59 protein-coding genes and 1 tRNA gene (2 of these 60 running past the window's edge) are annotated in these 54,756 nt (G+C 64.7%); 34 read left to right on the top strand and 26 right to left on the bottom strand.

Features of this window, described 5'->3' with window-relative positions; all coding sequences use genetic code 11:
• Positions 1-72: the 5' end (the start) of a hypothetical protein gene (locus QZ408_RS05835; protein ID WP_292490281.1), read on the bottom strand. 423 nt of this gene lie to the left of the window's left edge; only the first 72 of its 495 coding nucleotides appear in the window; it begins with the start codon at positions 70-72; its stop codon lies off the left edge, out of view.
• A gap of 346 nt (positions 73-418) precedes the next feature.
• Positions 419-712 (bottom strand): hypothetical protein, encoded by a 294-nt coding sequence (locus tag QZ408_RS05830; RefSeq protein ID WP_292490280.1) that lies wholly within the window; start codon positions 710-712, stop codon positions 419-421.
• 256 nt (positions 713-968) lie between these two features.
• On the opposite strand from QZ408_RS05830, the gene QZ408_RS05825 reads away from it, so the two are divergent.
• From QZ408_RS05825 to QZ408_RS05815, 3 genes are all read left to right on the top strand, one after another.
• A complete protein-coding gene (locus QZ408_RS05825; RefSeq protein ID WP_292490279.1) occupies positions 969-1,445 on the top strand; it encodes a PRC-barrel domain-containing protein in 477 nt (158 codons plus the stop codon).
• Between the two features lie 106 nt (positions 1,446-1,551).
• Positions 1,552-2,835 carry a chloride channel protein gene (locus QZ408_RS05820; protein WP_292490489.1) on the top strand — a complete coding sequence of 428 codons (1,284 nt, stop codon included), beginning with the start codon at positions 1,552-1,554 and terminating at the stop codon, positions 2,833-2,835.
• Between the two features lie 81 nt (positions 2,836-2,916).
• On the top strand, positions 2,917-3,177 hold the full coding sequence (locus QZ408_RS05815) for a DUF3303 family protein (RefSeq protein WP_292490278.1): 261 nt from the start codon (positions 2,917-2,919) through the stop codon (positions 3,175-3,177).
• 7 nt (positions 3,178-3,184) lie between these two features.
• Here QZ408_RS05815 and QZ408_RS05810 read toward each other — a convergent pair whose 3' ends face one another.
• The 4 genes from QZ408_RS05810 to QZ408_RS05795 are packed head-to-tail and all read right to left on the bottom strand — an operon-like array spanning position 3,185 to position 6,748.
• A complete protein-coding gene (locus tag QZ408_RS05810) occupies positions 3,185-3,973 on the bottom strand; it encodes an ABC transporter ATP-binding protein (RefSeq protein WP_292490277.1) in 789 nt (262 codons plus the stop codon).
• Entirely contained in the window at positions 3,973-5,025 is a 1,053-nt protein-coding gene (locus tag QZ408_RS05805) for an iron ABC transporter permease (RefSeq protein ID WP_292490276.1), read from the bottom strand. Before QZ408_RS05805 ends, QZ408_RS05810 begins: the two co-directional genes overlap by 1 nt.
• A gap of 14 nt (positions 5,026-5,039) precedes the next feature.
• A complete protein-coding gene (locus QZ408_RS05800) occupies positions 5,040-6,233 on the bottom strand; it encodes an ABC transporter substrate-binding protein (protein ID WP_292490275.1) in 1,194 nt (397 codons plus the stop codon).
• Entirely contained in the window at positions 6,230-6,748 is a 519-nt protein-coding gene (locus QZ408_RS05795; RefSeq protein ID WP_292490274.1) for a hypothetical protein, read from the bottom strand. The genes QZ408_RS05800 and QZ408_RS05795 overlap by 4 nt, the downstream gene beginning before the upstream one ends.
• Before the next feature lie 418 nt (positions 6,749-7,166).
• Between QZ408_RS05795 and QZ408_RS05790 the strand changes: the two genes are divergently transcribed.
• A complete protein-coding gene (locus QZ408_RS05790) occupies positions 7,167-7,835 on the top strand; it encodes a hypothetical protein (RefSeq protein WP_292490273.1) in 669 nt (222 codons plus the stop codon).
• A gap of 38 nt (positions 7,836-7,873) precedes the next feature.
• Here the strand turns inward: QZ408_RS05790 and QZ408_RS05785 are convergent, their stop codons facing one another.
• Both QZ408_RS05785 and QZ408_RS05780 read right to left on the bottom strand, forming a co-directional pair.
• Entirely contained in the window at positions 7,874-8,281 is a 408-nt protein-coding gene (locus QZ408_RS05785) for a hypothetical protein (protein ID WP_292490272.1), read from the bottom strand.
• 247 nt (positions 8,282-8,528) lie between these two features.
• Positions 8,529-8,675: a hypothetical protein gene (locus QZ408_RS05780; protein ID WP_292490271.1), complete on the bottom strand. Its 147-nt coding sequence runs from the start codon at positions 8,673-8,675 to the stop codon at positions 8,529-8,531.
• A gap of 467 nt (positions 8,676-9,142) precedes the next feature.
• Between QZ408_RS05780 and QZ408_RS05775 the strand changes: the two genes are divergently transcribed.
• A complete protein-coding gene (locus QZ408_RS05775) occupies positions 9,143-10,402 on the top strand; it encodes a transposase (RefSeq protein ID WP_292490270.1) in 1,260 nt (419 codons plus the stop codon).
• A gap of 217 nt (positions 10,403-10,619) precedes the next feature.
• Positions 10,620-10,853: a hypothetical protein gene (locus tag QZ408_RS05770; RefSeq protein ID WP_292490269.1), complete on the top strand. Its 234-nt coding sequence runs from the start codon at positions 10,620-10,622 to the stop codon at positions 10,851-10,853.
• A gap of 1,441 nt (positions 10,854-12,294) precedes the next feature.
• On the opposite strand, the gene QZ408_RS05765 is transcribed toward QZ408_RS05770, so the two are convergent.
• The 3 genes from QZ408_RS05765 to QZ408_RS05755 all read right to left on the bottom strand — a co-directional run bounded on the left by QZ408_RS05765 (position 12,295) and on the right by QZ408_RS05755 (position 12,974).
• Positions 12,295-12,367 (bottom strand) — tRNA-Asn (locus QZ408_RS05765).
• A 39-nt stretch (positions 12,368-12,406) separates the two neighbouring features.
• Positions 12,407-12,706 (bottom strand): hypothetical protein, encoded by a 300-nt coding sequence (locus QZ408_RS05760; protein WP_292490267.1) that lies wholly within the window; start codon positions 12,704-12,706, stop codon positions 12,407-12,409.
• Positions 12,707-12,740: 34 nt separating this feature from the next.
• Positions 12,741-12,974, bottom strand: coding sequence for a hypothetical protein (locus QZ408_RS05755; protein ID WP_292490266.1), 234 nt, complete (start codon positions 12,972-12,974; stop codon positions 12,741-12,743).
• A 59-nt stretch (positions 12,975-13,033) separates the two neighbouring features.
• On the opposite strand from QZ408_RS05755, the gene QZ408_RS05750 reads away from it, so the two are divergent.
• From QZ408_RS05750 to QZ408_RS05735, 4 genes are read left to right on the top strand one after another with little or no spacing between them, the layout of a single operon-like run.
• Entirely contained in the window at positions 13,034-14,164 is a 1,131-nt protein-coding gene (locus tag QZ408_RS05750) for a Xaa-Pro peptidase family protein (protein WP_292490265.1), read from the top strand.
• Positions 14,161-15,042, top strand: a complete 882-nt coding sequence (gene map, locus QZ408_RS05745; RefSeq protein WP_292490264.1) for a type II methionyl aminopeptidase — start codon at positions 14,161-14,163, stop codon at positions 15,040-15,042. The genes QZ408_RS05750 and map overlap by 4 nt, the downstream gene beginning before the upstream one ends.
• A 44-nt stretch (positions 15,043-15,086) precedes the next feature.
• Positions 15,087-16,376: an ATP-binding protein gene (locus QZ408_RS05740; protein WP_292490263.1), complete on the top strand. Its 1,290-nt coding sequence runs from the start codon at positions 15,087-15,089 to the stop codon at positions 16,374-16,376.
• Position 16,377: 1 nt separating this feature from the next.
• A complete protein-coding gene (locus tag QZ408_RS05735) occupies positions 16,378-17,103 on the top strand; it encodes an MBL fold metallo-hydrolase (RefSeq protein WP_292490262.1) in 726 nt (241 codons plus the stop codon).
• On the opposite strand, the gene QZ408_RS05730 is transcribed toward QZ408_RS05735, so the two are convergent.
• Complete coding sequence (locus QZ408_RS05730) at positions 17,104-17,250, bottom strand: hypothetical protein (protein ID WP_292490261.1); 147 nt, start codon at positions 17,248-17,250, stop codon at positions 17,104-17,106. It abuts the gene before it with no gap.
• A gap of 499 nt (positions 17,251-17,749) precedes the next feature.
• Between QZ408_RS05730 and QZ408_RS05725 the strand changes: the two genes are divergently transcribed.
• Entirely contained in the window at positions 17,750-18,220 is a 471-nt protein-coding gene (locus QZ408_RS05725) for a hypothetical protein (RefSeq protein WP_292490260.1), read from the top strand.
• Positions 18,221-18,368: 148 nt separating this feature from the next.
• Entirely contained in the window at positions 18,369-18,512 is a 144-nt protein-coding gene (locus tag QZ408_RS05720; RefSeq protein WP_292490259.1) for a hypothetical protein, read from the top strand.
• A gap of 18 nt (positions 18,513-18,530) precedes the next feature.
• Here QZ408_RS05720 and QZ408_RS05715 read toward each other — a convergent pair whose 3' ends face one another.
• Positions 18,531-19,460, bottom strand: coding sequence for a ribose 1,5-bisphosphate isomerase (locus tag QZ408_RS05715; RefSeq protein WP_292490258.1), 930 nt, complete (start codon positions 19,458-19,460; stop codon positions 18,531-18,533).
• Positions 19,461-19,509: 49 nt separating this feature from the next.
• Here QZ408_RS05715 and QZ408_RS05710 point away from each other — a divergent pair, with 49 nt between their 5' ends.
• The 10 genes from QZ408_RS05710 to asnB are packed head-to-tail and all read left to right on the top strand — an operon-like array spanning position 19,510 to position 29,516.
• Complete coding sequence (locus tag QZ408_RS05710; protein ID WP_292490257.1) at positions 19,510-20,352, top strand: HAD family hydrolase; 843 nt, start codon at positions 19,510-19,512, stop codon at positions 20,350-20,352.
• A 47-nt stretch (positions 20,353-20,399) separates the two neighbouring features.
• Positions 20,400-22,013 carry a methyl coenzyme M reductase system, component A2 gene (gene atwA / locus QZ408_RS05705; RefSeq protein ID WP_292490256.1) on the top strand — a complete coding sequence of 538 codons (1,614 nt, stop codon included), beginning with the start codon at positions 20,400-20,402 and terminating at the stop codon, positions 22,011-22,013.
• Positions 22,014-22,020: 7 nt separating this feature from the next.
• Complete coding sequence (locus QZ408_RS05700) at positions 22,021-23,550, top strand: methanogenesis marker 3 protein (RefSeq protein WP_365995630.1); 1,530 nt, start codon at positions 22,021-22,023, stop codon at positions 23,548-23,550.
• Positions 23,551-24,015, top strand: coding sequence for a methanogenesis marker 6 protein (locus QZ408_RS05695; RefSeq protein ID WP_292490255.1), 465 nt, complete (start codon positions 23,551-23,553; stop codon positions 24,013-24,015). It begins immediately after the preceding gene.
• A 5-nt stretch (positions 24,016-24,020) separates the two neighbouring features.
• Positions 24,021-24,473: a methanogenesis marker 5 protein gene (locus QZ408_RS05690; protein WP_292490254.1), complete on the top strand. Its 453-nt coding sequence runs from the start codon at positions 24,021-24,023 to the stop codon at positions 24,471-24,473.
• Entirely contained in the window at positions 24,470-25,708 is a 1,239-nt protein-coding gene (locus QZ408_RS05685) for a methanogenesis marker 15 protein (protein ID WP_292490253.1), read from the top strand. Before QZ408_RS05690 ends, QZ408_RS05685 begins: the two co-directional genes overlap by 4 nt.
• Complete coding sequence (locus QZ408_RS05680; RefSeq protein WP_292490252.1) at positions 25,709-26,293, top strand: methanogenesis marker 17 protein; 585 nt, start codon at positions 25,709-25,711, stop codon at positions 26,291-26,293.
• Positions 26,290-27,237, top strand: coding sequence for a methanogenesis marker 7 protein (locus QZ408_RS05675; protein ID WP_292490251.1), 948 nt, complete (start codon positions 26,290-26,292; stop codon positions 27,235-27,237). Before QZ408_RS05680 ends, QZ408_RS05675 begins: the two co-directional genes overlap by 4 nt.
• 2 nt (positions 27,238-27,239) lie before the next feature.
• Complete coding sequence (locus QZ408_RS05670; RefSeq protein WP_292490250.1) at positions 27,240-27,692, top strand: carboxymuconolactone decarboxylase family protein; 453 nt, start codon at positions 27,240-27,242, stop codon at positions 27,690-27,692.
• A 12-nt stretch (positions 27,693-27,704) separates the two neighbouring features.
• Complete coding sequence (gene asnB / locus QZ408_RS05665) at positions 27,705-29,516, top strand: asparagine synthase (glutamine-hydrolyzing) (RefSeq protein ID WP_292490249.1); 1,812 nt, start codon at positions 27,705-27,707, stop codon at positions 29,514-29,516.
• A gap of 124 nt (positions 29,517-29,640) precedes the next feature.
• On the opposite strand, the gene QZ408_RS05660 is transcribed toward asnB, so the two are convergent.
• The gene (locus QZ408_RS05660; RefSeq protein ID WP_292490248.1) at positions 29,641-30,348 is read right to left on the bottom strand and encodes a DUF1614 domain-containing protein; all 708 of its coding nucleotides are present in this window, start codon (positions 30,346-30,348) and stop codon (positions 29,641-29,643) included.
• Between the two features lie 425 nt (positions 30,349-30,773).
• Here QZ408_RS05660 and QZ408_RS05655 point away from each other — a divergent pair, with 425 nt between their 5' ends.
• Both QZ408_RS05655 and QZ408_RS05650 read left to right on the top strand, forming a co-directional pair.
• On the top strand, positions 30,774-31,493 hold the full coding sequence (locus QZ408_RS05655; protein ID WP_292490247.1) for an ATP-binding cassette domain-containing protein: 720 nt from the start codon (positions 30,774-30,776) through the stop codon (positions 31,491-31,493).
• A 75-nt stretch (positions 31,494-31,568) separates the two neighbouring features.
• Positions 31,569-32,003, top strand: coding sequence for a rhodanese-like domain-containing protein (locus QZ408_RS05650; RefSeq protein ID WP_292490246.1), 435 nt, complete (start codon positions 31,569-31,571; stop codon positions 32,001-32,003).
• Between the two features lie 20 nt (positions 32,004-32,023).
• Here QZ408_RS05650 and QZ408_RS05645 read toward each other — a convergent pair whose 3' ends face one another.
• From QZ408_RS05645 to QZ408_RS05635, 3 genes are all read right to left on the bottom strand, one after another.
• Positions 32,024-32,431: a hypothetical protein gene (locus QZ408_RS05645; protein ID WP_292490245.1), complete on the bottom strand. Its 408-nt coding sequence runs from the start codon at positions 32,429-32,431 to the stop codon at positions 32,024-32,026.
• A gap of 47 nt (positions 32,432-32,478) precedes the next feature.
• The gene (locus QZ408_RS05640) at positions 32,479-33,162 is read right to left on the bottom strand and encodes a DUF4013 domain-containing protein (protein WP_292490244.1); all 684 of its coding nucleotides are present in this window, start codon (positions 33,160-33,162) and stop codon (positions 32,479-32,481) included.
• 170 nt (positions 33,163-33,332) lie between these two features.
• Positions 33,333-34,448: an acyltransferase gene (locus QZ408_RS05635; protein ID WP_292490243.1), complete on the bottom strand. Its 1,116-nt coding sequence runs from the start codon at positions 34,446-34,448 to the stop codon at positions 33,333-33,335.
• A gap of 771 nt (positions 34,449-35,219) precedes the next feature.
• On the opposite strand from QZ408_RS05635, the gene QZ408_RS05630 reads away from it, so the two are divergent.
• Together QZ408_RS05630 and QZ408_RS05625 are read left to right on the top strand one after the other, a co-directional pair.
• On the top strand, positions 35,220-35,669 hold the full coding sequence (locus QZ408_RS05630) for a DUF296 domain-containing protein (RefSeq protein WP_292490242.1): 450 nt from the start codon (positions 35,220-35,222) through the stop codon (positions 35,667-35,669).
• A complete protein-coding gene (locus QZ408_RS05625; RefSeq protein WP_292490241.1) occupies positions 35,666-37,471 on the top strand; it encodes a YgiQ family radical SAM protein in 1,806 nt (601 codons plus the stop codon). Before QZ408_RS05630 ends, QZ408_RS05625 begins: the two co-directional genes overlap by 4 nt.
• Before the next feature lie 3 nt (positions 37,472-37,474).
• Here QZ408_RS05625 and QZ408_RS05620 read toward each other — a convergent pair whose 3' ends face one another.
• Positions 37,475-37,756 (bottom strand): hypothetical protein, encoded by a 282-nt coding sequence (locus QZ408_RS05620; RefSeq protein ID WP_292490240.1) that lies wholly within the window; start codon positions 37,754-37,756, stop codon positions 37,475-37,477.
• A 23-nt stretch (positions 37,757-37,779) separates the two neighbouring features.
• Positions 37,780-38,052 (bottom strand): HNH endonuclease, encoded by a 273-nt coding sequence (locus QZ408_RS05615; RefSeq protein ID WP_292490239.1) that lies wholly within the window; start codon positions 38,050-38,052, stop codon positions 37,780-37,782.
• A gap of 216 nt (positions 38,053-38,268) precedes the next feature.
• Here QZ408_RS05615 and QZ408_RS05610 point away from each other — a divergent pair, with 216 nt between their 5' ends.
• The 3 genes from QZ408_RS05610 to QZ408_RS05600 are packed head-to-tail and all read left to right on the top strand — an operon-like array spanning position 38,269 to position 41,159.
• Positions 38,269-38,961, top strand: a complete 693-nt coding sequence (locus QZ408_RS05610; RefSeq protein ID WP_292490238.1) for a TIGR00266 family protein — start codon at positions 38,269-38,271, stop codon at positions 38,959-38,961.
• Positions 38,962-38,993: 32 nt separating this feature from the next.
• Positions 38,994-40,013, top strand: a complete 1,020-nt coding sequence (locus tag QZ408_RS05605; protein ID WP_292490237.1) for a DUF2117 domain-containing protein — start codon at positions 38,994-38,996, stop codon at positions 40,011-40,013.
• A gap of 3 nt (positions 40,014-40,016) precedes the next feature.
• Positions 40,017-41,159 carry a hypothetical protein gene (locus QZ408_RS05600; RefSeq protein ID WP_292490236.1) on the top strand — a complete coding sequence of 381 codons (1,143 nt, stop codon included), beginning with the start codon at positions 40,017-40,019 and terminating at the stop codon, positions 41,157-41,159.
• Here QZ408_RS05600 and QZ408_RS05595 read toward each other — a convergent pair.
• Positions 41,156-42,802, bottom strand: coding sequence for an ATP-dependent DNA ligase (locus QZ408_RS05595; RefSeq protein ID WP_292490235.1), 1,647 nt, complete (start codon positions 42,800-42,802; stop codon positions 41,156-41,158). The two genes, QZ408_RS05600 and QZ408_RS05595, sit on opposite strands and share 4 nt — an antisense overlap.
• An 87-nt stretch (positions 42,803-42,889) precedes the next feature.
• On the opposite strand from QZ408_RS05595, the gene QZ408_RS05590 reads away from it, so the two are divergent.
• Positions 42,890-43,123 carry a hypothetical protein gene (locus tag QZ408_RS05590; protein WP_292490234.1) on the top strand — a complete coding sequence of 78 codons (234 nt, stop codon included), beginning with the start codon at positions 42,890-42,892 and terminating at the stop codon, positions 43,121-43,123.
• A 24-nt stretch (positions 43,124-43,147) separates the two neighbouring features.
• Here the strand turns inward: QZ408_RS05590 and QZ408_RS05585 are convergent, their stop codons facing one another.
• The 3 genes from QZ408_RS05585 to QZ408_RS05575 form a co-directional block, all read right to left on the bottom strand.
• A complete protein-coding gene (locus QZ408_RS05585) occupies positions 43,148-43,624 on the bottom strand; it encodes an SdrD B-like domain-containing protein (protein ID WP_292490233.1) in 477 nt (158 codons plus the stop codon).
• 227 nt (positions 43,625-43,851) lie between these two features.
• On the bottom strand, positions 43,852-44,853 hold the full coding sequence (locus QZ408_RS05580; protein ID WP_292490232.1) for an SdrD B-like domain-containing protein: 1,002 nt from the start codon (positions 44,851-44,853) through the stop codon (positions 43,852-43,854).
• Positions 44,828-46,261, bottom strand: a complete 1,434-nt coding sequence (locus QZ408_RS05575) for a hypothetical protein (RefSeq protein ID WP_292490231.1) — start codon at positions 46,259-46,261, stop codon at positions 44,828-44,830. The genes QZ408_RS05580 and QZ408_RS05575 overlap by 26 nt, the downstream gene beginning before the upstream one ends.
• 341 nt (positions 46,262-46,602) lie before the next feature.
• Between QZ408_RS05575 and QZ408_RS05570 the strand changes: the two genes are divergently transcribed.
• Positions 46,603-47,118, top strand: a complete 516-nt coding sequence (locus tag QZ408_RS05570; RefSeq protein WP_292490230.1) for a DJ-1/PfpI family protein — start codon at positions 46,603-46,605, stop codon at positions 47,116-47,118.
• Entirely contained in the window at positions 47,112-47,825 is a 714-nt protein-coding gene (locus QZ408_RS05565) for a dolichyl-phosphate beta-glucosyltransferase (protein ID WP_292490229.1), read from the top strand. Before QZ408_RS05570 ends, QZ408_RS05565 begins: the two co-directional genes overlap by 7 nt.
• A gap of 181 nt (positions 47,826-48,006) precedes the next feature.
• On the opposite strand, the gene QZ408_RS05560 is transcribed toward QZ408_RS05565, so the two are convergent.
• Positions 48,007-50,265: a DEAD/DEAH box helicase gene (locus QZ408_RS05560; protein ID WP_292490228.1), complete on the bottom strand. Its 2,259-nt coding sequence runs from the start codon at positions 50,263-50,265 to the stop codon at positions 48,007-48,009.
• Positions 50,266-50,573: 308 nt separating this feature from the next.
• On the opposite strand from QZ408_RS05560, the gene QZ408_RS05555 reads away from it, so the two are divergent.
• A complete protein-coding gene (locus tag QZ408_RS05555) occupies positions 50,574-51,527 on the top strand; it encodes an HD domain-containing protein (protein WP_292490227.1) in 954 nt (317 codons plus the stop codon).
• A 155-nt stretch (positions 51,528-51,682) separates the two neighbouring features.
• Here QZ408_RS05555 and QZ408_RS05550 read toward each other — a convergent pair whose 3' ends face one another.
• Positions 51,683-51,832 carry a YHS domain-containing protein gene (locus QZ408_RS05550; protein ID WP_292490226.1) on the bottom strand — a complete coding sequence of 50 codons (150 nt, stop codon included), beginning with the start codon at positions 51,830-51,832 and terminating at the stop codon, positions 51,683-51,685.
• Complete coding sequence (locus QZ408_RS05545; protein ID WP_292490225.1) at positions 51,822-54,287, bottom strand: heavy metal translocating P-type ATPase; 2,466 nt, start codon at positions 54,285-54,287, stop codon at positions 51,822-51,824. Before QZ408_RS05545 ends, QZ408_RS05550 begins: the two co-directional genes overlap by 11 nt.
• 161 nt (positions 54,288-54,448) lie before the next feature.
• On the opposite strand from QZ408_RS05545, the gene QZ408_RS05540 reads away from it, so the two are divergent.
• On the top strand, positions 54,449-54,756 hold the 5' end (the start) of the coding sequence (locus tag QZ408_RS05540; RefSeq protein WP_292490224.1) for a HEAT repeat domain-containing protein. 475 nt of this gene lie beyond the right edge of the window; only the first 308 of its 783 coding nucleotides appear in the window; the start codon lies at positions 54,449-54,451; its stop codon lies beyond the right edge, outside the window.

The following is a 54,756-nucleotide window of genomic DNA, read 5'->3' as shown; positions in this document are numbered from 1 at the left end:
GATGAGCCCAAGATGCGGCTCAAGCCTCCGCCGCAACGCTTCGGTCTTGAAGAAGAGGTCGAAGTGAGGCATCGGGGCCGCATGGGTAGTAGGCGGTGATAAGTTTTCAGATCGCGGGGTCAAGGGCCGGCACCCATCGCGACCGTCCCGCATCCGGGGGGAAGGGGGATAGCCCCGGCAGGCCCCCGCTCTCAGGCGCGGGAGGTTGCCGGCCGGGAAGGTTCCTTTCCGGCTCCGATCCACCGGGTCTCGTCCATCTCCACCATGTAGCCGGTCTTCTGCGCGGGCCGGAGATCGTCGGCGGAGTCTCATACCTGACGGTCTGTCGCCGGCCGCATATCGTTGCTGAAGGCAGGCAGCGCGCCGCCCGGGTTGACCCCGGAGGTACGCCGTGCGCCCCCTTACTCACCCGAGACGTTTACCCCCGATCCCCGTTTCCCGGAGGCGTTTCCAGGAATGCCGCCTCCTGCTCGCCTATCCAGGCCCGGGTCCAGGTGCGGATGTCGCGGATGGTGGCGGTTCCCTGCCGGTCACGCATCGTCCGGAGATGATCCTCAAGCTCGTCGGCCATCGCAAAGATCAACGCCTCGGACGCTTCCTGCGATAATGGCCCCGCCACCCGCAAGCGGGCGGTGCCCAGGTCGAGAAAGTGCTGCAACTCGCCCGTCGCCGCCAGGATCCTGGTGAGATCGAGTCTGATCGTGGACTCCATAAAGAGGGGATTGACGCATGCAGTACATAACTACATCTATTTAAACCTGAGCCGGATAACGGCTTCTCTGGCCGAAAAGACGCATAAGGTGGCCTGGTTTTCCCCGACAGCGCGTCTCCGCGGCTCCCGGGGTGCCGGTCCGGCAGGGTGTCCCGGACCTCCCGGTGCAAAACCATTTTAAGGGTGCCCGGCACTCAGTGCACCCCCGCTTCAGGAGGCGTATCCCCCTGAATCGGGGGCGATGGAGGTGAAGAAGATGCAGGAACGTTCAGAGGTGGTTCTCGAGCGCAGGACGCGGACGACCGGGGAAGAGTGGTTCATGTCGGCAGACGACGTCCTGGATAAGAAGGTGATCAACCCCCAGGGCGACGACCTTGGGGAGATCTCGGATATGCAGATCTCCTTCCCCGAGGGCCGGGTGAAGTACCTGGTGCTCAAGTACGGGGGCATGCTCGGCGTGGGGGCAAAGCGGTTTGCCATCCCCACCGAGGCCGTGATCTACCGGCCCGGGGACGACGCCTTTGTGGTGAACATCGACAAGCAGCGGCTGGACGAAAGATCGGGCTTTGATAAGGACAACTGGCCCCGGGAAGCGGACTTTGACCTGATCCAGCCGGCCCGGGCCATGACACCCCCGAGCAGGGAGGAGGCGGAGGCCGTGAAGCGGCAGGAGGCTCCGCCGCCGGAGGTCATCACGACCGAGCGGGTCGAGACGCGGCCCCGGCAGAAGTAATCCGGGAACAATACTTTTTTCAGGCGGAGAGAGCACCGGCCGCGGGAGGTGGTTGACCGCAAGGAAGATAACCCGGGAGCGATGAACAGGCCCTGCCGTGCGAGACATGACTGCACCCGCAGGCGGTCCGGCTCCGCCGGGGGCCCGGGCCGACGCCGCGCCCCCGAACCGGGAAGAATCCCCGAAGTTACGGCAGGTCGCCCTCATCGCCATAATCGCCATCGTCTTCACGGTCGCCTACCTGGAGATCTACGGGCTGCTCAACAACCTCATCTGGTTTGAGGAGGGCGTTCTAAAACCACCCCGCTGGGCGATCCCGGTCGGTGTCCTCGCGTTCTCGCTCCTCGTCGGCCTCTGCCGGAGATACCTCCGCGCACCGACCGTGATCCACGGCGGGTTCACGGAGTCGCTCAAGGGAGGCGGGGAGAAACCCGACTACCGGACCTTCCCCGGCGCCTTCCTCTCGTCGCTCTTCTCGCTCCTCTCCGGGGCAAGCGTCGGCCCCGAAGGGGTCATCACCGTCCTCATCGGCTACATATCGTCCTACACCCGGGATAGGCTGAAGATCGGCTCCCCGGCCGCCGCACTCGGGTTTGACGTCGCGGCGCTTGCCTCGGCCTTCAACGGTATCATCGGCAACGTCCTCTTCACGGGGATATTCGCCACTGAGTTCCAGGTCGGCGGGAGCAGGAACGCCCTGAAATTCCTCACCTGGAACCTGCTCGCCGGCACCATCGGCTACCTCTTCTACCTGTTCCTCGGGCTCCCCTCGTTCGCCCGGAGCATCCCGTTTGAGCCGATCGGTGAACTGAACCTCGCCTACATCCTCTACGCGGTCGCCCTCGGCATCCTCGGGGCGCTGCTCGCGGTCTTTATGGGGCTTTCCATGCAGGCCGCAGGATCGGTCATGGAGAGGATGTTTGGGGATGCGGTCATCCTCAGGGTCCTCGCCGCGGGGGTGGTCATCGCGTGCATCGGTTACTTCATCCCGGAGTTGCTCTTCTCCGGGGAGGGGCAGATCCGCGGGATCCTCGCCGACCCAGCCCGGTTCGGGGTTGGGATGCTTCTTTTCATGGCAATCCTGAAGATCCTCCTGCTTGCGCTCTCGTTTAAGAGCGGGTATCTCGGCGGCCCGATCTTTCCCGTCATCTTCTCGTCCACGCTTGTAGGGCTCGCCCTGAACCTGCTCTTTCCGGGCATACCGGTCTCTATCTTCGTGCTCTGCATCGAGGTCGCCGCCATCGCCCTGGCGCTCGGGGCACCCCTGACCGCCATCCTTCTCGTCGTGGTCGTGGGCACGGCCGACCAGAACATGATCGTGCTCCTCGTGATCTCCGCCGTCACCGCCATGCTGCTTGGTGCCGCCGCAAAAGAGAGGAGGGGCACCTGATTTATATGCCCGGGAGTTGATGACGCCGACAGTCCGCCCCGGCATGGCCGGTGTGCGGCGTGAGAACGAGAGGTTGGAAAGATGCTGTTTATGAATATCTTTACCTGGGAGCCCGGAAAGACGGGCGAGGTCATGGAAGCGCGGGCCGCCGAGAAGATCCCGGACGGCGCGAAGTTGATCAACGAGTGGGTCGATCTCGCCGGCAACGCGGTCTTCCGCTTGATCGAGATAGACGACCCGGCGGCCCTCCTGATGCTCAGCCACCCCTGGGACGACCTCGGCTACAAAGAGATGCACCCGGTGATGGAAGCTAAAGAGGCGCTGAGACTCCTCAAGAGATAGGGGGTCGTTACACCCCCTCCTGCAGTTGTCCCGGCCTGACCGGGACCACGTAGGGTGCCGGGAGGTCCCGCTTCACCACCGCCTCGATCCCGTAAACGCTTCCAAGCATCTCCGGGGTGAGGACCTCCTCCGGCGTCCCGTGGCCGTAGATCGATCCTTTTGCGAGAACCAGGAGGCGGCGGCAGTAGGTGGCCGCGAGGTTGAGGTCGTGGAGCGCGATGACGACCGCAAGCCCCCTCTGCTCGGCAAGCCCGCAGAGGACCTCCATGACCGCCATCTGGTGGCGGACGTCCAGGTTGCTCGTCGGTTCGTCGAGGAGGACCACCCCGGTCTCCTGGACGAGCGCCCGGGCGATCATCACCCGCTGGCGCTCCCCGCCGGAGAGCTCGCCGACCTTCCGGAACGCGAGCCCCCCGAGATCCAGGAGGTCGAGGGCCTCGACCACCTTCTCCTCATCGGCGGGGCTCACCGTCCAGTTCAGGTAGGGCCGCCGCCCCATCAGGACCGTCTCAAAGACCGTCGACGCGGTCCGGTTCCCGGTCGACTGCGGGACGTAGGCCATCGCCCGGGCAACCTCGCGGCGGTGCATCCCCCGGAGATCCTGCCCGTGAAGCAGCACCCTGCCGCATTTTGGGGCGAGCATGCCGTCGACGCACCGGATCAGCGTCGTCTTCCCGCACCCGTTCGGCCCGACGAGCCCGAGAACCTCCCCCGCATCCACCGGGAACGAGATGCGGGAGAGGATCTCCCGGTCCCGGTAGGCGAACGAGAGGTCCTCGACCGAGAGCAGCGCCATCAGGCATTCCTCCGGTGCATGAAGAGGTAGATGAAGAACGGCACCCCGAGGAACGCGGTCACGATCCCGACCGGCAGGACCTGCGGCGCAAGGATGCTCCTCCCGACGCTGTCGGCGGCAAGGAGGAGGACGGCCCCCACGAGCCCCGACGCCGGGATGAGGGTCCGGTAGTCGCTGCCGATGGCCATCCGGGTGATGTGCGGGGCCACGAGCCCGACAAAGCCGATGGTGCCGGTGAAACAGATGATCACCGCGGTGAGCAGGGAGGCGACCATCATAAAGACCATCATCGACCGCTCCACGGGCACCCCGAGGCCGGCCGCCACCTCGTCACCCTCGGCGAGGGCGTTGAGGTCCCAGGCCCGGTAGACGAGGTAGGGGATGGTGCAGGCGAGGACGAGGGTCACGATCCCGAGTTTCGGCCAGGTGGATTTGCCCACCGACCCGAACATCCAGAAGACCACCGCCTGGAGTTCTTCGGCGGTCCCGACGTACTGGAGGAGCGATGTCACTGCAGAGAAGAGGTACATGAGGGCAATACCGGCAAGGATCATCGTCTCAGAACTGACGCCCCGGTAGCGGGCCATGCCGTAGATGGCAACCGATGCAAGCAGGGCGAAGAGGAAGGCGTTTGCGATGATGAGGTACTCCCCACCGACGAACCCGGCGCCGAGGACGATGGCGACCGATGCCCCGGTGGCGGCGGCCGAGGAGATCCCGAGGGTGAAGGGGCTTGCGAGCGGGTTTCGGAGGATCCCCTGCATCACCGCTCCCGCCACCGCAAGCCCGAACCCTGCCGCGACCGCGAAGAGGACCCGGTGGAGCCGGTAGTCCCAGACGATGACGTCAGCCATCTCGGGGGCGGTGAAGGTCCCGGGGAAGAGGCCGGCGAGGATGGCGAGGTAGGACTCGCCCACGGTGAACCCCGCCGACCCGAGGGTGACCGCGACCCCTATGAGAATGACGAGCAGGACAAGGAGCCCGCCGATGAAGGCCGCCCGGGTCTTCCTGATCCGGGAGTAGCCTTCACGCAGGGCGACGATCTCTTCCATGGGTACCTTCCCGGTCAGGGGTAGACGAACGCGCCCTCAGACGCGAGGTTGAAGTCAAGCCCCTGGAACTCGGTGAGGTAGCGCTGGTGGATGGCGTTCGGGTCGAGGCCGGCGAACCGCTCCGGGTAGAACCACTTCGCGAGGTAGGCCGTCCCGATGAAGTGCTGGGCGCCGCCAAGGATATCCGAGTGGACGACGTGGACCCGGTCGTCCGCTACCGCGGCGAGCCGTGTCCACCCGGGCCGCTTGAGGATGGCCGACCTGGTCGCCTCGAGCGCCGCGATGTCGTGTCCCGCATACCCGCCGGCCGCCAGCTTCTGGCCGGTGAGTTTGACCACGACCTCAGGGTTGCTGACGATGACCGCCTCGGGGTCGACCTCGGGATATTCGGCGGATTCACCGGCGAAGGGGTTGTATCCCCCGGCGATCTCCAGCTTCTCGTTGTAGCCTGAACCGGATGCAAAGGTCTTGTAATCGGTCCAGTACTCGAAGTAGACCCGGGTCTTCCCGTCTTCAGGGACGTCGGCCGTGCCGGCTCTGATCCCGTCCATGACCGATTCGTAGAAGCCGACGAACTCATCGCCGCGGTCTTCGCACCCGGTCGCCGCCGCGATCGCGCGGATCTCCCCGGGATACGTGGCGGGTTTGAAGCAGTCGAACCGGAAGACCCGGGTGCCGGGGCTGCTCGCCTCCAGTTTCTGCTGGATCTCGTCGCAGGCCGCGGTGCTGATCGTCGCGTAGAGGAAGACCGCGTCCGGCCTGAGGGTGAGGACCCGTTCCATGTCCGGGGACCAGATCGAACCGACGTTCGCCTTCTCCTGGAACCCGGGGAAGAAGGCGCTCTTTGCGTGGCTGTACTTGTCGACGGCGACGACCTTCTCCATATCGAACCCGAGCGACCGGAGCGTCTCCAGGGACTCGCCGGTGAAGGTCACCACCCGGCGCAGGGGGCGGTAGAGCGTCAGGGTCTGCCCTGAGGAGTCGGTGACCTCGAGGGGGCGTCCGTCCCAGCGGGCGAGGACCCATGTGGCATCCTGGATATCGGTCCGGGTAAGGCCTCCTTCGCCGACGAGGTAGGTGAGGACCGCGGCCGTGTACTCAGGCTGGTCGAGGACCCCGTTACCGTCAGCGTCGCCGGGGATGCCGGCGGCAGAGGCCGTTGCCGCGATGAGGAGGAGCGCGACGGCGAGGAGGAGGTGGCGGTTCATCGCCGACCACCCCGGCCTGCCGCAAGGAGGATGCCGGCAACCGCCGCGAGGACCGCAAACGGCGACCCGGCCTCCCGGACGGCCGGGTCCGCTCCGCCGCTCGCCGCCGCCGTCTCGATGCCGTCAACAGCGACGTGCGACGCGGGGACGGCACCGTCCGTCCCGCCGATGAAGTCTTCCCACCGGCCGGTGATCTCCCCGCTCCCGGAGGCGGGGGCCCGGACCGAGTAGGTGATCCGGGTATCGTTCATCACCGCAAACGCGATCTTCTGTTCCCGGACGAGGACCCGGTCGTCCGGGAGGTCGGTCCCCGCGAAGGCGTAGCCGGCCGGCAGGGTCTCGACCACCCCGCCGAGGGCCATGCCCTCGATCGAGAGCGAGACGGTGAAGGTTTCGCCCGCCCCGGGTTCGGCGGTGGAGAGCGCCCGGGTGACCGGGGTCCCGGATGCGGCGGCCGGGACGACCATGAGTAGCAGGGCGATGCAGAGGAGGCGGTTTGCCGGGAGGGGTATCATCCGTTTTCTGTTATCGATTTTGTGATATGAATGTTTCTGATTGTGCTAACAAGTCTGCAGGTTTGGCGCTCCGGGGTATATCGGGATGATAGCGGGCTCCGGGCGGGGAGATCCATCCCGGTCTCACCGGTGTGAGACGGAGCGGCACCGGAGCCCGGGGAGATATAGCCCCGTGCGCAGGAGGATGCCGGCTACCGCCGGTTCAAACCGGTGGCCCATCCCGGGCCTCGCTTCATGTGTCATGGGAGGACCGTGCACCGGTCCACTCGAATGCGTGCGAAGGGTGCCTGTTGATCCCGGAGGTTCCCCAAACGCAAGCCTTCCTCGCACCGGTCGACGGGCGCGACCGCTCCGGATTATCCGGGGAGGTGGGGTAAAATCAGAACCCTTATCCCTCTCGTTAGAGATGTTAAACTGTATGGGAAGGCCGTTTCTGATTATAACACTTCTCGTGGCCGCGATACTCGTTACTGGGTGCACAGCAGCACCCCGCTCATCGTACGACTACGAAGTACACCCCACGACCGCGGCGGCGGCGCCTGCACTGATCACCGACTACCGTGACCCCCTGCCCCCCGAAGAAGACGATGGTTCACTGCCCCTCGGGGAGATCGTGATGTTCCGGGACGCAAACGAGGAGAACGAGATATCTCTGAAGGTTGTCTCATCCATCGACCGCGGCGGGTACGAGCCTGCGGGGGAGCCTATCAGAATCACTGCGCCCCAGGGATGGCGCTACCTCTTCGTTCACGTTGTGGTCACTCACCGCGGACACCGGGGAGATGGCTATCAGACCACCATCTATGCGCCGCCGGCACAACAGTTCAGCCTGGTAGGCAACGGCAGAACCTACTATCCGGTATCCGCCGAGGCGGACCACCTGACGAATATCGGGGAGGTTTATCGCGGGAACGTGTGGGTGGACCGGAACGGAAAGTATGAGGGATATATTGTATATCAGGTGCCGGAGTCCGTAGTTGATTCGTGTGCGGTCGTCGTCGCTGATATCGTCGGCCTGAAGAACCGGTATGGGCGCGACTACTACAATTTCAGGAAATATGACAGAAATCCGGCCTGGAGGTTATAGATGATGGGAGGTATGGGTATCCCGGATGGGGAGGCGGGCTACACCATGCCCTGCAGTCCCATCGCGACGAGCAGCATCGCCGACGCTAACGAGAGCACAACAATCGTCGCCGCCCAGACGGCCAGGAATGCGACGATCGTGAGCGTGCTCGTCTCCCGGTAGGGGACGAGGCCCTCGTTCATCCGCCGGGCCGTGGCCCAGGCATCGTAGACACCCCAGAGCCAGACCGCCACGCCCGGCACAATCAGGAGAAAGAGGCCGAAGAGGCTTCCGAGCAGCACCGCGACACCTTTTGTGAACTGCCCGTTGTAGGCCTGTCCGAGGCCGTTGAAGACGAGCGAGAGCCCTGCGGCTATTGCCGGGTTCTTCCTCTTCTCCCGGCGCGAGACCTCGGCAGCCGCAAGGGCCGCCCTGATCGAGACCGGTTCCGCCGTTCCATCACGCATGATCGTCAGGTACGCTGGACGGGGCTATCAGCGTTTCGCGGGCTCACGGGTTCCCGGCACCCGATCGCCACCTGCTATATACGGGGAGGGACTGTATACCCGGTGATGCCGGATTCTGGGTCCGGCCTCCTGGTGACCGTCTGGACCGTCATCGCGATGCTCGCGGTGGGGTGGATCTTTTACAGGCTGGGGTGGCTGAGGTGAGGGGTGGACCCTTCATCCTTCAGCGGACCCGCCGGGAGCAGCGTTACGGGTCAAAAACCTTCTCGATCCGGATACGCCGCCCGATCTTCGCCTCGTACCACTCCTGCTGCTTTACGGCCTGCTTGATGCTCCGGATCCGGTGCCGGACCCGCGTCCCGGTCCCCGCATCGATCAGTACCAGCTTCGGCATCTCAACCACCTATCCGTGCATGGTATTGGACTGTCGTGGTCAGGAAGGTTTGCTTTCGTGCCGGTGTCCTGCCGGGGCTGCACGGGCCCTTTATCGGGGTGCTCGCGGGACGCCGTGTGAGTTCAGGCCGACTCTGGATCCCCACGATAAGGGCACATCTCTCCCGCCCGATCTTTCCTCTCGGGTTCATCGAAGGGAACGCCTAAGATGAGATCCGTGAAGGCAGTTTTTTGGAACCGGTGGAAAAATTTATCGTCTGGCGCGCCTTCTCCCCCTCCGGGTGAACTATCATGCCGGAATCTGTTTATCTCTGCGGGGTTGAAGGGGCAGAGCGGGAAGACCCCCTGCGCAAGCTGGGGGATGGGAGCGGAGCCCCTTCGCCCTGCGATCCTCGTGTCCTCTGATCCCATATCTCTATGACAAATGACAGCGCATACTCATGCGAGAGTCCGCAGGAGAGTATTCAGATGCACCTTGCCACCAAGATCAAGATTCAGGTGACACCCGATCAGGCCGATGTGCTCTGGCACCTCTCCGAAAAGTGCCGGTTACTCTACAACTTCGCTCTTGCCGAACGGAACCAGAACTATCAGGAGAACAAGGATCGGGCCGACAAGCAGTACATCGGGTATGTGCAGCAGGCGAACGCTCTTCCGGAACTGAAGAAGAAGTATCCCGAGTACCAGTGGGTCTACTCCAAAGTTCTGCAGACCACCCTCAAATCGCTGGACGACAACTTCAAGTCGTTCTTCGCGCTCCGACAGAACGGCGATGAAGACGCCAACCCCCCGGGGTTCAAGGGGAGAGATCATTTCTGCACGCTTCGCTACAACCAGAGCGGGTTCAAGATCCACGATGGCCGGATCCGGTTCTCGCACTTTTACAACGACATTCCGCTGGCGTTCGATCTGCCCGAAGATCGGACGTTCGTCAACGTCAAGCAGGTGGATCTCTTCTACGACGACCTGAAGGGGGAGTATTACATCTCCATCATCCACGAGGTTCAGCCGGGCCAGAAGTACGTTGACAACGGGATCTACCAGGCCTGGGACCTCGGGGTCACGAAGCATGTCGCGGTCAACAGCCACGGGAAGTTCCTTGAAGTCACCAACGCCCGACCGGATAAGTACTGGAACCCGAAGATCGATGCCGTGCAGTCCCGACGAGACCACTGCAAGAAGAAGAGCCGGCAGTGGCAGAGACTCAACCGTGCCAAGCGGACGATGGAGCGGAAGCGGAGCAACCAGCTCAGAGACTTCCAGCATAAGGTGAGCAGGAAACTCGTGGAAAACACCCGGGCCGCCACAATCCTGGTCGGTGACCTCTCCGTCAAGCAGATGCCGAAGTCAAAGCAGGCCACGCCCGGGCTCAACCGCGCCACCCAGAACGCGGGACACCTCTCACGGTTCATCGGATTGTTGACCTACAAGGCAGCCCTTGCAGGTAAGAGAGTAATAACAATCGATGAACAGTACACGACGAAGACCTGCTGTGTCTGCGGAGCGGTTCACGAGATGCCGCTCGGGAAACGCGTTATGGACTGTGCCTGCGGGAACTGCATCGATCGCGACCACAACAGTGCGGTCAACATCATGGTACGGTTCCTATCACAGAATGCCCTGTGGACGGGCTACCGACAGTTCGCCGGTAATCTGCGACAAACAGGTCCGAGGATCCCTGTGATCCCCGGACACTCGCAGGAAGCCCCCTGCGCAAGCGGGGGGTAGTTCACTGTAAATACTGCGGGCGAGAGTTTTCGCCGGAGCGGGGAGCCACAGGCGGAAACGCACTGTTCTGCAGCGCCGAGTGCCTGATGGCAGCAGGGAAGCAGGACGCCGGCGAGAGGGGGCACCAACCGGAGAAACTCCTGGTCTCCGGTCGGTCACCCTGGAGCAGGTAGCCCTGCCGGACGTTCGGCACCTCTCCGTGGGGTTGTGCGTAGCGGTGCAAAGACATTCACCGCCGAGGAGTGGAGACTCCGGCACACCCACCGGGAGTGCCCGGGAAGGTCTCCTCTCCCTGATTGAACTCCACATCAACACTGTCTCCTGCGAGGTGAACCGGGCGATGCGGGTGATCGCCGTCCTCTCGGCCCTGGTGCTGATCCCGATGCTGGTCGGGCATATGCCCGGGATGACGACCCCCGGCATCCCGTTCACCCCTACCTCCGGTGGGTGACCGTCTGGACCGTCATCGCGATGCTCGCGGTGGGGTGGGTCTATTACGGGCCGTTTGCCCCGGGGGGCAGCCCAAAAAAAGTTTGACGGGGTTGTTCGTGCAGGCTGCCCGGTGCTTCGAGGTCACGCGTAGGGTCTGCCCCCTTGGGGGGCCGGTGTAGATCCCCGCGGGGCGGAAGGAGATCCCTGCGGGGTGGGAGAAGATCCCTGTGTGACGCTGGTAAACGACTGCGTTGCAGGGTCATACCGCAGCAGCATGCCGGTGCTTATGATGTAACCGTAGATTGTACCGTCGGCGGTCCGGATTAAGAGCATGTCCGGATAATCCGGGTGGTAGAAGAACATCAGCCCCTGTGTCTGATCCAGGGCGAATAACATCCCTGAGCCCGATGGGTCCTGCTGCCACTGGAGGCCGTTCAACAGTTCCGGTGTGATCACAGGGATTCCACCTGAGTACGGCGATTGTGGTTGGGTGGGATAGGCCCCGGGTGACTGCGGCTGGGTAGGGTAAGCCCCGGGTGACTGCGGCTGGGTAGGGTAAGCCCCGGGTGACTGCGGCTGGGTAGGGTAAGCCCCGGGTGACTGCGGCTGGGTCGGAGTAGATCCCTGTGTGACGGCGGTAAACGATTGGGTCGCAGGGTCATACCGCAGCAGCATGCCGGTGCTTATGATATAACCGTAGATTGTACCGTCAGCGGTCCGGATTAAGAGTATGTCCGGATAATCCGGATGGTAGAAGAACATCAGTCCCTGCGTTTGATCCAGGGCGAATAACATCCCTGAGCCCGATGGGTCCTGCTGCCACTGGAGGCCGTTCAACAGTTCCGGTGTGATCACAGGAATTCCGCCCGAGTACGGCGATTGCGGCTGTGTGGGGTAAGCCCCGGGCGACTGCGGTTGTGTTGGGAAGAGTCCAAGCGACAGGGCTTGCGTCAGGTCCGATATCTGGCTGCTTTCGTTGGTACCGGGCCCTGCAGCTGATGCGGTAGCGATGGAAGCGACGAATAGAAGGCTGACAAGGATTACAAATTCGTATCTCAACATCCTCACGTCTGTTCACCTCTCGTTCTTCTCCTGAACCGGAGGAGGTGTCTGCATGAGGGAAAGCAGAATGTCCCCTTGTTCACCCACGGGGGAACCGATGTTGTGTGATGGTTTTTCGTGTACTACTGGAGCATGATGCCTTATTTTGGTGTTCTGCAGAAGCAGTGGATAGTGATGGATACCTCATGTGGCATCGAGCGCCCTCATACAGCCCCGGGGGGGGCCACATGGTACTTATACCTTCCTCTCCGGGGGCAGGGTGTCAGGTATACGCTCGGGGCAAGCAGGAAAACCAGTTATGTCCGCTCTACCCTGCAGGAGATCAGTTCCGGGGGACAGGACGCCGCCAGCGGATCTCAACCATAGATGGTGCGACAGGATACGAACAAAAAGAATGACGCCGCCAACAGGACTCGAACCTGTGACATGCTGGTTAACAGCCAGCCACTCTACCAACTGAGTTATGGCGGCACCGGAATAAGTGCTCTATAATGTCTCGTCTGAACCTTATTAAAGATTACGGGAATTCTCCTCCTGGATGGTCACGAGCAGACCGATCAGTTCGTCGATCTCGCCCTCAAGGCCGGAAAGAAGGTCGGCCGCGAGCGCCGTCGCCACCGCGCCCGCCGGCGAGGCGCGGATATACCCTTCCTGCTCGAGGATCCGCAGCGAGTAGCGGACCCGGTGGTAGGGGAGGTCGAGGACCTCGGAGAGTTTCATGATGCCGATGGGCTGGTGCTCCACGACCGCCCGGATCACCTCAAGGTGCCTTGAGACGAGTTCGATCTCGGATTTCAACTTCTTCAGCATATCCGCCTGTCGAGATACCATAGGTTCATGCCCGTTACGGCTGTTCGTGCAGCCAGGCCTTCGTCTGATAATACCGCTTCCGGAACGATATGGAGAAGACCGCCCCGACGGCGAGGAGGATGACCCCGATCACAAGACCGAGGGTCCCCTCAGGTGCAAACCGGAGGAGGACAAAGACAGCCATGGCGAAACAGAGGATGATGATGTTCAGCATGACCGCCAGTACGACGAACCTGCCCTTGAAGACCTGTTTGGTTGCCTCATCCATTATTCATACTTGAACGCGGTGGTAAAAGTACTTGTGGTTTCAACAAAAGAGTTGGTAGAATGAATGGACTGGATTCTGCTATCCGGGATGCCGGGGCAGCAGCATACGCGGCGTACGGCTCGTCGGCGGATGCCAACGTGCGCTACCTGACCCGGTTCCGCACCACCGACCCCGTGCTCTACGTGGCAAAGCCCGGCGAGCGGGGGATGGTCGTCGTCTCGCAGATGGAGCACGAGCGGGCGGTCCGGGAATCGGTTGCGGCGGTCGTCACCCGCGCCGACGCCGGCTACCTCGAGCACATCAAAGCCGGAGAGACGCGCTGGCGGGCGACCGCCCACGTGATCGCGAACCTCGCCGGCGGCCCCGTCCTCGTCCCGGCGACCTTCCCGCTCGCCCTCGCCCGGGAACTCGAGACGTTCCAGCCGGTCGTCCTCGACGCCGCCGGCGCGGTCGAGGGGATGCGGGCGGTCAAGACGCCGGAGGAGATCGAGCGTATCCGCTCCATCCAGCGGGTCACCGAGGCCGCGATGGACCGGGGGATCGCGCTCATCCGCTCCTCTGCGCCCAGGGCCGGCGTCCTCTACCGGGACGGCGCCCCCCTCACCGCCGAAGCCGTCCGCACGGCGATGCACACCCTCCTCCTCGCCCACAGCTGCCGGGGCGTCGACACCATCGTCTCCTGCGGCCCCGACACCGCCCTCCCGCACCATGCCGGGGAAGGTCCGCTCCTTGCGGACGAACCGATCGTCATCGACATCTACCCCCAGGACGAACTCTCCGGCTACCACGCCGACATGACCCGGACGGTCGTGAAGGGCGAGCCCTCGCCCGCGATCCGCGAGATGTACGACGCCGTCAGGGACGCGAAATCCCTCGGCGCGTCATTGGTCCGGGCCGGGGCCGTCGGCGCCGACCTCTACCACGCGGTGGTCGAGTTCTTCCGCGACCGCGGCTACGAGAGCAACATGCGCGGGTTCACCCACAGCCTCGGCCACGGCGTCGGTCTCGAGGTGCACGAGGAACCGTCGCTCGGACCCCTGGGCGGGGCACTCACCGCCGGGAACGTCGTCACCATCGAGCCGGGCCTCTACTACCCCGGGACCGGCGGCGTCCGCCTGGAGGATATGGGCGCGGTGACAGAGACCGGGTTTGACCGGTTCACCCAATACGAAGAGGAACTAACCATATGATCATGGATGATGTTGTCTACGACGCCTACCGCGAAGCCGGAGCGCTGGCACGACGGGTGCTCCGCCGGGGCGCGGGGCTCGTGAAGGAGGGGGCTGGCCTCCTTGAGATGGTTGAAGCGACGGAAGCCATGGTGACGGAGGAGGGGGCGCTCCTTGCCTTCCCCCTCAACGTCTCGTTCAACGAGGCCGCGGCCCACGACACCGCGATGCCCGGCGACGAGCGGACGTTTGCCCGGGGCGACCTCGTCAAGGTCGACCTCGGTGTCCAGATCGACGGCTACATCGCCGACACCGCGATGACCGTCGACCTTGGCGACCACGCGCCCCTCGTCGAGGCGTCCCGCGCCGCCCTCGAGGCGGCGATCGCCGCCGTCCGCCCGGGGGTCACCGCCGGGGAACTCGGGGCGGCCATCCAGGCAGCGATCGAGGAGCGCGGCTACAAACCGGTGGCAAACCTCACCGGGCACGGCCTCGACCGCTACAACCTCCACGGGAAACCCACCATCCCGAACGTCGCGATGAGCGGCGGGGCCGTCATCGAGGAGGGCATGGTCTTTGCCATCGAGCCCTTTGCCACCACGGGGTCGGGGAAGGTCGTTGAAGCGGCGCGCGTGGAGATCTACCGGCAGGTCGCGGCCCGGCCCGCCCGCCTCCCCTCGGCAAAAAGGGTCCTCGAGACGGCGCGGCCGCGGCGCGGGCTCCCCTTCGCCCGCCGCTGGGTCCCGGGCGACAAAGTCGAGATCGGGCTCGCGACGCTCGTGCGGACCGGGATCCTCCACCCCTTCCCGGTGCTGCACGATGTCCCCGGCTCCTTCGTCTCGCAGGCAGAGCATACCCTGATCGTCACGGCCGACGGCTGCGAGGTCACCACCCGGTGAGTTACGCTTATTGATGTCGCGCGCCTATATGTCTGCTCATAGACATGACCATCGAAACGGGTACGCGTGATGTCCTCGCCGTCGTGGAACTCCTCCTCACCGCGGAGATATTCAACCGGAACGAGGCTCTCGACATCAACGACCTCCACCCGCGTTGCCGGGAGTTCTTCGGGGCCGGGAGCGGCGGGAGCACCGAGGTGAAGCGTCCCCTGGTCGTGAGCGAGGGGGCGATCAAAAAGACGCTCGGCATCCCGGATGCCGTCTGCCAGGCCGTCCGCCAAAACCCGTTCGTCGGTTACGACGAGTTCGGGCAGCGCCTGAGCCTCCCCTCGCTCGACGCAGCGGCAGGATGGTTCCTCAAGAAGGGCGGGGCCCCGAGGGTCGGGGAGAACCCCGTCCTTGCCTACTTTTTTGAAGGGAAGGACGGTATCACCGTCCGTTACCGGGACATCCGGGCAAAGAACCCCCGGTTTGAGGACACAAAGGAGTACATGGAGGCGAAGGTCTCCCGGCTCATCGCCGGGAGCGAGGAGATGCGGGAGGCGCGCGACCTGCTCATCATCAGCGCCCCGGACGAGGTCGAGTCCACGCTCGAAAAACTGGTCTGCACCCCGCGGCAGGAGGAGATCATCAGAAAGATCGCTGTCGCCCTCGAGCACCGGGACTTCTTAAAGGAGCACGGCATCTACGAGTTCGGCCGGCTCCTCTTCGTCGGCCCGCCCGGCACCGGGAAGACGTCGCTTGCCCTTGCCATGTCGCGGGAGCTCCACATGCCGGTGCTCGAGGTCCGTCTCGCGATGGTCACCTCCCAGTACCTGGGCGAGACCTCAAAGAACATCGACCGCATCTTTGACCTCGCAAAGAAACTCTCTCCCTGTATCCTCTTCATCGACGAGTTCGACTTCGTCGCAAAGACCCGGGTCAGCGACGACCACGGCGCGATGAAGCGTGCGGTGAACATGCTCCTGAAAAACATTGACCAGATCAGTTTCGTCAAAAACGGCGTCCTCCTCATCGGGGCGACGAACCATCCCCGTATCCTCGACGAGGCGGCGTGGCGGCGGTTTGACGAGGTGGTGGAGTTCCCGCTCCCCGACCAGGCGATGCGGCAGGCGATCATCGAGAAGGTTGCGGCTACACTCGACTGCGACTGCGACTTCGCGGACCTCGCCGCCCGGACGGAGGGGTTCTCGGGCTCGGACATACGGATGATGATGAAGGAGGCGGTGCTCTCGGCGCTGATGGAAGACCGGCGCCACCTCGGTCCGGCGGATATCGAGCAGGGTCTCCTCAGGGTCGAGGAGCGCAATGTCATCCGCGGCACCGGATACTGATATGCGGATAACGCTGCTTGGGACCGGCGACGCCATCGGAACACCGAAGGTGGGGTGCGACTGCGAGAACTGCCGGGCGATGGCGGCGGCGGGTCGATCAAGGCTCCGGACCTCCCTCCTCGTCGAGACGGGGGGAAAGCACATTCTTATAGAGTCATCGCCGGACCTGCGCCAGCAGCTCCTCCGGGCCTGCTCGCCCCGCATCGATGCGGTCGTATGGTCGCACGGCCACTACGACCACTTCATCGGGTTTGGGGAGTTCTACCGGGTGCAGAGAGTCCCGCCGGCCTACGCGGCGCCCCCGGTGATGGAGTACTGTTCCCGCTACCTCCACTTTCTGCCGTTCGAGAAGCACCCGGTCCCGGTCTACGAGCCGTTCGACCTCTTCGGCGTGACCTTCACGTTCTTTCCCGTGAACCATCCTCCGGTCTACACCTGTGGCCTCCTGATCGAGCACGACGGTGTCACGGTCGCCTATACCTCGGATACGCGGGAGGATATCCCAGAAGAGAGCCGGGACCTCCTCCACGGCACCGATGTCGACCTCCTCTTCGTGGACGCCATCGCTCCCGAGGGCTACAATATCAGCAAGCACATGAACTACGCCGAAGCGGTCAGGTTCGCCCGCGACGTCGGGGCCCGGGACTACCGGTGCGTCCACATGAGCCATATGGTGCCGCCGGGGATGCCGCACGCCGGCTACGATATGGAGACGTTCTGCTGGTGATCATCCGGCTCTTCCCCTGCAGCCCGGGATATGCGACGGGTAGGTCTCGTAGGCGGCAGAAACCCCGCACGAATCGTTAACCTGGACCACGATCATCGGAGCGGTCATGCAGTCGTGGGGGTCCGGGTCCTCCAGGCGGAAGACCATCTGGGTGTAGTTGATACCCCTGTCCTGATAGCATGGTCTCTATCCGGCCCCCGGCGCACCGCTGCGCGCATTCCCTCCGTGTGGAGGGGAGCACCGCAAGCAGGCCTACGATGCCGCCGGGTTTCGGTATCCGCGGAACGTATGCAGGTTTCAGGTCGGGGTGTGTTCCCAAACCCCCGGTATGGCGGTCAGGGTCGGTTTCGACTGGAGTCCGGCCGTCTCACCCATGAATCAAGCCGATCGCTGTAGATCGGGGGGTCTGGCGGGCAGGGGCCGCAATGACAGTTCAGCGCGACGCACAGAAACATTATGGGGAGGAACGTTGACGTCTCCATCGGATATATCACATTTGATAGCCCACAGGAGCCGGAGACTTCGATCGGTTTCGTTTCCCGGCCCCAGATCATACCCGGGGGCTGCCGGAGCGAGATTTTGCCATCAGCGATAGCCCCTGCAGCTCCACGGCCTCCCGGGATACGTGAACGAAGGTGAGAAGAACATGAAACAGAAAAATAGGTCTGGATTATGTGCTGCCGCCCTTGTCGGCCTGCTCCTTGTCTGCGCGGCGGTTGCCCCGGTCGGCGCGGAGGGGCAGTTGATGCTGGAAAACGCGAACATTGTCGGGGGCCGACTCCTGATCGACGAGACCACGGGCACCGACTGCTGCTCCGCGTCGGCCGGTAGATACATAGGCCCCTATATCCCGGGGACAACCTACCGGATCGTCGTGTACTGCGAATACAAGGACGGCAACGACGTAATCGGACAAACGGCCCAATTCAGGCTGCAGGGGCCGGACGGCACCGTGGATACCAGATCCATATGGGACTTCCCGATCTTCAACAACAACTGGGAGGGAACGTTGTCGGTGGATTTCACGCCTGAGGGTCCCGGTACATACCACTGGGAGCTCACGTGCAATGAAGGCGCTCACAGCGCATCGGCGCGCGGAGACCTCGATATTCGGTAGGGATTATCCGGGATGGCGGCAGCTCCTTCCCTCCACCCGTTTTTTCGGACCCCTGCCGCAGGAGCACCGTTCCACCCCTCTCTCCGGTCCTCATCGCCACGGCGATACTCCTGCCGGTGAAGCAGATCCACCGACCGGGACCATCGGGATGCCCTACCCGGAGGTGCTGCCCTTCCTTCCGGCCCTGCCCTTCGCGGCGATCGCGATGCTGTTTGCCGGGCTGAAGACCGGCACCGGCATAGCGTTCGTCCTCCCGGTCACCCCGGTCCTCCCTGCCAGGGCGTGCTCTTGAGAAAGTCTGGAGCACGACCTACCGCAGTTCCTCGATCTTCCATCCCAGGTAGTCCCTGATGACCAGATACGCAAGCTCCGGCGGGATCGCCCCCCGCTCGGTGACGATCAGGTCGATGTACTCTGCGGGCGTCACGTCGAAGGCCGGGTTCCTGACCCGCACGAACGGAAGTCTCTCCGCCTCCCCCCGGGGCAGCACCTCGCCGGGGTCGCGCTCCTCGATCTCGATCTTCTCGCCGAGGATGGTCCGGGGCGCGAACTTGTAGGTCTCTGCCGCGACGATGACGTTCGTCCTCGCCTCGTCTGCGGCGTGCGCAATCTGGGCGGTCCCGATCTTGTTGACCACCGCACCGTTCACCGCGATCGCGTCGGCGCCGACGATGACCAGGTCGACATCGTTGATGAAGTAGCGGACCGCCGAGTCGATGATGTAGTTTGTCCGGATCCCGGCATCGTTCAACGTCCGGATGGTGATCAGCCCCTGGCCCCGCGGCCGCACCTCCGTCGCGTAGACCTCGATCTCCTTGCCCTGCCGGTGCGCCTCGAGGATGCACCCGAGCGCCGCCTCGGAGTTGCAGTGGGTCAGGAGGACGTCGCCGTCGGAGATATGACGTGCCCCGATCTCCGCTATCCGCTCGATCGCGTGCTCCGAGTGATCGACGAACTCCGCTGCCCGTGCAAGGACCGCGTCCCGTGCGGCCTCCACGGACTCAAACGAGTCGAGAGCCCGCATCACGTACCGCACCGCGTTCGGGAGCGAGACGGCGGTCGGGCGGGTCCCGGTGAGGATGTCGGCCGCCCCCTGCATCTCCCGCTTGAACGTCTCGGGGTCGGAAACGTCCAGATTGCGGGCGTAATCAGCCAGCGCCTCCACTGCCGCCCGGGCGATCCTGCCGGCTCCCCGGATCTCCATATTCTTTATGTCTGCTGCCGTCTCATTCAGTAACATAATCATTCATTCAGACGATCGCCACATAGACTTATTGACGTGAGAACAGATGTCGGTAGCCGTTGTTTTTGATAGTGCGGGCACCCTCCTCCGGACTTACCGTGTAGCGCGCGATCTCCTCCACGATGAGATGCTCACCGAGGTCGAGACCACGACCATCACCTTCGGGTCCGAAGCGAGGGTGCTCGTCGTCCTCCACCTCCACTCCCGCGACGTCATCGAGGCGCCACCCGACCAGCTCCTCTCGGCGTTCTTCCTCGAGCGGTCGGTCGGTTTCGGGGTGGCCTGTTCCCGGCGGGTCATCCCCGCCGAAGAGGTCGCAAACCTCCTCTACGCCGACAGACGTGCCCGCGTAGGCGACATGCAGGCCTGTATCCGGCAGGTCTGGAGCTGCTGCAAGAGAGAGTCGATCGTCACCATGAACAGCGGCGTGATCCTGAACATGGATATCCCCGGGATCGAGTTCACGGTGACGACCGGCGGGAGGCCGTTTGACGGTGCGAAAGAGACCATCAGCGAACTGCACCGGATGGGCGTCCCCGCGTACATAGCATCCGGGGACCGCGTGGCGAAGCTCGAACGGATGGGCGACTACCTCGGCATACCCCGGGAACGGGTCTACGGCGTCGCCACCCCCTCGATGAAGGCCCGGATCGTGGAAGATCTCAAAGAGCAGTACGACAAAGTCATCATGGTCGGGGATGCCATCAACGACCTCCACGCATTCAGGAAGGCGGATCTCGCGGTGCTCACCGAACAGCAGTCCGACCGGAAACCCGACATCCTCTATGCCACTGCCGACCGGGTGATCCGCAACGTCAGTGAGGTGCCTGGTATCGTGGCAGAACTCCTTGCGGACACCACGGAGACCGGGGAAAATGCAACAATATAAACCCTAATAAGATACCACGAGAAGATTACTTTAATGAGGAACTCAAGATGACCCCACTCATCACGGTGAAAGACCTCCGCATGGAGTTCAACGGGACCGTTGTACTCAAGGATATACATTTCGAGGTTGCGGAAGGCGAAACGGTCGGCATTATCGGAAGAAGCGGGGCCGGCAAAACCGTTCTTATGCATCTCATGCGGGGTGTGGACCAGCCCCCGACAAGGGGTGCGATCATCTACCATATCGCTGCCTGCAGGAAGTGCGACCACATCGGCGTCCCGAGCGAGGCAGGAAAACCGTGCCCTGCCTGCGGGGGCGAACTCGAGCCCCTGGACGTCGATCTCTGGGCCGAAGAGAATGCGCTGATGAAACGGCGGATCATGCGAAGAACCGCCATCATGTTCCAGCGGACGTTCGCCCTCTACGGTGATGACCGGGTGATCGAGAACGTCCTGCGGGCACTCGACGACATCGGTTACCCCGGGGAGAAGGCGGTCGGCAGGGCCGCCGACCTCATCGACCAGGTCAGGCTCTCCCACCGGATGATGCACATCGCCCGGGACCTCTCCGGCGGCGAGAAGCAGCGGGTGGTGCTCGCCCGGCAGCTCGCGAAGAACCCATTCATGCTCTTTGCGGACGAACCGACCGGGACGCTCGACCCGGAGACCGCCACGCTCGTTCACCGGATGCTCATCGAGAGCGCAGAGAAGAACGATATGGCGATGGTGGTCACGTCGCACTTCTCAAGCGTCATCGAGGACGTCGCGGACAGGGCGATCCTGCTTGAGGACGGGGAGATTAAAGAGATAGGAAACCCGAAAGAGGTCATCCGCCGGTTCATGGAAGACTACAGCGACATCGAGCGCTACCAGCCCGCGGAGGTCGGCGAGAAGATCCTGGTCGCCCGCGACGTGGTCAAGCGCTACCTCTCGGTCGACCGGGGTGTGGTCAGGGCGGTCAACGGCGTCTCTTTCGACGTCGGCGAGCAGGAGATCTTCGGGATCATCGGCAAGAGCGGTGCGGGCAAGACGACCCTCTCGCGGATCATATCCGGGATCCTCGAGCCCACGAGCGGCGAGATGAACGTCCGGATCGGGGACGACTGGGTCGACATGACCAAACCCGGCATCGAGCGCCGGGGACGGGCGAAAGGCTACATCGGCCTCCTCCACCAGGAGTATGACCTCTACCCGCACAGGACGGTGCTTGACAACCTCACCGACGCGATCGGTCTTGAGTTCCCCAAGGAACTTGCGATGAGGAAAGCAATCATCACCCTCGGGATGGCCGGGTTCCCCCCCGAGAAGAGCAAGGAGATCCTCGACCGTTACCCGGGCCAGCTCTCGGAGGGCGAGAAGCACCGGGTGGCACTCGCCCAGGTCCTCATCCGTGAGCCCCTGCTTGTCGTCCTCGATGAACCGACCGGCACGATGGACCCCATCACGAAGATCGATGTGAAACACTCGATCCTCCACGCCCGCGAGGAGATGGACGAGACGTTTATCGTGGTCTCGCACGACATGGAGTTTGTGAGGGACATCTGCGACCGGGTGGCGCTCATGCGGGGCGGCAAGATCATCAAGCTGGGGCCGACGGAGGAGGTGCTCGCTCACCTCACCGAGGATGAACGACGGGTGATGGGGGCTGGCGGCGCTCCTTGAGGTACGGATGATGGAGATCTACCTGGACGGAGAACGTATCGAGGTCCCGGCGGGCACCCGGCTCGGGGAGATCCTCCCCGGACGGGACATGCGGTGCAGCGTCGCCGTCATCCGCCCGGCACTCGGGGAGGCTACGGCCGAGTCGCAGGAGGTCCGGTTCGTCACGTCGGCGGGCGATATGGTCGTCGAGATGGCGGATCCGGCGACGGTCCCGCGGCTTTTTGCGCCCGGGCTTGCCGAACGGCTCCGCCTGCACTGGCAGGACCGCTACGCCGCCGCCTTCGGGCCGTTTGAGTCCGCCGTCCGGCCCGCACGAACGCCGGGGCGGTATGAGCGGGGCGACGTCATCCTCGGGTGCGGCGGCTACGACCCCGCCCGGTCCTACCTGATCTTCGCACGCATGCGGCATACCGCCGACTACGGCGCCCCGGCCGACGGTGGCGTCATCGGCAGGGTCGTCGCCGGCCGGGGGCTGCTCGACCGCATCGCTGAAGGCGACCGGGTCATCGAGGTCGAGCGGATACTCAGGCGTGCCGACCGGTCGCACGCGGTCGTCACCCGTGATGCGGCGCTGGCGCTCGAAGACGGGATGCAGGTCGTCTCCTACGTGGAGGCGGAGGTGCAGGGGTTCGAGGCCGGCGAGGTCGATACCCGGGCCGCCCGGAGCGTCGAGCACTTCCTGCTCTCCGTGCAGGGCGGCCGGTTCAGGGTGGACCGCTCAAGCAGCACCCATATCGCCGATGCACACCTGGTCCCGGCGAAGGTCCCGGCGGAGTTCTCCGGGCCCCGCCTTGAGGGGACCATCACGGTTCGGACCGCCGGAAAATCCTCGGGGGCGGTCTACATCTACACGCAGGGCGTATCGGCAAGCCCGGCCCACACCGTCGTCGGGCGGGTGGTCCACGGCATCGAGCTCGTGCGGTTTGCCGGTGACGGCGATCTCCTTGCCATCCGGGTCGAGCCGGAACAGTTCGACCTGGTCGGTTTCACCCTTGCGGAGGCGGAGGCGGTCGCCGGGCGGCGGGGGGTCACGCTCACCGCCGATGCGGCCGGAGGGGACCGCGTGGTGGTCGGCCAGACACCGGCGACGACGCTTGAGGTGCTCGCGGCCGGGGCGGTCCGGGTCGCAACGGAGCCGGCCGACCACGTCATCAGCATCACCCTCGACGAGGCGGCCGCGCCCCGGTCGGTCACGATCTTCCGCGAGGCGACCGGGCTCAAGCACCACGCCGTCGGGAAGATGCCGCTCGTCTTCCGGTTTGAGGATGTCACTCTCTTCAAACCGAAGATCGGGAAAGGGATCGGGATCATACCGGAGAACACCCCGACGGAGGAGGTCCCGGCGTTCACCCTCGCGATGACGAACGATTCCCGACGGGGGGCCGGCATGGTCGGCATCAGGGCGACCCCAAACGCCGAGTTCGGCCCGACCTCAGAACCCCTCACGGGCACGAACGTCATCGGGAAGGTGCTCGATGCGGGGAACCTTGCCGGGATGCGTGAAGGGGCAACAGTCTACGTGAGAGAGGTGAAGTGAATGGCTGCTTATACCCCGGGCTACGCCGGCACGGTTACGAAGTATGTCTTCGTCGAGTCGCCGGCGATGACCCCGGGCGAGCTCGCGCTCAGGGCGTACGAGGTGTCCGAGGGCGTCCTGATCAAGGAGACCTGTTTCGGGCTGCAGGTGACGGGCCAACCGGAGGCCGTCGACCGGCTCATCGCCGAGATACGCACGTTCGACCCCACCCACATCTTCGTCAAGGACCGCGGGTTCCCGCCCGGCGACCCAAGGCGCTGCCGGGCGAACCTCGGCGGGGCGAGGCCGGGCTACCTCGGCCACGAGCGGGAGTTCCGCATCCTCCGCTACATCACCCGCGGCCTTGAAGAGGTCGAGCGGCGGGGGGAGGAGGCGGAAGTGCCGGAACCGGCGAGCGTCCGCGAGAAGAGACCGGTACTCGATATCAAACGGTTACAAGAACTGATAGAGACAGAGGAGTCCTGAATACAATGGCAAAGGTGTTTATCTACCCTGCAACGAGCCTCATCCTCTCCGACCTTGTGGCCCGGTTCGGCCACAAACCGCTCGGTGCAGCCCTAGGTATCCGTGAGCGGATACAGACCGCCGGGGTTGACTCCCCGCCCCTGCAGATCACGCCCGAAGAGCCGAAACGCGGCTTGAGATACGCGGCCGTCGAGGTGCCGGCCGGCGTCCGGGGACGGATGGCGATCTACGGCCCGCTCATCGAGGAGGCCGAGGCTGCGGTCATCGTCACCGACGCGGACCTCGCGTTCGGGTGCATGGGGTGCGCCCGCACCGACGAACTGATCCTCTTCTCCCTGCGCCAGAGCGGTATCCCGATCCTGGAACTGAAGTACCCCACAAACGATGAAGAGGGCGTCGAGTTCGTTGCCGCCATCAAAAAGTTCCTCGCCGGTCTCGACGATGGAGGTGAAGCGTGAGCCGGAAGGTGCGGATCGCCCAGCTCTCCTGCGGGCCGGAGTACAGCGGCGTCCAGAAGGAGATCTACGATGCCGCCGAGGCGGTGGGCGCGGAGGTCTTCTTCCCCGACATCGCGCTCGCCGACGTCGAGCGGGCGGTCGAGAAGTTCGGCCTCGATGTCCGGAGCGCCGACCTGAAACTGATGATCGCCCGGGGTATGGCGCTCGTGGACGGGAAGGTGGACGCCGACGGCGTCTTCATCGGCACCTGTTTCCGGTGCGCCGAGGCGGCGATCGTCCGAAACGAACTCCGCCGGTACATCCCCGAACACTCAAGGCTGCCGGTGGTGAGTTACTCGTTCACCGAACGGACGACTTCGGGGACCCTCCTCACCAGGATGGAGGCCCTGACCACCATCGCCCGGCGGCGAGCGCTCCTTGCCCGCGAGGAGCAGACCGGGGTCACGATGGGCGTCGACTCGGGTTCGAGCACCACGAAGGCGGTCGTGATGAAGGATAACAAGATCGTCGGCACCGGTTGGCACCCGACGACCGAGGTGATCAAGAGCGCCGAGAGCGCGGTCGCGGACGCGCTCGAGATGGCGGGGCTTACTCGCGACGATATCCAGGCGATCGGGACGACCGGGTACGGGCGGTTCCTGATCGGCAAGCACCTCGGCGCCGACCTGGTCCAGGAGGAACTGACGGTAAACTCGAAAGGCGCCGTCTACCTCGCGGGCCACCAGCGGGGTGCCGCGACCGTCATCGATATCGGCGGCATGGACAACAAGGCGATCAGCGTGATCGACGGTATCCCGGGGACCTTCACGATGGGCGGGATCTGCGCCGGCGCGAGCGGCCGGTTCCTGGAGATGACCGCAAAACGGCTCGGCGTGGACATCACCGAACTCGGCCCCCTTGCCATGAAGGGCATGGGCAAGAACGTCCCGATGAACAGTTACTGCATCGTCTTTGGGACGCAGAGCCTGGTGAACGCCCTCGCCGCCGGGTCCTCGCGGGAGGATGTGGCGGCTGCGGCCTGCCACAGCGTTGCGGAACAGGTCTTTGAGCAGCAGCTGCAGGAGGTCGACATCAAGGAGCCGGTGATCATGGTGGGCGGCACCTCGCTGATCGAGGGGCTGGTCTACGCGATGGGCCAGCTCCTGCAGACCAACGTCGTCGTCCCGCCCTACTCGCAGTACATCGGCGCGGTCGGGTCGGCCCTGCTCGCGTCCGGATTCGTCAAGGGAGAGTAGATGCCCCCGTTGAACTACTTCGTGGTCGAGTCGCCCGATGCGGTCGGGAGAGAGGCCTACGAGCGGATAGCAGGCGACGTCCTCCAGGATCTCGATCTCATCAAGGTGATCGACCGGCTCCACATCTACGTCGACCCGAAGGTGCCGATCTTCGTCGCGGCGGGGTTGCTCCGGCACATGCCGCGGGCTATCCGGGTCAGCAACTTTGCAAACGTCAACATCGGCGAGAAGATGATCGTGCTCGACATCGGCGACGAGACCTACCTTGCACCGCTGCTCCGGCAGCTCTGGGCCCGCTACGGGAAGGAGAACGTCGACCAGCCCGACCGGTTCACCGTCGTCCTCCCGGCGGGGGTTGCCGGGGAGGAGGAGCTCGAGCAGATGGTCGTCGCCGACCCGAGCGAGACGCTCTATAAGGATGTCATCTACGCCCTCCAGTACATCGCCCCCGAGGGGTTCAAGGTCCGCCGCCAGTATATTAAGGACGAGAAGTTTTACTATGTGGCAAGTGAGGATACCCTGCCGGGCGATATCGTGGAGGCGATGGTAAGACCGATCTTTGCAAAGATGGGGGTGACGCTGTGACGACGCTGGTGCCGGTGACCTACAAGGGAGGCGTCTACCGGCACGACGAGATCATGGACCTGATCGACGACCTCGGGGGCTACATCGTGCAGAAGCACGTCATGGCCCAGGACGTCGTGCTCCAGTCGTTCGTGCCGCGGGATGACATCGACCTGATACGGGAGGTTGCAAAACCGCTTGCCGGCGAGGTGGTCGAGGCGCCCCTCGTGGGGACGGAGATCGCCGTGGTCAGCCCGAGCCTGGAGATCCATCATCTCCCGCACACCGCCTGCGATATCGCCGAGTACCTCCGGCGTGCGGGCGCGAAGACGAACATGGTCGGGCTTGCGAGAGGTTTTGGGAAACGGATAGCAAACTTGAACGACGAGGAGCGGGACGTCATCAACGAGCACGATCTCGCCGTCTACGCGCTCGGGAGTTTCGAGGAGTGCATCCGGCAGAAGTTTCCGGTGCTCCGGCGGGGGATCCAGGTGCCGATCGTGGTGACCGGGGCCCCGGACCGCGAGACCCTGGTCCGGGCCATCGACCCGCCCGTCGAGGGCTACGTCGGCGGGGTGGGGAGGATCATGCACCGGTTCAAGCGCCCCGAGGAGCTCGCGAAACTCGACGAACTGGTGGACGAGGTCTCCCGGACCCTGGACGCCCGGCGGGACGCCCTTGCACGGGACCCGCTCTCCGTCTTCCCGCCCCGCCTGATGGCGATCATCGAGGAGCAGCTCCCTGAGGTCAGCATGCTGACGCACCCGACGCCGGTGACCGCCCAGATGGAGGGGCTCCGGGTGAAGCTCCCCTACGACCTCTACGCTGATGATATACGGTCGCTTGCGGTAACCGCCGACGGGGCTGTCACCGTCGGGGATATCGCCGACGTTCTGCCGTCACGGATGCGCAATTACATATTGATACGGATTAAACCCTTCTCAGAGACCAGGATATTGGTGTAGCGATGGATTTTGAGAAGATACTTGCGAGGGTTGCAGAACGGGGGTCGGACGTCATAGCAGGAGAACTCCTCCGGGAGATCGAGAACGAGTACGGCAGGGTCCCCCTGATATTTGAGCGGATGGCAGAACGGCCCGAGATCCTGATCTCGCACCTGCTCTACAAGGGCGCCGTGGTCGAGACCAGCCGGCTCGACCCGAAGACGATCGAGCTGATCAGCCTTGCGGTGGGCGCCGCGCTCAAGTGCAGCCATTGCGTCGAGTATCATATGCAGGCGGCAAAGGCGAAAGGCGCGACCCGGGCCGAGATCCTCGAGGTGATCCTGATCGCAGGCCTGCTTGCGAACTCCGCGGTCCTTGCGGACGCCTACCGGGTGGTGAACGGATCGACCCCGGCCCCCTGCCCCTCCTGCGACATCAACGGCACGGGCCTGGATAAGACCTGTCTGAACGAGTGATCGGGTCCTGGTATGTGCGGGATCGCCGGGCAGGTTGCCCAGAACGGGGGGGAGGCGGATCCGGCACTCGTCCGGGCCATGGCGGAGCGGCTCTCCCACCGCGGCCCTGACGGCGAGGGGGACTTCTTCTCCGGCCCGGTAGGGCTCGCCCACCGCCGTCTCGCGATCATCGATCTTTCCGACGAAGGCCGGCAGCCGATGGCAAACGAGGACGGGTCGCTCCAGATCGTCTTCAACGGCGAGATTTATAACTACCCCGCGCTCCGGGAGGAGCTCATCGCCGCCGGCCACAACTTCGCCACCACGACCGATACGGAGGTGATCCTGCACGCCTACGAGGAGTGGGGGCGGGACTGCCTCGCCCGGTTCAACGGTATGTGGGCGTTCGCCCTCTGGGATGATCGGCGCCGCGAACTCTTCTGCGCCCGGGACCGCCTGGGTGTCAAGCCGTTCTACTACACCACGGCCGGGGAATCGTTCCTCTTTGCCTCGGAGATCAAGGCGCTCCTTGCGCACCCCGGGGTCGGGAGGAGGCCAAACGACCGGATGCTTCTTGCGTTTCTTGCCTGGGGGGTCGCGGACCATACCGCTGAGACGATGTACGACGGCATCCTCCAGCTCCCGCCGGCTCACTTCATCATCGTCTCCGGGGCGGGCACCGGGGAACCGGAGCGTTACTGGGATGTCGTGGTGAACGGTGCCCGGCGAGGGGCCGTCGACGACGAGACTGCTGCCCGGGAGGTCCGGGACCTCCTGACCGACGCGGTCCGGATCAGGCTCCGAAGCGACGTCCCGGTCGGGACCTGCCTCTCGGGGGGGATCGACTCGTCGACGATCACCGCCCTAATCAACGTTCTCCTGCGGACCGAGCACCCGGAGAGCGTCGGCGACCGGCAGAAGACGTTCTCGGTCTGTTTTGACGATCCCCGGTTCGACGAGAGCAGGCATGTCGATACGGTGGTTGCGGCGACGGGGGTCGCAAGCCACCGGGTAACTCCCAGCACTGAGGGGCTCTGGAAGGATATCGGGAGGCTGCTGTATATACAGGACGAGCCGTTTGTGTCGCTCTCGATCTACGCCCAGTACTGCGTGATGCGGCTTGCGAGCAGCGAGGTGAAGGTCGTCCTCGACGGGCAGGGCGCCGACGAGCAGCTTGCCGGGTATATCGCCTACCAGATGCCGTATATCCGGGGGCTCCTCCGCCGGGGGGAGGTGCTTGCAGCCCTCCGGGAGGTCGCCGGGAGCGCGAGGCATCACGGGTCGTTCTTCTCGTGGGCGGCCCGCCAGTCCCGGGTCCGGTCGAAGCGGCGGGGGCTCCTCCGGGGGGACGCGCCGGAGGTCCTCCGGTACGCGGGCTCGCTTGACGAGGTGCTCTCGCAGGAGATCACGGCCACGAACCTCCCCCTCCTGCTGCACTGGGAGGACCGGAACTCGATGGCGTTCTCGATCGAGGCGCGGGTCCCGTTCCTCGACTATCGACTCGTGGAGTACCTCGCAGGGCTCCCGCTCGACCAGAAGATCCGTTGCGGCGTCACGAAGTACGTCCTCCGGCGGGCGATCCGGGGGCTGGTGCCCGACGCCGTCCGGTGCAGGATGGACAAGATGGGGTTCGTCACCCCCGAGGAGGCCTGGATGAAGGACGAACTCCGCCCCCACATCCTTGCCCTCTTCTCATCGCCAACGTTCGCGGCCCGGCCCTACTGGGACGCGGAACGGGTGCTCCGGAACTACCGGGAGTTTCTCGATGGAAAGAACCCTTACTCCACCGAGTTCTGGCGGATAGCCTGCGCAGAGCTCTGGCTTCGCCAATTCGACGGTCGGTGATCGCCTCCTTCCGGCCGGGCCACGCGAGGAACGGCGGACGGGTTCTCCTTTTCGTGCGGCACCACCAGTATCCGCTGCTGCCGCGAAGCCTTTGAGCGGGTGTTCCCCTCCACGGGCGGGACCCTCAATCCCCCCGCTCCTGGGGGCAGACTCCCGCCGCCTCCCGCAGGCGTCTTCCCGCGTAGGCGGCGAGCAGGACCGAGAGGACGCCGGTGATGAAGATGCCGTCGAATATCCCCGCACCCCCGATAGAAAGGACCGTTGCCTTGCTTCCGGCGAGCGCCGCGAGCACTGCAGGATTTGCGAGGTTGAGGATGTCGGCGCCGAGGAGGGTGCCCATAGTCCCGCCCGCGTAGGCAAGCCCGGGGGCGGCACGGCAGCCCCGGGCGAGGAGGAGCCCTGCAGCGGCGCCGGCGAGGGGGGCGACGTAGAACGGCATGGTGATCCCGGTGCCGGGGACGGGCGTTGCGAACGCGTAGGCGACGAGCGAGACGGCGGCGACGGCGGCGAGGGTCTTTAGGCGCGAGACCCGGCCCCTTGCGACCATCTCGGCGGTCACGAAGAGGGGGATGACGGCGCCGCCCACGTTGACCGCGATGACGGTCTCACCGACGGGGATGAGCGGTATGTTGATCAGGCTCCCGAGCAGGGCGCCCGCGGTCACCAGCACCGCCTGGTAGAACCGGAGCCCGATCGACTCAAAGACCCCTTCGCTGATGAGGAGCAGGTTGAAGATGACCAGAGCCGGTATGAGGACGGCAAGAGCGATCAGGACCTGGTCCGGGCTGAAGGGTACCGGGAGGATCGCTATCGCGGGGAACTCGTTCATCATGGGTCGGGTACACCGGTTGGCCCCACATATTAAATAGTTTGATCCAGCGGTGCGGGCCTTTTCGGGCCGCCATCCAACCTCCGGGCCGGGGAGCGGCGCCGGCAGGCCTCCCTGGCCCGGGTCCTCTCCCCCCGCCTGAATATGCGATTGAGTGGTTTTACGCCAAAAAGGACGTTTGAAGGAATATAAAAATCTTAAACGGCCTATTTTATATCCGTTTATAAATAGATATATTCATATTGGGATAGTTAAAATATTATTATCGAGCAATTCCTTCCCCGAATCGGGTAACGGAAACCTGATAGCAGAGCTCCTGGCGATATCCCGCCGGAGGGCCGCCGTCCCGGAATACCGGGTGACACCCGGGCGATGTGTGGTCGAAGCCGATTCAGTTCTGCCTGACTGGCCGTATTGTGTGGAGGTGCATGACTGCCTTTACCGTTGAGGATCTGATCCGGCGCCTGGAGCGCCTTCAGGCGCGAGGCCCTATCCCGTTTGACGTGAAGAGCGGAGAGATCCTGGGAATCCTCTGCACCTCTGGCCAGGGCCGGCGGACCCTGGTTGCCATCCTCACGACGATGCTCTTCCCGGTCCCGGAGTTTGCCGAACGCTCACCGCTTGCGATCCTCGGGAACCTCGGGGATGTGCGGCGGAGGATGGGCATCGTCCTCCCGGAACCGGTCCTCGACCCCGCGCTGACCGCGAGGGAGAATCTGGACTTCCATGCACGGCTGCACGGTCTCGGCGACGGGGTCAGGCGGAGGAGGATCGCCGAGATCATCGGGCTCTTCGACCTCTCCGGGAGCCTGGATGCCGCGGTTGCGGCCTGTCCTCCCGCCATGATGCGGCGTCTCGAGATCGCCCGGGCGTATCTTGTGCACCCTTCCGTCCTCTTTCTTGCCGAGCCGACGAAGGGGCTGGACGGGCCCGGCCGCCGGGAGATCTGGGATATGCTCCAGCGGCTGAACCAGGAGCGGAACCTGACGATCGTCCTGACGACCGAGAGCCTGGAAGAAGCGGGGGCGATCTGCCACCGGGCCGCCGTGGTCGACGGCCGGGAGGTTGTGGCCCTGGATACGCCGGACATCCTCTGTGCGGTGATAGGCATCGATGGTACGCCGCTCCGGTTTGACGATACCGCCTGAGGCGGCCGGGCGGGGGGATGATGAGCTGCCCGGGGGACCAAAACTCCTTTATCCCGGCGGCCGTGACATGAATGTATGATCGAGGTTAATCCTCCGCTCCTGCTCCTGCTTGCCGTCGGCAGCACCGTCGCGGCCGTGTTCATCGCCGGCTGCACCGGCGGCGGCTCAAAAGAGCCGGGCGCGATCATCCGGACCGTACCCCCCGCCGAGGCGTCCGCCCTGATCGAAGAGATGGGGCAGGACCCGAAGGTTACCGCCATCGACGTCAGGAGGCCGGACGAGTTCGCCGGCGGGCATATCCCGGGTGCGATCAACATCGACTCCAGGTACTTTGCGGAGCGTCTCGGGGATCTCGACCGGAACGGGGCCTACGTCATCTGCTGCCAGCGGGGCGGGCGGAGCGCCGCCGTCCGGGAGCTGATGCGGGATGCTGGGTTCCGCGAGGTCTACGAGGTCGAGGGCGGGATGAGCGCCTGGACGGCCGCCGGGCTCCCGGTGACGCGGGAATGAGCCGCACCGGGCGCTCTCATCTACAAGGGCACCTGTTCCGGGGCGAATGAGGGGGAAGGACTCCCTTCACCGCAGAGTGGGGACGGCGTCGGCCCGGTAGGACGAGATCCGGACGGTCTGACGGGTGAAAGGTGACAAGAGTGGTCGTCGCCCGGCGGGTCGTGGCACCTGAGCTGGCAGTAGTAGGGCTCGCCGGCGTTGTCCCTCTTACCGCACATCCGGCCGGCCCGAAACGACCACGGGCGGGACCTGATCCTGTCCAGCAACGCCTGGTATGCGGGGCCGGGGCTGCCGCGGATCCCGTAGTCGATCCGGCCGGGATCGTGGGGTTTGTCACCCTCGTCCCGGACGACGGTCGCGGCCCCCTCTCGCTCCAGGGGTATCGTCCAGCGCGCTATCGCTCCAGCATCCCTGCGCAACCCTCTCATAGCGAAGATATTCTACGGCAAGGGCGGTCCCGATCAGCGAGGATCGCTCACGGATGACTCATGCCGGAGCCCGCCCCCCCACTCTCGTAGACGAGGGTGTTGTAGCGGTACTGGAAGATGTAGATTGGCGGGGATGCCGCGAGCAGGAGGATGGGCAGCAGTAAAAACCCCATAATGCCCGCGACGAGCCCGGCAAGGCTCGCGACGGTGACGACGGAGAAGGCCAGGAACATCACGAAGAACCCGAGGACGATCTGGAGGATCACCTGGGAGAGGATATACGGCCCCCAGCCGATCCCGTGGATCTGGCCGAGGACGGCAGGGATGTTGAACGCTTCCCGTAACGACCCGGCCTTCGCAAACCGCACCGCAGCCATCTGCACCACGAGCCAGATGAGGATGAAGAGGACGAACGAGACAAGAGCGACGCCCGCGGTCACAAAGCCGTTCGCCGCGATGCCGGCCCCTCCCATCAGGGCCGCCGGGACAAGGAGCATGAACCCGACGTAGACGAGGTATACAGCCAGCAGCTTCAGGCCGTCGAGAAAGAGCCTGCCCCAGCCGCCAGGGTCCGGCGCCGGCGCGTCCCCCTGCATGATGCGGACGAAGTAGCCGTACATGAGCGGGAATACGACGATGCAGGCCATGAGCTGGAGCCACCGGAGCCATCTCCCCCAGAGGACGTTCTTTGTATAATCAAACGAGTCTTCGAGTACTCTCTCGTAGTTCACGGACGTTGTGCCACCCCGGACCCCCGGTCTTATGAAGCTCGTCCCGTACCGGGCCGCGAGCCCGGTGAGCCGTCATAGCAGGTATATCGGCTGACGAGCGTCTTGAACGCTTCGGTCCCGCCCGAGAGCCTTCCTGGGCGCTCCGTTGCGGACCCCGCCGGACCCGGGTTTTACCCCGGCCCCCGCCGCACCCGCGACTCCCCGAACAGGTACCCGGCATACGGGACCCCCGCCGCCGCCCGCACCACCCCGTAACTCACCGCCGCCGCCACCACGAAGAGCACCGGGTAGGTCGCCACGTCCGCCCACGTCAACCCCGTAAGGAAGGTCCAGGCCGCCGCGCCGGCCGCGATGACGAGCGGGTGGATGAGGTAGATCCCGAACGAGTGCGCCCCAAACGACCGAAACCCCTCCGCGAGGCGGCCGCCGGCATCCTCCAGCAGCCAGGCCGCGAGGACGAGCGCGGCGATGACCGGGACGTAGTAGAACGGCTCGATGAGCCGGTAGACGCAGAAGACGCCGAGCGTTGCGCCGGCAAACCCGCCCGAGAGGTACATGGTCGCGGCCCACATCCCCCCGGTGAGCAGGGCCCCCGCACCCGCCGCGGCGACGACCCATGCCGGGGAGAGCGACCGGAGCGTCGAGCGGAACCGGTCCGTATGCCGGGCGACGTGGATCCCGAGCACGAAGTAGAAGAGGTGCGACGGAAAGAGGCGGATCAGCACCGCGTACCACCCCGCGCCCGCAAACGCCCCGGTGGCATGGGCGCCCATGTTCCAGAGGATCTGGACGAAGAGGAGGGCGAGGATGAGGAAGAGCGCCGCCCCGGCCCGGTCGAAGCGGTCGTAGCCCCCGGCGATCAGGGGGTAGAGGAGGTAGAGCTGGATGATCACGACGAAGAACCAGAGGTGGTAGGCGGCGGTCCCCATGAGGAGAGCGCTCCCCACCACCCCGGGAGCGGGCACGCCGGCAAACTCCATCGCCCCCTCCACGACGAACGGGAGGTAGAGGGCGGAGAAGAAGAGGTACGGGGGGAGGATCGTCCGGGCCCGGCGCCGGTAGTAGGCCGGGACCCGGTAGCCTTCCTGGTACCGGGCCGCGAGCACCCAGCCCGATATGAAGACGAAGACCGGCACCGCGAAGTGGGCGGCGATGTAGACGAAGATCCCGAGGAGGGCAGGCAGCCCCGCCCCCGGGATCCGGGTGAAGTTCATGGAGACGTGGACCGCGATCACGGCGAGGGCCGCAAACCCCCGCAGGTACTCGACCTCCAAAAACCAGACCACCGCGACCACACCTCGCGCGAGAATAGTGCGAGGCCGGTGCTTATGAACCCCTCGTCCACCGGGACGCCCCCTCCTGCGGGAGAGTGGCGGGCCGGGGCACTGTGAACTACCGCAACGATTCTCAATCACCGGCACTCTCAACGGAGGAGATCATCGATCGTGTTTCGCACGGTTTTTTTCGGGTATCGCCATGTACTATCCCTGTTCCCGGAGGGCGGGGGCTTTGAGGAGGAACGTACGGGTATCCACCTGCGGGGAGGGGGAAACCCCCCCCGGTCCCCCCCCATGGTGATATCCTCACGGTCCACTCCATGGGGAGAGGCGGGAGGAGAACCGGATACGGCTTCCCACCGGCTATCGCGAGCACTGCCCCTTCCTGCGGGCGGGGGCGGGGAGGAGCGTGAAGCGCGGGCGGGTGGGGGTGCTGGAGAGGAACTTTTGGGTGACATTTTGCCCGGGCACGGTTTTTTCCCCCTCACCCGGTCCCCACCCCCCGTGGCGATAGCCACCACGGTCCACTGCACGGTGAGATCCCGGACAAGAACCGGATACGGCCTTCCTCCGGGATATTAGCCTGACTGTCCCCGCCCCGGGCAGGGTGGGGGGACGGAGGGGTGCGCTATGGGTGGGATGGGATGAAGGCCAGATATGGTCTGTTTGTTTGGGATCGATGCACTACCTCCTGCTTATGTACGGGGTCTTCCGGCTCATGCCGCCCCTCCACCCCGCAGAGATAATATCATGCCGCACCACCTACCTGAGAGTGAGTCCATGCAGTACTCGGAAGGGCAGGTCGGCCGGGTCTTTACGGTCAGGGTCGACGACGGGGAGGATCTCATCAGGGAGATCCGGCGGTTTGTAGCGGCGATGAACATCCAGAGCGGGATGGTCCACTTCCTCGGCGCCGTCCGGACCGCGACGCTGGTGACGGGGCCAAAAGAGCCGGTCGTGCCGCCGGTGCCGCGGCGCGAGGAGATCTTCGGGGGCTGGGAACTCCTCGGGTTCGCGACGATCCATCCCGGGGAGGACGGGCCGTCCCTCCACATCCACACCGCGGCAGGGAGGGGAATACGGTCGCTCGCCGGATGCCTCCGCGAGAAGGCGGAGGTCTACATCGTCGTCGAGGCGATCGTCACGGAGTTCGTCGGGATCTCCGCGCGAAGGCTCCCGGACGAGAAGACCGGCGTCGACCTGCCGGTCTTTGACCGGATACTCCCATGAACGGGCAGCCGGAGTTCCTCCCCATGACGGTGGAGGAGGCGGATCGGCTCGGCATCGACCGGTTCGACGTCATCCTCATCTCCGGCGACGCCTACGTCGACCACCCCTCCTTCGGGACAGCGATCATCGGCCGGGTCCTCCGGGACGCCGGCTACTCGGTCGGCGTCATCGCCCAGCCCGACTGGCACAGCGACGCCGACTTCCGGCGCCTGGGCGAACCCCGCCTCTTCTTCTCGGTCTCGGCCGGGAACGTCGATTCACTGGTGAACGCCTTCACGCCGAACCTGAAGCGCCGGAGTTCGGACGTCTACTCGCCCGGCGGCAGGCTCCTCCGGCCCGACCGGGCGACCCTCGTCTACACCGACCGGGTCCACGCCCTCTTCCCGAAGACGCCCGTCGTCATCGGCGGAATCGAGGCGAGCCTCCGGCGGTTCGCCCACTACGACTACTGGTCGGACTCGGTCCGGCAGTCCATCCTCGCGGACGCCCCCGCCGACCTCCTCGTCTTCGGCATGGGCGAGCGCCAGGTGGTCGCGATCGCGGACCGCCTCGCCGCCGGCGAGAGCGCGGGCTCGCTCACCAATATCCCCGGCACCGCCTGCCGGGTCGACCTGAAGACCTGGCGGAGCATGGACCAGGCCGGATACGTCGTCCTCCCCGGCTACGCGGAGGTGAAGGAGGACCGCTACGCCTACGCACGGGCGTTCGCCCTCCACTACAACGAGCAGGACCCCCTCCGGGGCCGCAGGGTGGCGCAGCCGCACCCAAAGACCGTCGTCATCCAGAACCCGCCGGCGATGCCGCTATCGGGCGACGAACTCGACCGGGTCTACGAACTTCCCTACGCGCGGAGGGCCCACCCCTCCTACACCGAGCCCATCCCGGCCCTCGAACCGGTCCGGTTCTCGGTCGTCAGCCACCGGGGGTGTTTTGGGGCCTGCTCGTTCTGCGCCCTCACCCACCACCAGGGAAGGATCATCCAGAGCCGGAGCATCGACTCGATCGTCCGCGAGGTGGAGCGGATGGCGAAGATGCCGGAGTTTACGGGCGTCGTCCAGGACGTCGGCGGGCCGACAGCGAACATGTACGCCATCCACTGCGGCCGGTGGGAGACCGCCGGCACCTGCCCGGACCGCCGCTGCATCGACTGCCCCGCGCTTGACCGGAGCCACACCGAGCAACTCCGCCTGCTCCGGCGTCTTTCGGAGATCCCCGGGGTGAAACGGGTCTTCATCGCCTCAGGCATCCGCTACGACCTGATCGGCCTGGGGGACGAAGAGTACCTCTCCCGCATCTCTGCCGACCACGTCTCCGGGCACCTCAAGGTCGCTCCCGAGCACGTCTCGGCGCGGGTCACGGCCTGCATGGGAAAACCTCCCCGCGCGGTCTTCGACGCCTTCCGGGAACGGTTCGAGGCCCTCCAGCAGGGGAAACGGAAACGGCAGTACCTCGTCCCCTACCTCATGTCCGGCCACCCGGGCTGCCGGATGGAGGATATGGTCGAACTCGCGGAGTACGTCCGGGACACCGGCCTTTACACCGAACAGGTCCAGGATTTCACACCGACGCCGATGAGCATATCGACGACCATCTACCACACCGGGCTCGACCCCTTCACCCTCGAGGAGGTCTACATCCCGAAAGGCCGGGAGAAACGGATCCAGCGGGCGCTCATGCACTACCGGGACCCGGCGAACTACGCTCTCGTCCGTGAAGGGCTCCACGCGGCCGGGAGGGAGGACCTGATCGGGAGCGCGTGGAAGTGCCTCGTCCCGGCGAGGGGAAGGAAGCGGAGGCTCTGAGGCTCACCCCCCGAGGATCGAACCCGCGGCGAACCCGGCGGCGGCCGCGAGAACCCGGTTCGGGATGCAGGGGATCACGAGCATCGTCACCGCAAGGGAGGCCGCGACGTTGGGTGCCGTCCCCGGGGTGAAGGCGGCGTCGAGCATCCGCATCGTGCCGGAACGCCAGCCCCGGGGAAGGGGCGGAGCGGGCAGCGCGAACCTCTCCGCGAGGTCGTCTGCCGCCCTCATCGCCGTCGATCGCCACTCGTCTCTCTGTGCTGCACCGCGCCGTCTGCAGGTCATGGTCGCCGGTATGACCCCGGGTACTACTTATTCCTATGGCCGGCAAGCTGCACCCGGACCCGGCGCATGAAGTTCTGGTGGCAGAAGGGGCAGAGGGCCTCAAGGTTCCCGGGCGTGCGGGCCCCGCCGCAGATCGCCGGCGGCCGGAGGTCGAAATGCGTGGAACCGGCGGTGAGCGGGGCGTTGCACCCGGCGCACCGGTGGCACTGCCGCTCGAGGACGGCAGACCGGGCCTCGTCCGTGAGGTGCGCTCCCCCGGCAGGCACCGCCGCCTCTCTTCTCTGTTCGGTCGTCACGCGGAGTGAGTATACATCCCGGGTGATAAACGTTGGGGGCGGCAGGCGGCGGATAGCCGGACTGCGCGGTCCCGGGAGACGGCGGTGCCGGCGATCCGGGAGGGGGGGCGGTGCGCCCCGCAGTCCGGCCCCGGGATGAGGAAGAGGGCGCAAAAACAAGATTTTCCCACAGAATAAAGGGAAAACCTCTTCTCCCGTGACAAAAAATGCATCAGCATGCAGTATGAGATCACCGGGGATAACCTCCAGATGGTGACCCTCCGCCTCGCCCCCGGCGAGAGCGTCTGCGCCGAGGCAGGCGCCATGGTCAACATGAGCGGGAACATGCAGATGACGACTAACATGAAGGGCGGGCTCTTCAAGGGCCTCAAACGGATGGTGACCGGCGAAGGCCTCTTCATGACCGCGTTCACCCCGCAGGGCGCCGGAGGGTTCGTCTCGTTTGCCGGGAACGTCCCGGGGAAGATCTTTGCGCTTGATCTTGCAGGAGGCGAGTTCATCGCCCAGAAAGACGCCTTCCTCTGCTCCGAAGAGAGCGTCGACCTTGATATCGCGTTCACGAAACGCCTCCGGTCGGGCGCCTTCGGCGGCGAGGGGTTCATCCTCCAGCGCCTCTCCGGCCGGGGGACGGCGTTCCTCCACTGCTGCGGTGACATCATGGAGATGACCCTTGCGCCCGGCGAGGTGGTCCGGGTGGAGACGGGCCTCGTCGTCGGGTTCGAGAGCACCGTCGACTACAGCATCGCGCTCGCCGGCGGCGTGAAGACTGTCCTCTTCGGCGGGGAAGGGCTCTTCCTGACCACGCTGACCGGGCCGGGCAAGGTCGTCCTCCAGTCGATGGACGTCGCAAAACTCGCAAGCGCCCTGATGCCCTACCTCCCCGTCCAGAGCAACTCGTCGGGACGGTAACCTGATAGTCCGCGCCGCCCCAGGAGTACGGGATGAACCTCGTCATGGTTGTGCACGGCCCCGAGGCCTTCGACGCCGGGGACGCCGGGCGGCTGATCGCTCTCCTCGCCCCCCGGCGGGTGCTCGTCGCGGGGGTGATGGCCCGGACCGCCGCCGAGGAGTCGGGGCTTCCGGTGACCTGCACGGACGAGCGGCCGAGCACGGTCCTCGCGGCCCAATCCGGGCCCTCGTGCCTGGTCAACCGGGGGAAGACCCCGGAGTCCGGCCGGATATTCGGCGAGATCGTCGCCGGCCGCCTCCGCGGGCTCGTCCACGTCGAGACGTCGAGCGGCACCGTCTACTGCTGGGATTGTGGCGACGGGGGACTCGCGGAGGAGATCGCGGCACGGACCGGGTATGCTCTCGTTCACGGCGAGAGTAACCGCTCCCGGCCGGAAGGCGTGCGGGAGATCCGCGGCTGCATACCGGGGGAGGCGGTCTTCGTGAACGGGATCGTCGTCGGGACCGCGACGGCGGAGACGGTCGTCCTCGCTTGCGAGGGCGGGACCTTCCGGGCCGTCTCCGGGCTTGAGCCGAAACCTCACGGGTTTGAGAAACTCCTCCGGGCGGGCCTCCCGGAGATCGGCACCGCCTGGTGCAAGAGCGGGCCGGTCCGGACCGTCCCGCCCCGGCAGGGCGACCGCGCCTCCCGCGGGGGCAGGATTGCGGTCGTCGACCACTGCGGCCACACCCTCTACCGCGAGCTCGGGGAGGAGGTCTGCGGCGTCCTCGCCGTCGGCGACGACACCACCGCCGTCTGCGGCCACATCTGCTCCCATGCCGGCATCCCCGTCTTCGGCGTGGTCGACGGCGACGCCGACGCCATCGTCGAGCCCGGGTACGCCCCGGGGTCGGTCGTGGTCGAGGTCACGCACGGCCGCGACGACGAGGTCGGCCGGGAGGTCATCGCGACGAGGGACCTGTGGGCCGCCTCCTGGGAGGAGTGGGTGGAGGAGACGCTTTGCGCCCTCGCGGGGAGGGTGCGGGTCGTCGTCGACCGCCGCGAGGAGTGAAAGATGCAGTGCGCCGAGTGTAAGGGGAGAGGGTTCTGCGGGCTTGAGCGCTGTCCGATCATGAGCAGGTTCTACGCCCGGCTCCCGGTCCGGCCGGCCGACCACTACGAGGGGGCCGCGCCGTCGGTCTTCGTGGGGAGTTACGGCTACCCGAAGGTCGCCGGGGGACCGCTGATGATCGACGATGCCGACCACCCGCCGGACTGGGTCCGGCAGGGCCTCCTGATCGACGATATCGTCGGGATCCGGGCCCGGACGATCCGCGGCGCCGGGGAGGCGAAAGGGCTTACCGGGAGCATCCAGGAGATCGCGCTCTCAAGCAAGCCCCTCGATGTGGAGGTGCGGTTCGTAAAACCCGTCTCCTTCGACCTCCGGTTCGACGGGACGATCGCCCCCGTCGGGCTCACCGGCGCCATCCGGGAGATGGACGTCCTCGGGAACGCCCGGGTGGACCGGGCGGTCGACCGGGCGACCTCCGACACCGATCTTGGTGCGACCGATGCCTGCGAGATCCTCCACACGTCGGGGACCGACGTCTACCGGATCACCCAGCTCCTCACCGCCGGCCTCCTCGGGAAGAAGCGGCGCGTCGTCCCCACGCGGTGGGCGATCACGGCGGTCGACGACACGGTCTCGACCCGGCTCAAGAAGAGGATCGCGCGGTATCCGCCGCTTTCCGGGATCGAGGTCTTCTCGGCCGCGCTCTACGGGAACCATATCGTCTGCCTCCTCGTCCCCGGGGACTGGAAGTTTGAGATGATCGAGGTCTGGGGAAAGCAGTCGCTCTGGGGCGGCGGGAGCGAGACGATCGCCCGCGACGGCGAAGGTGCGACGAAGTCGGGCTACTCGCCGCTCGCGGGGGCCTACTACTCGGCCCGCCTCGCGGTCGCGGAGTACCTGGAGAGCGTGCAGCGCTCGGCACGGGTGCTCGTCCTCAGAAACGTCACCGGCGAGTACTGGGCGCCGCTCGGCACCTGGGTCGTCCGGGAGGCGGCGCGAAACGCCATGCGGGGCAGCCGGACCCCGTGCGCCACCCTCGACGAGGCGGTTGGTCTTGCCTCCCGGCTCATCGGGTTCACCCACTGGCGGCCCCACAGCAGGCTCATACCGGAGCTTGCGACGCAGAAGACGCTCTTTGACTTTTAGAGGGAACCCTGTCCGTTCTTCTGCCCGCCGTAGCGTTCGGCGAGGGTGTCGAGGGTCTCGACCTCGTCGACGCTCTTGTCCTCGCGCACCCGGACGAACCGCGGGAACCGGAGCGCGTAGCCGCTCTCGTAGTTCGGGCTCGTCTGGATCTCGGAGTAGCCCACCTCGAAGACCACCGCCGGCTCAAGCGTCACTTCTTTTCCCGAACGGGCGATCACCGAGTCTTTGAAGAGCGTGTAGAGCTCGGCGAGCGTCTCGTCGGTGATCCCGGTCGCCACCTTCCCGACGGGGAGGAGCCGGCCCTGGTCCTGGACCGCGAGCAGGAACGAGCCGAACATCTTCGCCCGCCGGCCTTCGCCCCACTCGGCCCCGACGACCGCAAGGTCGAGGGTCTCGACCCCGGGTTTCACCTTCACCCAGAGGCGGCCCCGGACGCCGGGGGTGTAGGGCGAATCAAGGACCTTCACCATCACGCCCTCGTGGCCGAGAGCGAGGGCATCGGCGTAGATCGCCTCCGCCGCGGCGGCGTCGCCGACCCGGAACTGCTCTGCGACGTGCGCCCCGAGCACCTCCTCGAGGATCGTGCGCCGCTCGCCGAGCGGCCGGTCCATCAGGGTCTCGCCGTCCAGGTAGAGGATGTCAAAGACCCGGGGGACGAGCTCGATCTTCTCCATCATCGCATCCACCTCGTGCTTGCGCCGGAACCGCCGGATGACGTACTGGAACGGCATGGGCCTCCCGTCCCGGACGGCGACCGCCTCCCCGTCCAGGATCACGTCATGATCGGTCGCCTCCTGGAGTTGGCGCGCGATGTCGGGGAGGCTCTCCGTGACCTCCTCGAGCCGGCGGGAGTAGATCCGGCAGACGTCGCCCTGCTTGTGGAACTGGAACCTGCTCCCGTCGTACTTGTACTCGACCGCGACCTCGCCGTGGTCGGTGAGCTGCCCGGCGATGGTCCCCGCCTGGGCGAGCATCATCTTCACCGGCCGGAACGGCTCGATCGTCACGCGGGCGAGGGCTCCGGGGTCCCGCCGGGCAAGGAGGGCGACCTCGCCAAGGTCGTTCATCGCCTGGTGGGCATGCTCGACCAGGCGGACGTCGATGTCGAACGCCCGCGCGACGGCGTCGCGGACGTTCCCCTCGCCCATCCCTATCCGGAGTTCTTCAAGCATCAGCCGTGTGAGATACCGCCCTTCAAGGGGGCGGGCGTTCCCGAAGAGGCCCTGCGCGACCCGGAGCTTCTCCCGCTGCGACCGCTGCCCTCCTGCCGCCGCCATCCGCCCGAACTCGCGGTAGACGTCGACGAGGTCGAGTTCCTGCACGAAGAACGACGTCTGCTCTTTTCTAGCGAGGAGGTCCTCGACGGCACGGCCGGCGTCGCCGATGGCGTTGATCGCCTCGCGGACGGTCTCCCGCTTCGTCCCGACGACGTAGGCCACCGCGTCGTAGAGGAGGTTTGGGCCCACGCCGAGTTTTTTGGTGCTCCAGTCGGGAAAGACCCTGCCCATGACGAACCGGACGAAGACGGGGAGTTCGTCGTCGCCGAGCCGGGGCAGGACGGCGGCAACCTCCTCGATCATATCCAGGCGCCCCGGGATCCCTTCCAGGCGCTCGCAGATGCGGGCGAACTCCAGAAACTGCATACCCATCTCCTGAAGTATTTCCCGGCGGGGAGAATCAACCCTTCTCTTTTGGACGGTTTGATGGGGAAGCACCGCCAACCCTCATCCATGCACCAGGACGACGAACTCAAGGAGATGCTCTCCGACCTCATCTGGCTCAACGCCCTGATCGCGACCGAACTTATCCAGATCACCGAGAACACATCGCAGATCCTCAGGAAAGCGGCTCCGCCGGAGGCCTGCGTCGCCGAGCACGCGGCCCTGCGGGCGACGGCGCTCGATATCGCCGACCGCTACAGGCCCGGGACGATGCTCCGGCAGCATGTCGGGGAGCATCAATAAGGATGTGGGACGGGACCGCCGCCGTCAGGCAGTGGCCGCGACGAGCCCGGCGTCCCTGACGACGAGATCCGCCGACCCGATGAGCTCCCGGGTCAGGGTGATGTTGACCGTCCCGTTCACCGGGTCGACGGTGCTTGCCGTCGCACCGGGTGCGCCGCGGCCGGCGACGGTGAAGGCATACCCCTCCGGCCGGACGACCTCGACGGTGTAGTTCCCCGGCGGGATGCCGCTGAAGATGTAGAGGCCTTCGCAGGCGTGGGAGAAGGTTTCCGTCGTCGCTACCTGCCCGCCCGCGGCGTCGCGGAGGTGGACGGCAATGCCGCTCATGCCCTGTTCGCCGGGCCCCTGGACGCCGTCGTTGTCGGCGTCGAGAAAGATGGTCCCTCCTATCGTGCCGGCGGCCCGCTCCGCCTCAGGCGGGGCGTAGCCCGCCGCGCCTGCAATCTGACCGAAGACGAATACTGCTGTTATGATGGCTGCAAGAACGCTGACTGCTTTCATCGGTTCACCTCGTGTCCCGGACGCCGCACGGGCACCCGGGCGTGTAACCCCCGGGGAAGGCCGCGGTCTCCGCCCGGAGATCCTGCAGAGGGCAGGAAAGACCGGGATTTTTCCGGTCCGCTGTCGGCCCGGGGGTTCGGCCCATAGTAGCCGTTATCATATATGAACGTTGTTAAATGTGACAGGGCGGGCGGTACCCCCGATCGGCCGGTTCAGGAGCCCGGATGTCAGTCAGCCGACCGGAAACCGGGGATTGTCCGGTTTACCCCTCCCGGAGAAGGGGGATCTTCTGCCGGCGGCGCGCGCCCGTCGTCGCCGGCGGTCCCGTTCTCCGGGTCCGACGTCACGGTCGCCGTCATGTTCCCGGGGCTGCCGGTCCCGCCAGCAGGCGACACCCGGGCCGGGGCAGGGAGCAGCCCTGCATCCCGGACGACCGTCTCGCCCCCGCCGACGGCAAAGAGGGGCGTTATACCGGTCAGCGGGTCGGCATGGCTGTCCCCGCCGACGGTCGTGAACGTGTAGCCGTCCGGCGGGCTGAACGCGAGCGAGTACTCCCCGGGCATGAGGGGGCCGAAGAGGTACAGGGAGGTGTAGCGGTCATGGTAGCCCGTGCGGGCCGACGCCGCCACACCGTCGCCGGCATCGAGGAGGCGGACCTCGACGCCGGTCATGCCGTAGGTCTCATCCCTGACGCCGTTCTGGTCGTCGTCGCTCCAGACCGTCCCGAGGACCCATCCGTAGGCCGTAGCCGGGGTCGCGGCCCGGTAATTCCCGACGAGGCCCGCGTCCAGAACCTGCCGGTCCCCCGGAGCCTCCGCGAACGCCGTGTCTGCCGTCACCGGGCGGGCGTCGTTGCCCCGGCCGGGGAGGGTGCAGGCGTAGCCGTCCGGCAGGAGGAACTCGACGCCGGTGTAGCCGCCGGCGGGGATGGCCGGAAACCGGTACGACCCGTCGGAACCGGTGACCGCAGCGTCAGCCATGGTCCGCTTGCCGATCAGCCGCACGCTGATGCCCGGGATGCCCGGTTCGCCGGAGGTGCGGCTGCCGTCCGCGTTGAGGTCGTACCAGACCGTGCCCGACAGCGCGTTCCCATCGCCGTTGTCGTCGTCCCACCCGTTATGGTCGTCATCCCCGTTGTCGTCGTCCCACCCGTCATGATCGTCGTCCGGTTTCTCCGTCGGTTTCGCGGTGCGGGTTGGTTTCTCAATGGGTTTCTCCGTGGGTTTCACAGTAGGTTTCTCTGTGGGTTTCTCTGTAGGTTTCTTGGTCAGGGTGGGGCGGGCGGCGGGGCCTGGGTCGGGGCCGGGGCCGCCGTCTTCGTCGGCGCCGGCCGACCACCACCGGCGGTTTCTGGTGCACGGCCGGCGCCTTCGGGGGCTTGATGGGCGTCACCGTGGGCGTCGGCGTCGGTGTCGGCGCCGGGGCAGGCCCGAGCCTCACCGCCCAGGCGTCCGTGTTCGCCGTCCCTCCCTTCCCTGTGGCGTTGAAGGCCCCGGCGAAGAGGTACCCGTCCTCTGCGATCTGCAGGACCGACAACGCCCGGTCGCCGGGGTTGCTGCCGCCGAAGGTCCTGCTCCACACCACCGCACCGCTGGCGTTGGTCTTAACAAGCCAGGCGTCGGTGTCGTCGACGCCGGAGTACCCCGTCTCCCCGGCGAAGAGGTAGCCGCCGTCTGCCGTCCCGATGACGGCCGCGGCCGACTCGTTCACGCCGAGGTCACCGTAGACCCAGTTCCAGATGATATCCCCGGCGGGCGAGAGTTTGATCAGGAGCGCATCGGTGTCGACCGTCGCGTTGTCGGGCCGCTCCGTGAACGTGCCGGCGACGAGCAGGTTGCCGTCCGGGGTCGTGATCACCGCCCGGCCGGTGTCGTCATCGGGGCTCCCGAACGTCCTGTTCCAGACCTCGCCGCCCGACTCGTTGAGCCGGATCACCCAGACGTCGGCCATCCCCGCCCCCGACGACTCCGTGCTGCCGGCGATGACGAAATCTCCGCCGGAAAGCCGGGTGACGGCGTTCGCTGTATCATTCCCGGCCCCGCCGAGGACCCGTCTCCAGACCTCGCCGCCCGTCTCGTTCACCCGGACCGCCCAGGCGTCCGACTCGTTCCCTCCCCGGGCCGCAGTGGAGCCGACGAAGAGGTAACCGCCGTCGCCGGTCAGGATCACCCCGTTTGCCGAGGCGTTGACGTCCGGGCCGCCGTAGGTCCGGTTCCAGACCTCGGCGCCCGACGGGTCGATCTTCACGAGCCAGGCGTCGGTGTCTGCCTGCGTCCCGTTCGTGACGTAGGTGAGGTTGCCGGCGAAGAGGAGGCCGCCGTCATCGGTCCGGACGACCGAACGCGCGGTATCGGCCTCCTTCCCGCCGTAGGTCCGGTTCCACTCCAGAGAGCCCTCTGCCGTCAGCCTGATCACCCAGGCATCCGTCTCTCCCTCCCCGGACGATGCCGTCACCCCGGCAAGGAAGAACCCGTCTCCCCCGGGGCCGGGGACGACCGCGTATGCCGCGTCATCGGCATCCGGCCCCCCGTAAGTCCGGTTCCAGATAACCGTCTGCTCTTCCGTTCCTGCGCCCGCGGCAGCGACGAGCGCGAGTGCCGACAGGAGCATGATCCCGATCCAGGTGCTGCGTTGCATGTCTGTTTCCTCTCCCTGTATCCACCCCGGCAAACGTGCTGCAGTCCGTGCCGGAGGCTGTGCCGGTCCCTCCCGCCTCCCGGGGTTCATGGCAGGCCGCCGTGAAACGCGGGTCCGCCGGGGATGGTTGAGCCTCCCGCAGCACCATGGGGTCTGCACGTCAATTGTCTGATTATTATAATAATCTTGTTTCAAAAACACGGGTGCGGCGGCGGCCCGATGGCGGCCGCATCTCTGGGGGCGGGGCGGGCGATCCGGTTGTTGCCCCGGCCCTGCCGGCGTGCGTCTCCCGCCCACAACCATCAATACTCTTATGAACAAACCCTTGATAGAAGACCTGCATGAAACTCTTGCTTGCGATTGCACCGGAACGGTTCAGGGACGAGGAACTGGAGATCCCGAAGAGGGCCTTTGAGGAGGCGGGGATCGGCGTCGACGTCGCCTCCACGGCCGCCGGCATGTGCACGGGGATGCTCGGGGCCAGGACGAAGGCGGCCATGACGTTTGACGAGGTGGACCCCGACGACTACGCCGGGATTGTGGTGGTGGGCGGCGCCGGGTCACAGGACCACCTCTGGGGGAGCAAACGGCTTCAGGCCCTTGTCCGGACGTTCTTCGAGGAGGGCAGGGTCGTCGCCGCAATCTGCCTCGCGCCGGTCGTCCTCGCGCGGGCGGGCATCCTTGCCGGGCGGCAGGCCACGGTCTACCCGAGCCCGGCGGCTGTCGCGGAGATGAAGAAGGCGAAAGCGATCCTTCACGAGATCCCGGTCGTCGCGGATATGCAGATCGTGACCGCGAACGGCCCCGCTGCTGCCGCACAGTTCGCCGATACCATCATCACGAAACTCGAATGTTAACCGATACGCAAGGTAGCGACGTGGACCGGGCCGACTGCACCCTGGTGATCCCGGCATACAACGAAGAGAAGAGGATACGGTCGCTCCTCGAAGACCTCTCGGGCTTTAGAGGCGACCTCATCTTCGTCTGCGACGGGACCGACGCCACTCCCGCCGTCATCGGGGCGTTTGCGGCCGCCCATCCATCGCTCTCCATCCGGTGCCTGACGTTCCCGGTCCGCCTCGGGAAGGGAGGCGGCGTCGTGGCCGGAATCCGGGAGGCGTCGACCCGTTACGTCGGCTACATGGACGCGGACGGTTCGACGTCGTTATCGGAGATGGAACGCCTCTTTGACCGCCTCGTGGACGCGGACGGCGCCATCGGTTCACGCTGGCTCCCCGGCTCCGTGATGACGGTCCGGCAGGGCCTCCGGCGCCGGGCCGAGAGCCGCCTCTTCAACCTGGTCGTCCGGCTCCTCTTCGGGCTCGGCTACCGCGATACCCAGTGCGGCGCGAAGGTCTTCCGGCGGGAGGCGCTCGACCGGGTTCTCCCGTCCATCCGGTCGACCGGGTTTGAGTTCGACGTCGAACTCCTCTGGCGGCTCGCGCGGAGCGGCTGCCGGGTGGAGGAGGTCCCGATCACCTGGGAGAACCGGGACGAGTCGAAGGTGGGGACGTCGGACGCACAAGAGATGCTCTCCGGGATGATCCGGCTCCGGTTCGGGTGAAGATTGTTCGCGTGGGCGGGGTTTTACCCTTACGGCACCATACGAAACCGTATCACTACCCCTGAACCATCGGTCTCGCGCGAGAGATGCGAAGTCAGCCTATGGGTGTCGACGGTAAGTCCACGAAGATCGTCTCACCAGAGAGATCAGTCGCAGGGATGGGGTAAGTGGTTGAGCGTCTTTAAGGCGTGTCAACCATCATTTTCTCCAGCACAGAGAGAAGAATAATTGTATCTCTTTTACTTACTGAGTCCGCTTCTACCCGCTTTGAATGGTACAAACATGCAGGGCAACCATCTTTGCAGGGGCATCGTTCCAAGAAATCTCGGTTAAGTCGAACTAGACCCGGTAACGAATCCTTCAATTTGTAGGAGATCCCAATCCCTCCTTTATAGTCATCATATATCGCGATGATAAAGTCCCCAGGATTCTTGGGATGGTCGCCGGAATAGACACCGATATCTCGAGGATCGCTAAGAATAAAGTGTGAGATCGTTAGCTGTGTAATAATCTCAATGCCTTTCAATGCTTTTTCAATACGCTTTCCTCCGTTCTTTTCGAATTCATTTAAAACACTTCTTGCTATCGTGATCCAAATGCCTTTTGTGTCAAAGGTGTGTGGAGGTAGGTCCAATGGATACCTGCCATCGCACTGTCCACTATCCCTGACCACTGAAAATGCGTCATACAGTGTTGAAACCTCAAGAGAGCCAAACTTCAATTTAAACTCTCCAAAGTTAATCGACTCCTCAGAGAGGATATCCAAAGTAATGGTGACATGAGCAATCGTATAGTAGAGAACATCCACCTTTTGAAGCGATGCCATCCGGGTCGTAAGGTTGAGGTCAGTTACCAGATATTTATCATTATTGTGGAAAAAAATTGCACCCTTATGTGCTTCTCTGAAAGCCTGACTTTTTGTAAGTGTCTCCTTGAATTGATTTGGCGCTTCAGCATAAAATGTCTCCTCAAAGATCCCTCGAATATTTACACTCTCGTGAATTTTTGCTCGATAATACCAGATTCCGTCAACATTCTGGAAAAGCGGTGTTAAACAATGGTTTACAATAAATGCTTCAAGATCGTTCCCAAGAAACTCGCTATCTTCAAGAGGATTAATCGGTTTTTCGTATGCTGCGCAATAGAGATGATTTCTCCGAACCTCGGTATTCTGCAGATCTATTACGGCTTTTTCCATAGGTTTGTTGAAGAACTCCATAGGCCGCTGGACATAATACATCTCAAGCGGGTTATTGTATGCTATGAGAAAGATAAGCGATTTTTTGCTTTTTCGCCCGGCTCTGCCTGCCTGCTGCCATGTTGACATCATCGAGCCCGGGTATCCAGACAGAATTGCGCAGTCCAGTGAACCCACATCGATCCCAAGTTCCAGCGCATTGGTGCTGACGACCCCCAATAGGTCTCCACCTTTTAAGAGTCTCTCTTTACGGCCTCTGTCCTCAGGAGAATACCCTGCACGGTATTCTTCTACCTTATCTGCCAACTCAGGGTGCTTCCCCTTTGAAAGGAGATTAACGGTTTTTTTGGATATAAGGCCAACAAGTTTTCGTGAACCAGCAAAACAGATTGTCTGGCATCTCTGTGCTACACATTCTGTGAGCAATTCTACAGTCTGCCGAGTTGTACCCATTTTAAGATCATAGTTCATGAGAATGAAGTATTTCTCACCGTGCGGGGATCCATCCTTGTCGATCAAGGTTAGTGGCCCATCGATGAGTGTCTCTCCCAGTTCAACTGCGTTAGAGATGGTCGCGCTTGAAAGGATGAACGCCGGTTGAGACTGATAGTACTTGCAGATTCGCTTGAATCGCCTCATAAGATACGCGACGTTGGTGCCAAAGATTCCACGGTACGTATGTGCCTCATCAATGACGATAAAGCGTAGTTTAGAGAAAAATCGCTCCCACAACCCACGGCGTTCCAGCATCCGGTGAAGCGTGTCGGGGTTTGTTAAAATAAGCCGCGATTTCATCGCGATTGTTTCTTTGGCACCACGCGGGATATCACCATCTACTCTGTGTGGGTGCACAAGTATACCTGAATCCTTCTCCATTTGTACAACTGTTTTCAGTTGGTCGCTGGCGAGGGCCTTGGTTGGATAAATATACAGTGCAGTTGCTTCTGGATCTCTAGCCAGTGCATCGAATACCGGTACGTTAAAGCAGAGTGTTTTTCCACTTGCAGTTGGCGTGGTGATAATGATGTTTCTGCCTTCAGCAACAGCATTGATTGCATCACACTGGTGACTGTATAGACGAATGTGCTTTTCGAGCAGGTAATGCTTTACTTGCGGAGCGAGTTGATGCCTTAGCGTGCCATATTGGGCAGTGTTCCCGTTAAATCGATGGCAATGTGTAATAGTTTTTGCAAGAGGCCATTCATTATCCTCTAACTTGAAAAGAAGTGATTCAAGGCTCATCCACCATCAACCCGTTCAACTATATGGGAACATTCTTTAGAGAGGCAGAAAAGTGTATCGAAATGAAAAAATTGCAATGGAAGAACATTTATTGAAGCCTACAATCAGTTAGGACCTCGTTTTTGAGAGAACGATCATCCCATACCGGCTTCAGCGTCTCTCAATTAACCTGCTGACTCAGTCAATGCTGCTTCCTGGCATCACTCACCTCCGGTTCGGGTAGCCGCTCCCTGCGCCTTCCCGGGGGAACAAACCGCCGGGTTTTAAGGCTCTCAAGGCAGACGGGTTCTGCAGGAGTGGGGATTACGGTGCTTGAGAAGGCGGTCTTCGTTCAGGGGCTCAGGGAAGACATGCGGGTCGATGCACCCTTCGTGGTGGAGACTGCAGGCCTCAAAGAGAAGCGGGATGGAGGCAAGTACATCCAGCTCACCATCTCCGACCGGACGGGCCGGGGGACCTGCAAGGTCTGGGGTACGCCCGATTGTGCGGGGCAGATCGAGGAATTCTACCGCGCGATCCAGGTAGGGGAGGTCTACCGTATCCTGGGCTACGCGCGGGTTTACAACGGCACCTGCGAGGTCAACGTGAACGACGGGATCGCCGACTTTTTGACCCCGGTGCCGGCCGATACGCTCGATCCGTCGCACTTCATCTACGCGCCCGTCGATTACGAGAATGTTCGGCGGGGGCTGGCCCGTATGGCCGCAAAGATCGCCGACCCCGGGATATACTCCCTCGTCTCGGGGGTCATGAACAGCACCCCGGCGTTCCTTGAAGCCCCGGCAGCAAAGGTCCGGCACCACGCCTACATCGGCGGCCTCGCGGAGCACACCCTCGAGACCGCGGAGATGGCGCTCTCCCTCTCGGGCACCGTCAGCCGGGCCCGGATGGACACCGACGTCCTGCTCGCGGGAGCCCTCCTCCACGACGTCGGGAAGGCGGCCTGTTTCCGCCGCCAGGGTTTCTCGTTCGTCGCGCTTCCCGATTACACCCTCGTCGGGCATACGGCGATCGGGGCCGCGGCCCTCCTCCGGCACTCGGCAGGCGTCGACCCTGCACGGTTTGCCCACATCCTCCATATCCTGATGGCGCACCACGGCCCTCACGGCGAGATCCAGCCCCGGACCCCCGAGGCCTGGACGGTCCACTTCGCCGACAACGCAAGCGCCACCCTTCGGGCGGCCTGCGACGACACCGCGGACCTTGCGCCGGGTGAGGGGAAGCAGGGGGCACGGAGCGGGGCGCCGGTGTACCGGTTCTGACCACCCGCACGTGAATGGTCGACCGTAAACCACAGGCTGCTATACTGAAAAAGACCTTCGGTAATCGTCTCGATTTACAAATATTCTATTATTCTTTGAGTATATGGTCCTTCCGATCTCACCCGGCGAGGCTGGTCTCCTGGCAAAAAAAGAAGTCACGACCCCTTCAGGTAGGCCTCCGGGTTCTTCTCAAAGAGCTTCTTGCACCCCGGGGCGCAGAAATAGTAAGTCTTCCCCTTGTACTCGGACGTGAACTTCGCCGTCGCCGGATCGACGTCCATCTTGCATACCGGATCAACTGCCACGCGCATCAACCTCCGATAGCACCCCTCTCTTCGCCGGGGGTATATAAGTCTTGAGCAGCAGCGAGAGCGAGACGACCGTCACCGACGAGAGCGCCATCGCGAGCGCCGCAAGCTCCGGCCGGAAGGTGATGCCGAAGAAGGGGTAGAGCACGCCCGCGGCGAGGGGGATGAGGGCTGCGTTGTAGGCGAACGCCCAGAAGAGGTTCTGCTTGATCCGCGTCATCACCTTCCGGGAGAGCTCGATGGCCGCGACGGCGTCGGTGAGGTCGTCGCGGATGAGGACGATGTCGGCGCTCTCGATGGCGACGTCGGTCCCGCTCCCGATGGCGATCCCGACGTCCGCCTGCGCGAGCGCCGGGGCGTCGTTGATCCCGTCCCCCACGAACGCCACGACCTCGCCGCGTTCCTGGAGGCTCCGGACCTCCCGCGCCTTATCCTGCGGCAGCACCCCCGCGTGGACGTCCTCGATCCCGACCTCCCGCGCGACGGCGTTCGCCGTCCGCGGGTTGTCGCCGGTGATCATCGTCACGGAGAGCCCCATCCTCTTCAACTCCGCGACGGCCCCCTTCGTCGTCGGTTTCAGGGTGTCGGCGACGGCGATGATGCCGGCAAACCTCCCCGCCGCGGCGACGAGGACCGCGGTCTTCCCGACGTCCTGGAGGGCGGCGATCCGGTCTTCCGCCTCGGGCGGGATGCGGATGCGATACTCGTCGAGGAAGGGCCGGTTCCCGATCAGGACCTCCTCCCCCTCCACCACGGCGCTCACCCCCCTGCCGCCGAAGGTTGTGAACCGCTCCGATGCCGGGACGAGAAGGCGGGCAGCCTCCGCCCGCCGCACGACCGCCGCCCCGAGCGGGTGCTCCGAGTTCTTCTCGACCGCCGCCGCGACCGATAACAGCCGGTCCTCCGGCATACCGAAGGCGACGACGTCGGTGACGTCGGGTTTCCCCCGGGTGAGCGTCCCGGTCTTGTCGAAGACGACCGCGGTCAGCCTCTCGGAGATCTCGAGCGCCTCGCCGTTCCGGATCAGCACCCCGAGCTCGGCGCCCCGCCCGATCCCGACGGTCACGGCGGTCGGGGTGGCAAGCCCGAGCGCGCAGGGGCAGGCGACGACCAGGACCGAGATCAGGACCGTGAGCGCAAAGAGGAGCGTGGCGCCGAGGGCCAGGTACCAGGCGAGGAAGGCGATGGTGGCGATCGCGAGGACGGCCGGGATGAAGTAGGAGACCGCGACATCGGCGATCCGCTCCACCGGGGGCTTTGAGCCCTGGGCGTCACGGACGAGCCGGATGATCTGCGAGAGGACCATGTCCCTCCCGATCTTCTCGGCCCGGACCCGGAGGACGCCGTTGACGTTCAGGGTGCCGCCGACGACCCCGTCACCCTCCCGCTTGTCGGCCGGGATGGGTTCGCCGGTGATCATCGACTCGTCGACCGAGCTCTCGCCGCCCACGACCACACCGTCCACCGGCACCTTCTCCCCCGGCCGGATCAGGAGGACGTCGCCGACGACGACCTCCTCGATAGCGACCTCGATCTCCCGATCGCCCCGGATGACCGTCGCGGTCTTCGGCCGGAGGCCTATGAGGTTCTTGATGGCGTCAGACGTCCTCCCCTTCGCCCGGGCCTCAAGGTAGCGCCCGAGCGTCAGGAACGAGGCAAGCATCACCGCCGTGTCGTAGAAGTTGAACTCCGGGGTGAGGACGAGCCCGAATGTCCCGAAGATGCTTGCGCCGTAGGCGACGCCGATGCCCATCGCGTACATGACGTCCATCGTCAGCGCCCGGTTGCGGAGCGCCGCGGCGGCCGCCCTGAAGATGGGGGCGCTGACGTAGAAGAAGACCGGCAGGGTGATGACGAGCATGACGAGGTTCATCGAGACCGGGAGGGCGGCCGCCCCCGGCATCCCGAAGAGCATGTAGAAGAAGAGCGGGATACTGACCGCAAACCCGACGGTGAACCGGCGGAACTTGTCCCTGAGGTCTTCCTCCCGCGCCAGGGCCTCGACGTCCCCGGCGACCTCCTCCGCAAGCCCGAGGTACTGGTAGCCGGCATCCTCGACGGCGGCCCGGATATCGGATGTGGTGACGAGCGCGGGGTTGTAGACGACGTGCGCGGTCTCGGTCGCGAGGTTGACCCGGGCGTCGTAGACCCCCTCAAGGCCGGTGAGCGAGGCCTCGATCACCTGGGCGCAGGACGCGCAGACCATCCCGCCGATCCTGACGGTGACTTCGTCTCGCACGACCTCGTAACCGGCGTCGACGACCGTCCGCTCGAGGTCCGCGAGGGTGGCCTTCGCCGGGTCGTACTCGACCGTGGCCGTCCCGGCCGCGAGGTTCACCCGGGCATCATAGACGTCGTCACGGCCCTGGAGGGCGCGTTCGATGTTGAGGGCGCACGACGCACAGTGCATCCCGGAGATCTTCAGTTCCGCCTTCCGCTTCTCCTCCGGCATGATGATCTCCTCGTTCTGCGGGGATAAATACCTGCACCCCTTCTCCCGGGCCCGTGCAGCCGCACGCGGGCGGCGAAGAACCCCGGTATGGGCGTGCCGGTAAGTTATACATAACATTATTATATTGCCCCAAGGATATTGCCGCCCATCCTGAGGTGATTGTGGTGCAGGGAAGGGATAATTCAGCAGGAGAGAAGCGATATGATGTTGAACGGATGGCGTCGGGGCGGGATATCGACGGCCTGACTGATGCGTTGCAGGATAGCGATCCGGATGTCCGCCGGAGCGCCGCCCTTGCCCTTGGCGAACTCGGGGAGTGGCGGGCGGTGGACCCCCTGATCCGTGCGCTCGCCGACCCGGCGCAGGACGTCCGGGAGGCGGCGGCGAACGCGCTTGTGATGGTCGGGACGCCGGCGGTCGAGCCGTTGATCGACCTCCTCGAGCGTCCCGATATTGCGGCGGTATACGG

Source organism: Methanoculleus sp. 10, from assembly GCF_913757945.1.
Lineage (GTDB): Archaea > Halobacteriota > Methanomicrobia > Methanomicrobiales > Methanoculleaceae > Methanoculleus.
This window is presented reverse-complemented; position numbering and strand designations above follow the sequence as displayed.

Excerpts from the sequence above, each read along its gene's own strand:
- map (WP_292490264.1), top strand. The coding sequence starts at position 14,161 with ATGATCATGGATGATGTTGTCTACGACGCCTACCGCGAAGCCGGAGCG.
- QZ408_RS05625 (WP_292490241.1), top strand. The coding sequence starts at position 35,666 with ATGAACGGGCAGCCGGAGTTCCTCCCCATGACGGTGGAGGAGGCGGAT.
- QZ408_RS05790 (WP_292490273.1), top strand. The coding sequence starts at position 7,167 with ATGGGAAGGCCGTTTCTGATTATAACACTTCTCGTGGCCGCGATACTC.
- QZ408_RS05700 (WP_365995630.1), top strand. The coding sequence starts at position 22,021 with ATGATGGAGATCTACCTGGACGGAGAACGTATCGAGGTCCCGGCGGGC.
- QZ408_RS05660 (WP_292490248.1), bottom strand. The coding sequence starts at position 30,348 with ATGATGAACGAGTTCCCCGCGATAGCGATCCTCCCGGTACCCTTCAGC.
- QZ408_RS05725 (WP_292490260.1), top strand. The coding sequence starts at position 17,750 with ATGAAACAGAAAAATAGGTCTGGATTATGTGCTGCCGCCCTTGTCGGC.
- QZ408_RS05570 (WP_292490230.1), top strand. The coding sequence starts at position 46,603 with ATGAAACTCTTGCTTGCGATTGCACCGGAACGGTTCAGGGACGAGGAA.
- QZ408_RS05620 (WP_292490240.1), bottom strand. The coding sequence starts at position 37,756 with ATGACCTGCAGACGGCGCGGTGCAGCACAGAGAGACGAGTGGCGATCG.
- QZ408_RS05670 (WP_292490250.1), top strand. The coding sequence starts at position 27,240 with ATGGATTTTGAGAAGATACTTGCGAGGGTTGCAGAACGGGGGTCGGAC.
- QZ408_RS05560 (WP_292490228.1), bottom strand. The coding sequence starts at position 50,265 with ATGAGCCTTGAATCACTTCTTTTCAAGTTAGAGGATAATGAATGGCCT.
- QZ408_RS05600 (WP_292490236.1), top strand. The coding sequence starts at position 40,017 with ATGCAGTGCGCCGAGTGTAAGGGGAGAGGGTTCTGCGGGCTTGAGCGC.
- QZ408_RS05715 (WP_292490258.1), bottom strand. The coding sequence starts at position 19,460 with ATGTTACTGAATGAGACGGCAGCAGACATAAAGAATATGGAGATCCGG.
- QZ408_RS05750 (WP_292490265.1), top strand. The coding sequence starts at position 13,034 with ATGAATGGACTGGATTCTGCTATCCGGGATGCCGGGGCAGCAGCATAC.
- QZ408_RS05545 (WP_292490225.1), bottom strand. The coding sequence starts at position 54,287 with ATGCCGGAGGAGAAGCGGAAGGCGGAACTGAAGATCTCCGGGATGCAC.
- QZ408_RS05710 (WP_292490257.1), top strand. The coding sequence starts at position 19,510 with ATGTCGGTAGCCGTTGTTTTTGATAGTGCGGGCACCCTCCTCCGGACT.
- asnB (WP_292490249.1), top strand. The coding sequence starts at position 27,705 with ATGTGCGGGATCGCCGGGCAGGTTGCCCAGAACGGGGGGGAGGCGGAT.
- QZ408_RS05775 (WP_292490270.1), top strand. The coding sequence starts at position 9,143 with ATGCACCTTGCCACCAAGATCAAGATTCAGGTGACACCCGATCAGGCC.
- QZ408_RS05820 (WP_292490489.1), top strand. The coding sequence starts at position 1,552 with ATGACTGCACCCGCAGGCGGTCCGGCTCCGCCGGGGGCCCGGGCCGAC.
- QZ408_RS05730 (WP_292490261.1), bottom strand. The coding sequence starts at position 17,250 with ATGGTCTTCCGCCTGGAGGACCCGGACCCCCACGACTGCATGACCGCT.
- QZ408_RS05680 (WP_292490252.1), top strand. The coding sequence starts at position 25,709 with ATGCCCCCGTTGAACTACTTCGTGGTCGAGTCGCCCGATGCGGTCGGG.
- QZ408_RS05655 (WP_292490247.1), top strand. The coding sequence starts at position 30,774 with ATGACTGCCTTTACCGTTGAGGATCTGATCCGGCGCCTGGAGCGCCTT.
- QZ408_RS05595 (WP_292490235.1), bottom strand. The coding sequence starts at position 42,802 with ATGCAGTTTCTGGAGTTCGCCCGCATCTGCGAGCGCCTGGAAGGGATC.
- QZ408_RS05575 (WP_292490231.1), bottom strand. The coding sequence starts at position 46,261 with ATGCAACGCAGCACCTGGATCGGGATCATGCTCCTGTCGGCACTCGCG.
- QZ408_RS05805 (WP_292490276.1), bottom strand. The coding sequence starts at position 5,025 with ATGGAAGAGATCGTCGCCCTGCGTGAAGGCTACTCCCGGATCAGGAAG.
- QZ408_RS05630 (WP_292490242.1), top strand. The coding sequence starts at position 35,220 with ATGCAGTACTCGGAAGGGCAGGTCGGCCGGGTCTTTACGGTCAGGGTC.
- QZ408_RS05695 (WP_292490255.1), top strand. The coding sequence starts at position 23,551 with ATGGCTGCTTATACCCCGGGCTACGCCGGCACGGTTACGAAGTATGTC.
- QZ408_RS05830 (WP_292490280.1), bottom strand. The coding sequence starts at position 712 with ATGGAGTCCACGATCAGACTCGATCTCACCAGGATCCTGGCGGCGACG.
- QZ408_RS05590 (WP_292490234.1), top strand. The coding sequence starts at position 42,890 with ATGCACCAGGACGACGAACTCAAGGAGATGCTCTCCGACCTCATCTGG.
- QZ408_RS05795 (WP_292490274.1), bottom strand. The coding sequence starts at position 6,748 with ATGATACCCCTCCCGGCAAACCGCCTCCTCTGCATCGCCCTGCTACTC.
- atwA (WP_292490256.1), top strand. The coding sequence starts at position 20,400 with ATGACCCCACTCATCACGGTGAAAGACCTCCGCATGGAGTTCAACGGG.
- QZ408_RS05740 (WP_292490263.1), top strand. The coding sequence starts at position 15,087 with ATGACCATCGAAACGGGTACGCGTGATGTCCTCGCCGTCGTGGAACTC.
- QZ408_RS05650 (WP_292490246.1), top strand. The coding sequence starts at position 31,569 with ATGATCGAGGTTAATCCTCCGCTCCTGCTCCTGCTTGCCGTCGGCAGC.
- QZ408_RS05690 (WP_292490254.1), top strand. The coding sequence starts at position 24,021 with ATGGCAAAGGTGTTTATCTACCCTGCAACGAGCCTCATCCTCTCCGAC.
- QZ408_RS05760 (WP_292490267.1), bottom strand. The coding sequence starts at position 12,706 with ATGCTGAAGAAGTTGAAATCCGAGATCGAACTCGTCTCAAGGCACCTT.
- QZ408_RS05605 (WP_292490237.1), top strand. The coding sequence starts at position 38,994 with ATGAACCTCGTCATGGTTGTGCACGGCCCCGAGGCCTTCGACGCCGGG.
- QZ408_RS05720 (WP_292490259.1), top strand. The coding sequence starts at position 18,369 with ATGCCCTACCCGGAGGTGCTGCCCTTCCTTCCGGCCCTGCCCTTCGCG.
- QZ408_RS05565 (WP_292490229.1), top strand. The coding sequence starts at position 47,112 with ATGTTAACCGATACGCAAGGTAGCGACGTGGACCGGGCCGACTGCACC.
- QZ408_RS05780 (WP_292490271.1), bottom strand. The coding sequence starts at position 8,675 with ATGCCGAAGCTGGTACTGATCGATGCGGGGACCGGGACGCGGGTCCGG.
- QZ408_RS05645 (WP_292490245.1), bottom strand. The coding sequence starts at position 32,431 with ATGAGAGGGTTGCGCAGGGATGCTGGAGCGATAGCGCGCTGGACGATA.
- QZ408_RS05755 (WP_292490266.1), bottom strand. The coding sequence starts at position 12,974 with ATGGATGAGGCAACCAAACAGGTCTTCAAGGGCAGGTTCGTCGTACTG.
- QZ408_RS05585 (WP_292490233.1), bottom strand. The coding sequence starts at position 43,624 with ATGAAAGCAGTCAGCGTTCTTGCAGCCATCATAACAGCAGTATTCGTC.
- QZ408_RS05810 (WP_292490277.1), bottom strand. The coding sequence starts at position 3,973 with ATGGCGCTGCTCTCGGTCGAGGACCTCTCGTTCGCCTACCGGGACCGG.
- QZ408_RS05800 (WP_292490275.1), bottom strand. The coding sequence starts at position 6,233 with ATGAACCGCCACCTCCTCCTCGCCGTCGCGCTCCTCCTCATCGCGGCA.
- QZ408_RS05610 (WP_292490238.1), top strand. The coding sequence starts at position 38,269 with ATGCAGTATGAGATCACCGGGGATAACCTCCAGATGGTGACCCTCCGC.
- QZ408_RS05735 (WP_292490262.1), top strand. The coding sequence starts at position 16,378 with ATGCGGATAACGCTGCTTGGGACCGGCGACGCCATCGGAACACCGAAG.
- QZ408_RS05825 (WP_292490279.1), top strand. The coding sequence starts at position 969 with ATGCAGGAACGTTCAGAGGTGGTTCTCGAGCGCAGGACGCGGACGACC.
- QZ408_RS05785 (WP_292490272.1), bottom strand. The coding sequence starts at position 8,281 with ATGCGTGATGGAACGGCGGAACCGGTCTCGATCAGGGCGGCCCTTGCG.
- QZ408_RS05815 (WP_292490278.1), top strand. The coding sequence starts at position 2,917 with ATGCTGTTTATGAATATCTTTACCTGGGAGCCCGGAAAGACGGGCGAG.